This window comes from Dyella silvatica (assembly GCF_026283955.1).
Classification (GTDB): domain Bacteria; phylum Pseudomonadota; class Gammaproteobacteria; order Xanthomonadales; family Rhodanobacteraceae; genus Dyella_C; species Dyella_C silvatica.
This window is the reverse complement of record NZ_JAPDPE010000001.1, coordinates 57,672-115,342: the sequence shown is the minus strand read 5'-3', so window position 1 is coordinate 115,342 and position 57,671 is coordinate 57,672. Positions and strand designations below refer to the sequence as shown.

At 62.4% G+C, this 57,671-nt stretch carries 43 protein-coding genes, 1 tRNA gene, 1 pseudogene and 1 riboswitch (2 of these 46 cut by a window edge); of the genes and pseudogenes, 19 read left to right on the top strand and 26 right to left on the bottom strand.

Annotated elements, in window-relative coordinates:
• Nucleotides 1-42 carry the end of a hypothetical protein gene (locus tag OUZ52_RS00455; RefSeq protein ID WP_266156340.1) on the top strand. The gene continues 897 nt to the left of window position 1, outside the view, so 42 of the gene's 939 nt are visible here — the last part of the coding sequence; its start codon lies off the left edge, out of view; the stop codon is at nucleotides 40-42.
• Nucleotides 43-110: 68 nt separating this feature from the next.
• Here the strand turns inward: OUZ52_RS00455 and OUZ52_RS00450 are convergent, their stop codons facing one another.
• The 3 genes from OUZ52_RS00450 to OUZ52_RS00440 form a co-directional block, all read right to left on the bottom strand.
• The gene (locus OUZ52_RS00450; protein ID WP_266156339.1) at nucleotides 111-1,160 is read right to left on the bottom strand and encodes a TraB/GumN family protein; all 1,050 of its coding nucleotides are present in this window, start codon (nucleotides 1,158-1,160) and stop codon (nucleotides 111-113) included.
• A gap of 348 nt (nucleotides 1,161-1,508) precedes the next feature.
• The gene (locus tag OUZ52_RS00445) at nucleotides 1,509-1,847 is read right to left on the bottom strand and encodes a LysR substrate-binding domain-containing protein (RefSeq protein WP_425493747.1); all 339 of its coding nucleotides are present in this window, start codon (nucleotides 1,845-1,847) and stop codon (nucleotides 1,509-1,511) included.
• Nucleotides 1,840-2,358: a LysR family transcriptional regulator gene (locus OUZ52_RS00440; RefSeq protein ID WP_266156337.1), complete on the bottom strand. Its 519-nt coding sequence runs from the start codon at nucleotides 2,356-2,358 to the stop codon at nucleotides 1,840-1,842. Before OUZ52_RS00440 ends, OUZ52_RS00445 begins: the two co-directional genes overlap by 8 nt.
• An 85-nt stretch (nucleotides 2,359-2,443) precedes the next feature.
• On the opposite strand from OUZ52_RS00440, the gene OUZ52_RS00435 reads away from it, so the two are divergent.
• The gene (locus tag OUZ52_RS00435; protein ID WP_266156336.1) at nucleotides 2,444-3,523 is read left to right on the top strand and encodes a zinc-binding dehydrogenase; all 1,080 of its coding nucleotides are present in this window, start codon (nucleotides 2,444-2,446) and stop codon (nucleotides 3,521-3,523) included.
• A gap of 97 nt (nucleotides 3,524-3,620) precedes the next feature.
• On the opposite strand, the gene OUZ52_RS00430 is transcribed toward OUZ52_RS00435, so the two are convergent.
• Together OUZ52_RS00430 and OUZ52_RS00425 are read right to left on the bottom strand one after the other, a co-directional pair.
• Nucleotides 3,621-3,935, bottom strand: coding sequence for a PepSY domain-containing protein (locus tag OUZ52_RS00430; protein ID WP_266156335.1), 315 nt, complete (start codon nucleotides 3,933-3,935; stop codon nucleotides 3,621-3,623).
• Between the two features lie 216 nt (nucleotides 3,936-4,151).
• On the bottom strand, nucleotides 4,152-6,389 hold the full coding sequence (locus tag OUZ52_RS00425) for an NADP-dependent isocitrate dehydrogenase (RefSeq protein ID WP_266156334.1): 2,238 nt from the start codon (nucleotides 6,387-6,389) through the stop codon (nucleotides 4,152-4,154).
• 466 nt (nucleotides 6,390-6,855) lie between these two features.
• Here OUZ52_RS00425 and OUZ52_RS00420 point away from each other — a divergent pair, with 466 nt between their 5' ends.
• The gene (locus tag OUZ52_RS00420; RefSeq protein WP_266156333.1) at nucleotides 6,856-7,218 is read left to right on the top strand and encodes a hypothetical protein; all 363 of its coding nucleotides are present in this window, start codon (nucleotides 6,856-6,858) and stop codon (nucleotides 7,216-7,218) included.
• Between the two features lie 128 nt (nucleotides 7,219-7,346).
• Here the strand turns inward: OUZ52_RS00420 and OUZ52_RS00415 are convergent, their stop codons facing one another.
• From OUZ52_RS00415 to OUZ52_RS00395, 5 genes are all read right to left on the bottom strand, one after another.
• Nucleotides 7,347-7,823 carry a hypothetical protein gene (locus OUZ52_RS00415; RefSeq protein ID WP_266156332.1) on the bottom strand — a complete coding sequence of 159 codons (477 nt, stop codon included), beginning with the start codon at nucleotides 7,821-7,823 and terminating at the stop codon, nucleotides 7,347-7,349.
• A 14-nt stretch (nucleotides 7,824-7,837) separates the two neighbouring features.
• The gene (locus OUZ52_RS00410) at nucleotides 7,838-8,128 is read right to left on the bottom strand and encodes a LysM peptidoglycan-binding domain-containing protein (RefSeq protein WP_266156331.1); all 291 of its coding nucleotides are present in this window, start codon (nucleotides 8,126-8,128) and stop codon (nucleotides 7,838-7,840) included.
• Between the two features lie 83 nt (nucleotides 8,129-8,211).
• Entirely contained in the window at nucleotides 8,212-11,343 is a 3,132-nt protein-coding gene (locus OUZ52_RS00405) for an efflux RND transporter permease subunit (RefSeq protein ID WP_266156330.1), read from the bottom strand.
• Nucleotides 11,344-11,650: 307 nt separating this feature from the next.
• Entirely contained in the window at nucleotides 11,651-14,887 is a 3,237-nt protein-coding gene (locus tag OUZ52_RS00400) for an efflux RND transporter permease subunit (protein WP_266156329.1), read from the bottom strand.
• A 173-nt stretch (nucleotides 14,888-15,060) separates the two neighbouring features.
• Entirely contained in the window at nucleotides 15,061-16,317 is a 1,257-nt protein-coding gene (locus OUZ52_RS00395; protein WP_266156328.1) for an efflux RND transporter periplasmic adaptor subunit, read from the bottom strand.
• A gap of 388 nt (nucleotides 16,318-16,705) precedes the next feature.
• On the opposite strand from OUZ52_RS00395, the gene OUZ52_RS00390 reads away from it, so the two are divergent.
• The gene (locus OUZ52_RS00390; protein WP_425493746.1) at nucleotides 16,706-17,227 is read left to right on the top strand and encodes a c-type cytochrome; all 522 of its coding nucleotides are present in this window, start codon (nucleotides 16,706-16,708) and stop codon (nucleotides 17,225-17,227) included.
• 100 nt (nucleotides 17,228-17,327) lie between these two features.
• Here OUZ52_RS00390 and OUZ52_RS00385 read toward each other — a convergent pair whose 3' ends face one another.
• Nucleotides 17,328-17,915, bottom strand: a complete 588-nt coding sequence (locus OUZ52_RS00385; protein ID WP_266156327.1) for an acyl carrier protein phosphodiesterase — start codon at nucleotides 17,913-17,915, stop codon at nucleotides 17,328-17,330.
• 42 nt (nucleotides 17,916-17,957) lie between these two features.
• On the opposite strand from OUZ52_RS00385, the gene OUZ52_RS00380 reads away from it, so the two are divergent.
• The 9 genes and pseudogenes from OUZ52_RS00380 (at nucleotide 17,958) to OUZ52_RS00340 (ending at nucleotide 29,008) form a co-directional block, all read left to right on the top strand.
• The gene (locus OUZ52_RS00380) at nucleotides 17,958-18,644 is read left to right on the top strand and encodes an alpha/beta hydrolase (protein WP_266156326.1); all 687 of its coding nucleotides are present in this window, start codon (nucleotides 17,958-17,960) and stop codon (nucleotides 18,642-18,644) included.
• A gap of 2 nt (nucleotides 18,645-18,646) precedes the next feature.
• Complete coding sequence (locus OUZ52_RS00375; RefSeq protein ID WP_266156325.1) at nucleotides 18,647-19,657, top strand: lysozyme inhibitor LprI family protein; 1,011 nt, start codon at nucleotides 18,647-18,649, stop codon at nucleotides 19,655-19,657.
• Nucleotides 19,658-19,702: 45 nt separating this feature from the next.
• A complete protein-coding gene (gene zapE, locus OUZ52_RS00370) occupies nucleotides 19,703-20,818 on the top strand; it encodes a cell division protein ZapE (protein WP_266156324.1) in 1,116 nt (371 codons plus the stop codon).
• Nucleotides 20,819-21,080: 262 nt separating this feature from the next.
• Complete coding sequence (locus tag OUZ52_RS00365; protein WP_266156323.1) at nucleotides 21,081-21,464, top strand: peptidase C13; 384 nt, start codon at nucleotides 21,081-21,083, stop codon at nucleotides 21,462-21,464.
• Nucleotides 21,465-21,511: 47 nt separating this feature from the next.
• Nucleotides 21,512-22,495 carry a hypothetical protein gene (locus OUZ52_RS00360; protein WP_266156322.1) on the top strand — a complete coding sequence of 328 codons (984 nt, stop codon included), beginning with the start codon at nucleotides 21,512-21,514 and terminating at the stop codon, nucleotides 22,493-22,495.
• A 153-nt stretch (nucleotides 22,496-22,648) separates the two neighbouring features.
• A riboswitch (cobalamin riboswitch) is annotated at nucleotides 22,649-22,861 on the top strand.
• 238 nt (nucleotides 22,862-23,099) lie between these two features.
• Nucleotides 23,100-25,532: a ribonucleoside-diphosphate reductase subunit alpha gene (locus tag OUZ52_RS00355; RefSeq protein ID WP_425493745.1), complete on the top strand. Its 2,433-nt coding sequence runs from the start codon at nucleotides 23,100-23,102 to the stop codon at nucleotides 25,530-25,532.
• 182 nt (nucleotides 25,533-25,714) lie between these two features.
• A pseudogene (locus tag OUZ52_RS00350) lies at nucleotides 25,715-26,646 on the top strand (ribonucleotide-diphosphate reductase subunit beta).
• 123 nt (nucleotides 26,647-26,769) lie between these two features.
• Entirely contained in the window at nucleotides 26,770-27,156 is a 387-nt protein-coding gene (locus OUZ52_RS00345; RefSeq protein ID WP_266156321.1) for a BlaI/MecI/CopY family transcriptional regulator, read from the top strand.
• A gap of 1 nt (nucleotide 27,157) precedes the next feature.
• Nucleotides 27,158-29,008 carry a M56 family metallopeptidase gene (locus OUZ52_RS00340; RefSeq protein ID WP_266156320.1) on the top strand — a complete coding sequence of 617 codons (1,851 nt, stop codon included), beginning with the start codon at nucleotides 27,158-27,160 and terminating at the stop codon, nucleotides 29,006-29,008.
• Nucleotides 29,009-29,069: 61 nt separating this feature from the next.
• Here OUZ52_RS00340 and OUZ52_RS00335 read toward each other — a convergent pair whose 3' ends face one another.
• Together OUZ52_RS00335 and OUZ52_RS00330 are read right to left on the bottom strand one after the other, a co-directional pair.
• Complete coding sequence (locus tag OUZ52_RS00335) at nucleotides 29,070-31,412, bottom strand: S9 family peptidase (protein WP_266156319.1); 2,343 nt, start codon at nucleotides 31,410-31,412, stop codon at nucleotides 29,070-29,072.
• 315 nt (nucleotides 31,413-31,727) lie between these two features.
• A complete protein-coding gene (locus OUZ52_RS00330) occupies nucleotides 31,728-32,627 on the bottom strand; it encodes a LysR family transcriptional regulator (protein WP_266156318.1) in 900 nt (299 codons plus the stop codon).
• A gap of 107 nt (nucleotides 32,628-32,734) precedes the next feature.
• Between OUZ52_RS00330 and OUZ52_RS00325 the strand changes: the two genes are divergently transcribed.
• From OUZ52_RS00325 to OUZ52_RS00315, 3 genes are all read left to right on the top strand, one after another.
• The gene (locus tag OUZ52_RS00325; protein ID WP_266156316.1) at nucleotides 32,735-33,754 is read left to right on the top strand and encodes an aldo/keto reductase; all 1,020 of its coding nucleotides are present in this window, start codon (nucleotides 32,735-32,737) and stop codon (nucleotides 33,752-33,754) included.
• 159 nt (nucleotides 33,755-33,913) lie between these two features.
• The gene (gene queF / locus OUZ52_RS00320) at nucleotides 33,914-34,774 is read left to right on the top strand and encodes an NADPH-dependent 7-cyano-7-deazaguanine reductase QueF (RefSeq protein ID WP_266156315.1); all 861 of its coding nucleotides are present in this window, start codon (nucleotides 33,914-33,916) and stop codon (nucleotides 34,772-34,774) included.
• 128 nt (nucleotides 34,775-34,902) lie between these two features.
• Nucleotides 34,903-35,502 carry a hypothetical protein gene (locus tag OUZ52_RS00315; RefSeq protein WP_266156314.1) on the top strand — a complete coding sequence of 200 codons (600 nt, stop codon included), beginning with the start codon at nucleotides 34,903-34,905 and terminating at the stop codon, nucleotides 35,500-35,502.
• Nucleotides 35,503-35,781: 279 nt separating this feature from the next.
• On the opposite strand, the gene OUZ52_RS00310 is transcribed toward OUZ52_RS00315, so the two are convergent.
• The 3 genes from OUZ52_RS00310 to OUZ52_RS00300 form a co-directional block, all read right to left on the bottom strand.
• The gene (locus tag OUZ52_RS00310) at nucleotides 35,782-37,404 is read right to left on the bottom strand and encodes an eCIS core domain-containing protein (protein WP_266156313.1); all 1,623 of its coding nucleotides are present in this window, start codon (nucleotides 37,402-37,404) and stop codon (nucleotides 35,782-35,784) included.
• Nucleotides 37,405-37,460: 56 nt separating this feature from the next.
• Nucleotides 37,461-38,450 (bottom strand): hypothetical protein, encoded by a 990-nt coding sequence (locus OUZ52_RS00305; RefSeq protein ID WP_266156312.1) that lies wholly within the window; start codon nucleotides 38,448-38,450, stop codon nucleotides 37,461-37,463.
• A 22-nt stretch (nucleotides 38,451-38,472) separates the two neighbouring features.
• A tRNA-Arg gene (locus OUZ52_RS00300) sits at nucleotides 38,473-38,549 on the bottom strand.
• 182 nt (nucleotides 38,550-38,731) lie between these two features.
• Here OUZ52_RS00300 and OUZ52_RS00295 point away from each other — a divergent pair.
• A complete protein-coding gene (locus tag OUZ52_RS00295) occupies nucleotides 38,732-41,398 on the top strand; it encodes an eCIS core domain-containing protein (RefSeq protein ID WP_266156311.1) in 2,667 nt (888 codons plus the stop codon).
• A gap of 66 nt (nucleotides 41,399-41,464) precedes the next feature.
• Here the strand turns inward: OUZ52_RS00295 and OUZ52_RS00290 are convergent, their stop codons facing one another.
• A complete protein-coding gene (locus OUZ52_RS00290; RefSeq protein ID WP_425493744.1) occupies nucleotides 41,465-43,336 on the bottom strand; it encodes a M61 family metallopeptidase in 1,872 nt (623 codons plus the stop codon).
• 319 nt (nucleotides 43,337-43,655) lie between these two features.
• Between OUZ52_RS00290 and OUZ52_RS00285 the strand changes: the two genes are divergently transcribed.
• Nucleotides 43,656-44,252, top strand: a complete 597-nt coding sequence (locus OUZ52_RS00285) for an outer membrane protein (protein WP_266156309.1) — start codon at nucleotides 43,656-43,658, stop codon at nucleotides 44,250-44,252.
• A gap of 93 nt (nucleotides 44,253-44,345) precedes the next feature.
• Here the strand turns inward: OUZ52_RS00285 and OUZ52_RS00280 are convergent, their stop codons facing one another.
• From OUZ52_RS00280 to OUZ52_RS00270, 3 genes are read right to left on the bottom strand one after another with little or no spacing between them, the layout of a single operon-like run.
• Nucleotides 44,346-44,828: a hypothetical protein gene (locus tag OUZ52_RS00280; protein ID WP_266156308.1), complete on the bottom strand. Its 483-nt coding sequence runs from the start codon at nucleotides 44,826-44,828 to the stop codon at nucleotides 44,346-44,348.
• Nucleotides 44,829-44,870: 42 nt separating this feature from the next.
• A complete protein-coding gene (locus OUZ52_RS00275) occupies nucleotides 44,871-45,452 on the bottom strand; it encodes a hypothetical protein (protein WP_266156307.1) in 582 nt (193 codons plus the stop codon).
• Nucleotides 45,453-45,503: 51 nt separating this feature from the next.
• Entirely contained in the window at nucleotides 45,504-46,940 is a 1,437-nt protein-coding gene (locus OUZ52_RS00270) for an amino acid permease (RefSeq protein ID WP_266156306.1), read from the bottom strand.
• Between the two features lie 146 nt (nucleotides 46,941-47,086).
• Between OUZ52_RS00270 and OUZ52_RS00265 the strand changes: the two genes are divergently transcribed.
• A complete protein-coding gene (locus OUZ52_RS00265; RefSeq protein ID WP_266156305.1) occupies nucleotides 47,087-49,618 on the top strand; it encodes a TonB-dependent receptor in 2,532 nt (843 codons plus the stop codon).
• A gap of 264 nt (nucleotides 49,619-49,882) precedes the next feature.
• Here OUZ52_RS00265 and OUZ52_RS00260 read toward each other — a convergent pair whose 3' ends face one another.
• The 6 genes from OUZ52_RS00260 to OUZ52_RS00235 form a co-directional block, all read right to left on the bottom strand.
• A complete protein-coding gene (locus OUZ52_RS00260) occupies nucleotides 49,883-51,139 on the bottom strand; it encodes a sterol desaturase family protein (RefSeq protein WP_266156304.1) in 1,257 nt (418 codons plus the stop codon).
• A complete protein-coding gene (locus OUZ52_RS00255; protein ID WP_266156303.1) occupies nucleotides 51,136-51,879 on the bottom strand; it encodes a lysoplasmalogenase in 744 nt (247 codons plus the stop codon). Before OUZ52_RS00255 ends, OUZ52_RS00260 begins: the two co-directional genes overlap by 4 nt.
• Before the next feature lie 191 nt (nucleotides 51,880-52,070).
• A complete protein-coding gene (locus OUZ52_RS00250) occupies nucleotides 52,071-54,368 on the bottom strand; it encodes a TonB-dependent receptor (protein WP_266156302.1) in 2,298 nt (765 codons plus the stop codon).
• Nucleotides 54,369-54,605: 237 nt separating this feature from the next.
• A complete protein-coding gene (locus OUZ52_RS00245) occupies nucleotides 54,606-56,045 on the bottom strand; it encodes an alkaline phosphatase family protein (protein WP_266156301.1) in 1,440 nt (479 codons plus the stop codon).
• A 100-nt stretch (nucleotides 56,046-56,145) separates the two neighbouring features.
• A complete protein-coding gene (locus OUZ52_RS00240) occupies nucleotides 56,146-57,210 on the bottom strand; it encodes a glycerophosphodiester phosphodiesterase (protein ID WP_266156300.1) in 1,065 nt (354 codons plus the stop codon).
• A 293-nt stretch (nucleotides 57,211-57,503) separates the two neighbouring features.
• A protein-coding gene (locus OUZ52_RS00235) for a TonB-dependent receptor (RefSeq protein ID WP_425493743.1) crosses the window boundary here: on the bottom strand, nucleotides 57,504-57,671 show its 3' portion. 2,163 nt of this gene lie beyond the right edge of the window; the window shows 168 of its 2,331 coding nt (coding positions 2,164-2,331); the start codon falls outside the window, past its right edge — the gene reads right to left on this strand; its stop codon occupies nucleotides 57,504-57,506.

The following is a 57,671-nucleotide window of genomic DNA, read 5'->3' as shown; positions in this document are numbered from 1 at the left end:
ATCGCGCAGGGCCAACCGAGCACCAAGGTGGTTTGCCGATAAGTGCCCTGAGATGCCGAGCACGCGAGCGGCCTGGCGGCGAGCCAGCCAGGCCGTTCTTTAAAGCCTGCTCAAGGAGTGGTGTCTTGTTCGTCCGGCGCCTGCACGGTGTAGCCCTTCGCCTTGAGCTTGGCCAGGTAGCTATCGGGGCCCAGCACTTCGTCCATCGGCAGCAAGGCGAAGGTTTGCGTGTTATTGGTCAACGCCTGCTCGGCAGCCCCGATCCATATCCCCTCGACCCGTTGCGGCAGGTCGTTGAGGCCAAGTTTCTTGGCGAAGCCGGCCTCGGTGACCGCGGCAATGCAGGCCTCGCGCTGATCGTGCAGGGGCAGCGTGCGCAAAATTTCGATATCGCCCGTGGCCCACGCATTGGCACGTGCGGTGATACCGCCCAATGAATGTTCGAGACCGCTGATGACGCCGCTGAAGCAGGCCTGATCGTCCATCGCCGAGCTCTTAAAGGTTTTCACCGCCTCGCGCGGCTTGGCGATCGCCAGCTTGTAGTCGGTCTTGGTGAGCTTGATGCCATGTTTGTTGGCCAGGTCGCGGATGGTGTTTTTCACGCCACCCGAGGCGCTGAGGCCGGTCTGCTTGATCGCCTTGTCGTAAAGCTCGGTCGCCGCGAAGATCGGCCGCCAGCGCTCGATGCCGCTGTCCCTGCCGATGTATTGCTGCTTGAGCACCAGCCAGCGCGCGTAGGAGTCCGGCGTGACCAATTGCCGCAGGCTGGCGCCATCCGGGCTTTTGCGCGCGCCGATCAGGCTGGGCAGCAAGAACAGTTTGCCGAAGAAACCCACATCCGCCTTGATCTGCACCCGCGGCGGCTCCAGCACCTCTTGCGATTGCGCGATGACTTGCTCCACATCGTCGGTTTTCCACTGCATGTGATCGGGCAGCGGCGATAAGGTGCCCAGCACCCACATCACATGATCGCCCTTGCTGACTTTCCACAGCCCTGGCCCGGGCTGTACGCCGCTGACTACGACCGCTTCCAGATTGGCCACCGAGGTGACCGGCGCGGGCGCGGGCGCGGCAGTGGCCGCGGTGGTAGCCGCAGTCTGGGCGAACGCCGGCACCAGGCCGGATAACGCGAACAGTGCGACAAACAAGGACGGGCGCATGGGATGCTCCATGGGGAATGGGGGAGCCAGGGGGCGCGAAGGCGTCCCAGCCGGTGCGCCACAAAAGCCTGCGCTCAGACTCAAGCATCGCATGACAAGTTCCAGGCGGCGTAGGTCGCCAGTCATCCATCGAAGCGCTGTCGGTGGTCGCCAGTGCGCCACCGTTCAGGCCGTATCGACACGCTGCCTGGCGAATCATTCAAGCGGCGCAAGGGCGCATGCCGTCGCTCTGCGCTGCGCGAATGAAGAACAAAGCATGCTGCGGATTCCATCTCGACAAGCGGCCAAGCCAGACCGGCAAACCTGCCTGCATGAACTACCCGGGCAGCGACGCTGATCGCGGGCAGGTCATGCCGTGTAGAGCGTGCAAAGCGCATCCCTGAGCCAACGTATCGCCGGGTCGGCGTGATTGCGCGGGTGCCATGCCGCAAACAGGGAAAAACCGCCGGCCCGAAACGGTAACTCGAAGGTGTCCAGCCGATCGGCGTAACGGCTGGCGAAACGACTCGGCAAGGTCGACACATAGTCGCTGCTGCAAAGCAGCTCGGCTGCAAGCGCAAAGCTTTGCACCGACAGCACCACCTCGCGCATACGGCCCAGCTGCTCCAGGTGCTCGTCCATATAGCCATGAAAACTGCCGCCGCTGGTCGAAACCAGCACGTGCCTGAGCGCGCAGTAGCTATCCAGATCGAGCGCATGCGAGCCGCGCGGGCGGCACCATGCGTTCTGAACCGATCAACAAATCGATGTCGCCACGCTCCAGCTGACCGGCGATCCGCTCCAGGTCAGCCATGACGAAGGCTACCCGCACCCCGGCGCCGGCCACCTGCGGCAAACGCTCCATCAAACGCAAACCCAGCACAGCGGTGGCCTGGTCATTGGCGGCGATCACGAAGCGCCGCGAGTCGGTATGCGGATCGAAGCTGGGGCGATATCTGACCACCGCCTCCAGATTCTTTAAGGCGGCGCGCAGCGGTTCGACCAGGGCCAGCGCGCGGGCGCTGGGAACCATGCCGCGACCGGTCTCGGCCGGTATCAACAGCGGGTCGTCGAAGATTTTCCGTAACCGGGCCAGCTGGGTCGAAACCGCCGGCTGGGTGAGGTGCAGACACGCCGCGGCGCGGGTTACGTTGCGCTCGGCCAGCAAGGCATCGAGTGACAACAGCAGGTTCAGATCGATGCCACGGAGATCAACCACGTTGATACGTCCAATACTGTTAATCAATTTCAAAGATAGATAGGCGCCGCCTACAGTTCAAGCATCCAAACCAAGGAGCGCTGTCATGAAAGCCTGGATCCTCGACCTACCCGGCCAGCCACTCGCCCTGCGTGAAGTCGCCGAAGCCACCGCTGGTGCCGGCTCGGTGCTGGTCCGCAGGGAGGCGGTGCCGCTGCTCAGCTACACCCGTGCGTATGTGGAAGGCCGGCTGCCTTACGCCTATCCGCCCGGCCCGTTCAGCCCGGGCACCAACGGCATTGGCCGCGTCATCGCCATCGGCGAAGGCGTGCATCATTTTCGCCCCGGCCAGCGGGTAGCGGTGAACCCTTACTGGGTTGCCGACGAGGCCGTGGCGGAACCGGCGCAAGCGCTGCTTGGACTGACCGGGATCAGTGCGGACAGCGGCCAGGTCATGACCGAGTTCCCGCACGGCACGCTACGTGAAATCGTCCATCTGCCCGCCTCGACGCTGATTCCACTGGATGGCCTGGAGCAGCAGCCGGCGGCGCGACTCGCTACGTTGGCCAAGTTCGTGATCCCCTTCGGCGGCCTGCGGCGAGGCCGGCTTGCCGCCGGCGAAACGGTGCTGATCAACGGCGCTGCCGGCTATTTCGGCTCAGCCGCCGTGCTGGCCGCACTCGCCCTGGGCGCGGCCAGAGTCGTCGCGATCGGACGACGCGCCGAACCGCTGCAGCGCCTGGCCGCGCTAGGCCAAGGGCGCGTCGACATCGTGCTGTTGTCCGGTGACGTGGAAGCCGATACGGCCAGCATCCGCCAGGCTGCCTGCGGCGGCGCCGATCTCGCCTTCGATATGGTCGGCCAGGCCAGCGATCCGAACAGCACCCTGGCCACCCTGAAAAGCCTGCGTCGCCGTGGCCGACTGGTGTTGATGGGCAGCATGCAGGCAACGCTGCCGATCCCATACGGCGAGATGCTGATCAACAATTGGGAATTGATCGGCCACTTTATGTACACGCCGGCGGACTACCTGGCCTTGTTGTCGCTGATCAAAGCCGGCTTGCTGTCGCTGGATGCGGTGGAGGTGAAAACCTATGCGTTCGCCGAGCTGGAATCGGCCATCGACGAAGCCGCTCGCAGGAGCGGCCTGCAATCGACGGTGGTGTGCCTGCCCGAGCTGAGCTAGTCAGCCAGCGGATAGCCACGCCGGCAGTCGCCTGGCGCACCAACTTGCCGACTGAACTCGAGGTTCCGGCAAGCTGGTGCATGGCCACCGCTTGCCATCAATCCTTATCGGTGCCTTCGACCGAATTTTCGAGAATCTTCCCGTCCTTGGCATCGACACCGACCTCATGGGTCCCGGCATCCGACTGGATATCGAAGGTATAGCGCAGGCCGCTGCCGCCGCTTTCTTTTTCCAATTCTTCCTTGACGATTTTTCCAGGGTAAGCCTTTAAAGCGATACTTCGGGCCTCAGGCATTTTGACGGTCGCCTGAGCATCGAGGCCGCTCTTCGGCGCCGCATACGCCTGCAGCATCGCGCCGGTCAGGGTCAGGCCGAACACGATGGAAGCTAGGTACGATTTACGCATGGTCATTCCTTCGGTGATTGAAGCCGGGTCAAGGGCTTGGAGAGGAATGACAACTTCGCAAGAAATACTTGGATCCTGCTTAGTGTCAGATGACCGTGTTGACTAGGGCCACCCGTCCAGCACTTTGCGGCGAACCTTGTTCCCTGGCATGCAGGCATAAAAAAACAGGGCGCCGGAGCGCCCTGCTTTCATACTCAGTCAACCCGACTTAGCGCCCGTCGATCAACGCGCCGCGACCAACGCCGCCAGCGCGGCGTTAAACGTGGCGCTCGGCCGCATCGCCTTGCTTACCAGCGCCAGGTTCGGGTGGTAATAGCCCTGGATATCGACCGGCTTGCCCTGGGCGCCGTTCAATTCGCCGACGATTACCGCTTCGTTGTCTTGCAGCGCTTTCGCCAAGGGCGCGAACTTCGCCTTCAACGCCGCGTCGTCGTTCTGCGCCGCCAGGGCCTCTGCCCAGTACAGCGCCAGGTAGAAGTGGCTGCCGCGATTGTCCAACTCGCCGACCTTGCGGGCCGGTGATTTGTTGTTGTCGAGGAACTTGCCATTGGCCTGGTCAAGAGTCCGTGCCAACACGCCGGCGCTGGCGTTGTTATAGCGGTTGCTCAGGTGTTCCAGCGATGCCGCCAGGGCCAGGAACTCGCCAAGTGAATCCCAGCGCAGGCAGTTCTCTTCCAGGAACTGCTGCACATGCTTGGGCGCGGAGCCACCGGCGCCGGTTTCGAACAATCCGCCGCCGGCCATAAGCGGAACGATGGACAGCATCTTGGCGCTGGTGCCCAGCTCCATGATCGGGAACAGGTCGGTCAAGTAGTCGCGCAGCACGTTGCCGGTGACGGAAATCGTATCCAGGCCCTGGCGAATGCGATCCAGCGAGAAGTGCGTGGCTTCCACCGGCGACATGATGCGGATGTCCAAACCATTCAAGTCGTGGTCTTTCAGATAACGCTCGACCTTCTTGATCATCTGCGCGTCGTGTGCGCGCTGCGGATCGAGCCAGAACACCGCTGGCGTGTTGCTCAGACGAGCACGGTTCACCGCCAGCTTGACCCAATCCTGGATCGGCGCGTCCTTGACCTGGCACATGCGCCAGATGTCGCCCGCCTCGACGGCATGCTCGATCAATACGCCGCCGGCAGCATCGATGACGCGCACCACACCATCGGCGGCGATCTGGAAGGTCTTGTCGTGCGAGCCGTATTCTTCGGCTTTCTGCGCCATCAGGCCGACATTGGGCACGCTGCCCATGGTGGTCGGATCGAACGCACCATGCGCTTTGCAGTCTTCAACCACGGCCTGATAGACGCCGGCGTAGCTGCGATCCGGGATCACCGCCTTGGTGTCTTGCAACTGGCCTTGGGCGTTCCACATTTTGCCGGAGTCACGAATCATCGCCGGCATGGAGGCGTCGACAATCACGTCGCTGGGCACATGCAGGTTGGTGATGCCCTTGTCGGAATTGACCATCGCCAGCACCGGGCGCTTGCTGTACTCGGCCTGGATATCGGCTTCGATTTCCGCCTGCTTGTCGGCCGGCAGCGACTTGATGCGCGCGTACAGATCGCCGATACCGTTATTGGCGTCGAAGCCGATCGTCTTCAGCGTATCGGCGTGCTTGCTCAGCACATCCTTATAAAACTCGTTGACCACCTGGCCGAACATGATCGGGTCGGAGACCTTCATCATGGTCGCTTTCAGATGCAGCGAGAACAGCACGTTCTGCTTCTTGGCATCCTCGATCTGCGCGTCGATGAAGCTGGCCAGCGCCTTCTTGCTCATCACGGCGGCGTCGATGATTTCACCGGCCGAGATCGCGGTCTTCTCTTTCAGCACCGCTTGGCTGCCGTCCTTGCCGAACCATTCGATCTTGACGTTGCCGGCCTGCTCGACCAGCACGGATTTCTCGCTACCGTAGAAATCGCCGCTCGCCATATGCGCCACGTGGGTTTTCGAATCGGCGCTCCAGGCGCCCATGCGATGCGGATGCTTGCGCGCATAGCTTTTCACCGAGGCCGGGGCGCGACGATCGGAATTGCCCTCGCGCAACACCGGATTCACCGCGCTGCCCTTGACCTTGTCATAGCGCGCCTTGATGTTCCAGTCGCTGACGTCCTTGGGCTCTTCGGGATAATCAGGCAGTGCATAGCCTTGCTGCTGCAGCTCTTTGATCGCGGCAATCAGCTGCGGCATCGATGCGCTGATATTGGGCAGCTTGATGATGTTCGCTTCCGGCGTGGTCGCCAGCTGGCCCAGCTCGGTCAGGTCGTCAGCGATTTTCTGCTCGTCTTTGAGCACGTCCGGGAACAACGAAATGATGCGTCCGGCCAACGAGATATCGCGGGTTTCCACCTGGATGCCGGCCGTGCCGGTGAAAGCATCGATGATCGGCAACAGCGATTGCGTTGCCAGGAACGGGGCTTCATCGGTCAGCGTGTAGATGATCTTCGGCGTGTGGGACATTCATGACCTCGTTGGCTACAGCATTGCAGGATGGAGAACGCGACCGGCTGGACTCGGGCGCGGAGTCGTGCACGGCGCGCTGGGCCGGGCAGATCATCCGCATGCCGATACCGGCCGGCAGGGGGAGCCTCGATACTCGCTCGAGCCTCTCCGGGGCAGGAAAAACGAACGCGACAGACTTGGCGTCGCGCGCGCCTAAAGACAAGACCTGGCATTTTCGCCGGATCGCTTCACAATGGCTACGTACCTATCCGTATGGATGACGAAATACGTCGCCGCAGCAAAGAATGATCCTGGACGGCATCATCGTTTGGTCGGCTTCCGGCGTGTCGCCGCCCCCTGCCAAGTCAGTCCCAGCCCCAAATCGGATCAGAAAAACCGTGGTCTGTGCACGGGATGCTCACAAACCTTTCGCTTATGCTCCGGCCCCCACCGTCCCCACGGTAGTCACCCTTGCAAGACGCCCATGAGTGGATTGAGTCAACGCATTGTCGATTTCATTGCGCAGTTACAGCCGCTGTATACCTATCAACACGCCGATGGCCACGAATGCGCGTTGTCGCTAAGCGACGGCAGCCTGATCATGCCGCTGGATGAATCGCATGCCGCGCAGGAAGAAGGCTGGGTCGCGGTGTTCTGGCAGGGCGACAGCCGCCGGCGCTCGGAAGTGCTGGGCACCCACTTGGCCAGCCAGGCGGTGCTGCGCTATGTGGAATTGCGCGGTATTGGGCACGAGCAGGTTGAGCTGGGGTTGGAGCGTATCCGCCTGGCCGAGCGGTTTCGGCTGAGCACCGGCGTCTCGCTTAGCCTGGAGCCGGTACTGGTCTGAACAGGGCGGGCCGAGCCGGCCCCAAGCCAGCGCAGTGCGGCCGACGGCCCATGGCGGCGCAACAAAAAGAGCGCGGCAGCGCCGCGCTCTTTTTGTCTACTCAACAGGCCCGATGCCGACAGGCCAGGTTATTTGACCGAGAAATCCTTGCTGGCGGCGACGCTGCCGTTCAACGAAATCTCGACCTTGTAGTTACCGGCTGGGAAACCGTCCGGCTTGCTGATGCGGAAGGAGGTATTGGCCGGTGCGGTGATGTTGTTGCTCTCCTCGCTCACGGTCTGGCCGCTTTGATAAGTCCATTTGGCATCGAGCTTGGCGCTGCCGCTGCCGGTGGTGGCCGCCGAGGCGTAAATGGTGTCTTTCGGCGCGAAGCTGCTGGATGGCGTGGTGATTTTCTGATTGATATCAACGCCAGTGCCTAGTTCCACCGAGGCCACGCTGATCGGCGCGGCGGCCGGTGTGGCAGGTGCCGGTGCCGGCTGGGCGGCGGCGGGTGGCGCCGCTGCGGCCGGCGCCGGGGCTTCTTCTTTCTTGCCGCAAGCGCTCAAGGCGAGCACGGCGACCAATGACACGGTGTATAGCAAGGGTTGGCGGACAAGCTTCATAGCATTCCTCCTGTTCACTGGTCGGTAGGGATAGTCAGGATCTGGCCGGGCTTGATCCGGTTAGGGTCACTGAGCTGGTCGCGGTTGGCTTCGAAGATGCGCTTCCACTCGGTGCCGTTGCCGTAGACCAGCTTGGCGATCTTGGACAGGCTGTCACCGGGAACCACGGTATAGGTTTGCACCCCGGTGGCAGGTGCGGATGCTGTGCCGCCCTGCACGTTGCTGAAGTCTGGTGCTGGCGCAGGCGCGGAATCGGTACCGCCCTGCACATTGGAGAAATCGGGTTTATCGGTTTCGTTACCCATCGCACGCTCCTCCGTCCCGTATGAATCTACACAGATACCGGGAGGATCGTTAACGATACGTGATGCGGACCTAAGCTGGCCGTTCAGGGAGCCTTGGCCAGCCGGGCCAGCACCGGTTTGTGCCCACGGCGGCGGGCTCGCCAATCTTTCAGGCGTTGCGCCAGGCACGAGAAGATCACGTACAGCGCCGGCGTGCTGAGCAGGGTCAGGCTTTGCGAAATGATCAGCCCGCCGATCAGCGCGATACCCAGTGGACGGCGCAGCTCCGAGCCTTCGCCCAGGCCGATCGCAATCGGCAGGGCGGCGAGGATCGCCACCATGGTGGTCATCATGATCGGGCGGAAACGCACCAGGCAGGCCTCACGGGCGGCCTCCAGCGGCGCCATGCCGTGTTCGCGCTCGGCCACCAGGGCAAAGTCGATCATCATGATGGCGTTCTTTTTCACGATACCGATCAACAGCACCAGGGCGATCTGCGCAATCACCGATAACTCGGTGCTGGTGATCCACAGCGCCAGCAGCGCGCCGACACCGGCCGCAGGCAGGGTGGAAAGAATCGTCACCGGATGGATCAGGCTTTCGTACAGCATGCCCAGCACGATATAGACCACCACCACCGCGCCCAACAGCAACCACAGCATGCCACTTTGCGATTGCTGGAAGCGGCGGAAGTCACCGCCGATATTGACCCGGATATCGCCCGGCATGCGCATATTGCTCGCCGCCGCCTGGATGATTTGCAAGGCCTCGCCCATGCTGACACCCGGCGCGAGATTGAAGCTCATGCTCATCGTGGTGTATTGGTTTTCGTGCGAGATCTGGGTCGGCGCGAGACCCGGTTTTTGCGTGGCGAACGCGGTGATCGGCACCATCTTGCCGCTGCTGCTGGCCACATACAGGCGATCGAGCGCCGCTGGCGTCGCGGTCTGGTTGGCCAGTGCGTTCACTACCACCTTGTATTGGTTGAGATCCGAATAAATCGTGCCGACCGAACGCTGGCCGAAGGCATCGTAAAGCGCACCGTCAATGGAACCGATCGACACCCCCAGGCGCGCCGCCTTGTCGCGGTCGATCACCAGATTCTGCTGTAAGCCCGCATCGTCGACGTCGCTGCCGACATCTTTCAGCTTGGGATTTTTCTTGACCTCGGCCACCAGCTTGGGCAGCCATTGCTGCAACTGGGCCGTGTCGTTGCCTTGCAGCGACACCTGGTATTGCGCGCCCTGGCTGGTGCCGCCACCGCCGAAGCTGGGCAAATCCTGGATCGGGCGCAGGCGCACATTGAGGTCGGGATAGCGCGCCGCTTTCGCGCTTAACCGCGCGAGCACGGTAAAGGTGTCGTCCGTGCGGCCTTGCGCGTGGGTTTTCAATTCGATGTCGAAGGTGCCAGCCGCGCCTTGCCGGCTACTGCCTAGACGCGAACCGACGTTGATTACATCGGGGTCCTTCAACAGCATGTTGATCAATCGCTGCTGGCGATCCACCGCATTCTGGAACGAAACCGTGGCGCCCGAGGTCGCGCGGCCACGAATCAGGCCGGTGTCCTGCGGTGGAAACAAGCCGGTCTTGACCGTGCCGAACAGCACCACGGTGAGCGCGATCAGCGCCAGCGGAGTCAGCGCAAACGCGAGTGCGTGGCGCAGCGAAAAATTCAGCGCGGTGGCGTATATCTTCAGCATGCCGTCCTGGAATGACTCCAGCGCCATGCCGAGACGCGTCGTCGGCTTGTCGTCCAGGTGACCATTGAGAAAATGCCCGCACAGCGACGAGGTCAGGGTCAGCGATACCACCGCTGACACCGCAATCGCCGCGACCAGGGTGACGGTGAATTCTTTGAAGAACATACCGGTGATGCCGCCCATGAACAGCAGCGGGATAAACACGGCGATCAGCGAGGCGGTGATCGACACGATGGTGAAGCCGATCTCGCGCGCGCCGACCAGCGCGGCCTCCATCCGCGTCATGCCCTGATCGATATGCCGCACGATGTTCTCGATCACCACGATGGCGTCATCGACCACGAAACCGATGGCGATGACCAAGGCCAGCAGGGTGAGGTTGTTGAGGGTAAAGCCGAGGATGTACATGATCATCGCCGCACCGGCCAGCGACAGCGGCACCGCGGCCGTGGCGATCAGTGTCGGCGCGAGACGGCGCAGGAACAGCGCCATCGTCATCATCACCATCAGCAGGCTGATCAGCAGGGTCATCTGCACTTCGCGCAGCGACGCGCGAATGGTCGGCGTGCCGTCGAAATAAGGTGTCAGGGTGGTGCCGGGCTGCAAGTAGCCGCGCAATAGCGGCACCTCTTGTTTGACCCGGTCCACGGTATCGATGATGTTCGCGTTCGACTGGCGATACACATACATCAAGATCGCCGGCTTGCCGTGGAACCAGGCCACTTGATAGGCGTCTTGCTGGCCATCGTAGACATTCGCCACATCGGACAGGCGCACCGGTATGCCCTTGTTCGAGGCAACGACCAGCTTGGCGAAATCATCGGCCGTATGCAGCGAGTCGTTGGCGGTCACCGCCATGGTGGTCTGGCCATTGGACAAAAAGCCCTGCGGCGAGGTGACATTGGCGGCGGTGAGCGCATTGCGCAGCTGGTCGGGCGACAGGCCCATCGCGTTCAACGCATGCAGATTCACGTCGACCCGGATCGCCGGGGTCGCCGCGCCGAGGATATCCACCTCGGACACGCCGTTGAGCTGGCGCAAGCGCTGTGCCAGCAACGAATCGGCCACGTCGTAGAGGCTGCGCGCCGACTGCGTGTCGGAAGTCAGCGCAAAGGCGATGATCGGATCGTCGTTCGGGTTGGCCTTCTGGTAGCTGGGCGGACTGTTCAAGCCGGCAGGCAGATCCGGCGCGGCAGCGTTGATCGCCGCTTGCACGTCGCGGGCGGCGGCATCCAGGTTGCGCCCGGTCTCGAACATCATGAAAACCTGGGTACTGCCCAGCGAACTGTTCGAACGCAGCGTGTCGATACCCGCCACCTGGCCCAGGTGGCGTTCCAGCGGCGCGGCCACGGTAGAGGCCATATTCTCGGCGCTGGCGCCGGCCTGGCTGGCCTGCACGAAAATCACCGGGAACTGCATGTTCGGCAAGGCCGCCACACCAAGCAGCGAATAGCAGATCAAGCCGACCACGAAGATACCGATCGCCAGCAGCGAGGTTCCAATCGGGCGGCGGATGAAGGGGCCGGAAATATTCATGCGATCAACATTACGCGGAAGTCGTCACCATGAGCGCCCCGGTCAGACCGGGACGGCACTGATAAGAGCAGATATGGCGATGACATGAAACGGCCGGTATCGCCATTGAGGCTACCGGGAGATGCGGATTCACAATCCGTGGTGTATTCAACGGCCGACCTGCGGAACGGTTGATCTTTCGGCGGCCCGCGCATGGCCCGCCATGACGCGGGCGCACCGACCGCCAGCCGCCAAGACGCCGAAAGGGGTGCGGCTGTCCAGCCGCACCCCTCGTTGTATCCGGCCATCGGTCATCGAAAGCCCAAGATCACATCGTGCCTCGGGCCGAGGCATGCGCCAGCGCGCGACGTTCGCGGCGCAGGCGCAGCCAGTCGGAGAAACGCTCCATGTACAGATAGATCACCGGCGTGGTGTACAGGGTCACCAATTGTGAAAGCAGCAAGCCGCCGACGATGGAGACGCCCAGCGGACGCCGCAGCTCCGCACCGATGCCGTTACCCAGGGCCAGCGGCAAGGCACCGAGCATGGCGGCCGCGGTGGTCATCATGATCGGGCGGAAACGCAGCAAGCAGGCGCGGCGAATCGCTTCGCGCGGCTTCATGCCGTTGCGCTGCGCCTCGATCGCGAAGTCGATCATCATGATCGCGTTCTTCTTGACGATACCGATCAGCAACACGATGCCGACGATGCCATCCACCGACAGGCTCATGCCGCAGAGAATCAGCGCCAGCAGCGCACCGACACCGGCCGGCGGCAGCGTGGAGATGATGGTCAGCGGGTGGATGTAGCTTTCGTACAGCACGCCCAGCACGATGTAGATCACCACGACCGCGGCGAGCAGCAGCAGCACTTCATCGCCCAGCGAGGAGGAGAACTCGGCCGCCTTGCCGACGAACTGTCCGCGCACCTGCGGCGGGAAATTCACCTGCGCCTCGACTTCGTGTACTGCCAGCACGGCGTCGGACAACGAATAACCCGGTGCCAGGTTGAACGACAAGGTCACCGCTGGCAGCTGTTGCTGATGGCTGACCACCAGCGGCGCATTGGTCACTTCGGAGGTGGCCAGCGAAGCCAGCGGAATGGTGCCGCCCGCACCCAGCAGAATGCCGGTATTGGCGACATTGAGGCCAGTGCTGGTCGATGAATTGCTCGACGCCGCCTGGCCAAAGCTGGTGGCATTGCTGCCGGTCAGGGCGCCACTGCCGTTGCTCTTCACCGTCAGCTGATTGAGCAGCGCCGTGCTGGTGCGGAACTGCGGCGCTACCTCCAGCACCACGCGGTACTGATTGAGCTGGGTGAAAATGGTGGAGATCTGGCGCTGGCCGAACGAGTCGTACAGCGTGTCATCGATGGTCTGCACCGGCACACCGAGGCGGCTGGCTTTTTCGCGGTCGATGGTCAGCTTGAGCGCGGTGCCCTGGTCGGCAAGATTGTTGTCGACATCGGCCAACTCTTTGCGTTGACGCAGGGCCTGAGTCATCTGGGTGGCGTACTGGCTCAGCTCGGCCGAGTTCACATCCGACATGGAGTACTGGTACTCGGTCGCGGAGACGCGGCTGTCCAGGGTGACGTCCTGCACCGGCTTTAAATACAGCGCCACACCGGGAATACCCGCCGCCGCCGCTTGCAGGCGCGGCAACACCTCATCCAGGCCACCACGCTCGCCGCGCGCCTTCAAGACAATGCTGAGCTGGCCCTGGTTCAAGGTGGGGTTGATCGAGCCGGCGCCGATAAAGGCCGCCACACCGGTCACGTCAGGATCTTTTTGCAACGCGTCCGCCACCGCCTTGGTGCGCTGCTCCATCTGCGGGAACGCCACATTCTGGTCGGCTTGCACGACACCGGTGATCAGGCCGGTGTCCTGCTCGGGCAACAGGCCCTTGGGAATAGTGATGTAGAGGAACACCGTCACCACCACCGTAATGGCCGCCACCGTGATGGTCAGGCGCTGGTGATCGAGCACCCAGTCGAGCGTGCGCTCGTACAGGCCAACGGTACGCGTCCACAGATTCTGCTTGCCTTGCGCCGCATGACGCTCGTGCACGTCATCGCCCTCGGGCAAGGCATCGGGCTTGAGCAAGTAAGCGCACATCATCGGTGTCAGGGTCAGCGACACCAGCATCGAGATGGTTACCGCAATGGTCAGCACCCAGGCGAACTCATGGAACAAGCGGCCGGTGACGCCAGGCATCAACAGCAGCGGCAGGAATACCGCCACCAGCGACACCGTCAATGACAACACGGTAAAGCCGATTTCTCTCGCGCCGACTTCGGCGGCTTCTTTGCCGTCCTTGCCCTGCTCGATATAGCGCACGATGTTTTCGATCATCACGATCGCATCGTCGACCACGAAACCCGTCGCCACGGTCAAGGCCATCAGCGACAGATTGTCCAGCGACATGCCGGTAAAGGCCATCACGCCGAACGTGCCCAGCAACGACAGCGGCACCGCCACCGAGGGGATGATGGTCGCCCACAGCCGGCGCAGGAACACGAAGATCACCCCGACCACCAGGAAGATGGTCAGGATCAGGGTGAACTGCACGTCTTCGACCGAGGCGCGGATGGTGATGGTGCGGTCGGCGAACACATCCAGGTGTACATCGGCCGGCAGCACGCTGCGCAACTGCGGCAGGATGTTGCGGATCTGCTGCACCGTCTGCACGATGTTCGCGCCCGGCTGGCGGCGAATATCCAGCAACACGGCCGGCTTGCCGTCGGCCCATGCGGCCAGCTGATCGTTCTCGACACCGTCGACCACCGCCGCGACATCGGACAAGCGCACCGGCGCAGTGTTCTTGTACGAAATGATCGTGTTCTTGTAGTCGGCCGCCGTCGCCAGCTGATCGTTGGTACCGATGCTGTACGACTGGGTGGCGCCATTCAAGGTGCCCTTGGGCGCATTGACGTTGGCCTGCGTGAGCGCGCTGCGCACGTCCTCCATGGTCAGGCCGAGATTGGCCAGCTGCGCCGGATTGACCTGTACGCGCACGGCCGGACGAACATTGCCGGCGATCGACACCAGGCCGACGCCCTGCACTTGCGACAGCTTCTGCGCCAGGATCGAGTCGGCGTAGTTGTTCACATCACGCAGCGGCAGGCTGTCGGAAGTGAGCTTGAGGGTAATGATCGGCGCATCGGCCGGATTGACGCGGTTGTACACCGGCGGATACGGCAGCGTGCTGGGCAAGGTGCCGCGCGCCTGGCTGATCGCCGCTTGTACGTCTTGCGCGGCGATATCGATATCGCGGTCCATCGCGAACTGCAGCACGATGGTCGACAGACCCGCCGACGAATCGGAGGTCATCATGCTGAGGCCGGAGATCTGGCCGAGGTTACGCTCCAGCGGCGTAGTGACCAGGGAGGCCATGGTCGCGGCGCTGGCACCCGGATATTGCGTGGTCACGACCAGGCTGGGCGCGTCGATCTCGGGCAAGGCCGACACGGGCAGCTGGCGATAGCCAAGAATGCCGAGCAGCATCACCGCCACCATCAAGAGCGAGGTGGCGATCGGTCGGCGAATGAAAAGGGTTGAAAATCCCATGGGTATCCGTGCCGCTGTAAAGGTTGCTATTGCAGGAGCGTGCCGAGGCCCGCGATAGGTTCTAACGAGGACCCACCCTGCAGCGATCGACCGGGAGCGGTACGCCTTATCGCGTTACCGCCCCGCTGGTTTTTCGCGCACAGACTGCGCTCCTACAACAAACTAAGCTGCTATCAGTGTCCGCCGCCACGGCGGCCACCGCCCTGCTGCCCTTGCTTCTTGGCTTTATCCAGTTCGGCGGCGGTCGGCAGCGCCGGCACTTCACCAGGCTTCAGCGCCTTGACCTTGCTGCCCGGCTTCAGACGGAACTGGCCTTCGGTGACGACCTGCTGGCTCAAGCTCAGGCCGCTGCCGATCATCACGTGGCTGTCGCCGACTTCGCCGGTGATTTTCACCGTCTGCATTTTTACCGTCTGGTCGTCTTGCACCAGATAGACATAGTCGCCGTCCGGACCGCGCTGCACCGCCTGGGCAGGAATCACCAGGCCGCCGCTAACCGTATGCACCTTCAGCCGTACATTGACGAACTGGCCCGGCCACAGGTCGCTCTTGGCGTTGCCGAACTGCGAGCGCAGCTTGAAGGTGCCGGTGGTGGTGTCGATCTGGTTGTCGATGACATTCAGCACGCCGTCGTCGGCGATGGTGTGCGAGTCGGCACGGTCCAGCGCAAGCACTTCCAGCGAGCCGCCGCCAGCGGCGGCCGCACGCACGATCTCCAGGTTCTGCTCGGGCAGGCTGAATTGCACGTAGATCGGATGGATCTGGGTCAGCGTGACCACCGTCGTCGTCGTCGTGACGACATTGCCCGGATCGACATTGCGGATACCGGCCACGCCATCGATCGGCGAAACGATGCGGGTGAAATCCAGCTGCACCTTGGCCGAACGCACGCTGGCCCGGTCAGCCGAGACCGTCGCGGCCAGCTGTCCGACGTTATTGCGGAAGGTGTCCATGTCCAGGGCGGCGACATAGCCTTTTTCGACCAGAGCCTGATTGCGCTTGAGCGTGCTCTGCGCCGTCGCCAGCAAGGCTTCATCCTGTTGCTGCTTGGCGGAAGCCTGGTCGTAGGTGGCCTGGAAGGTGCGTGGATCGATTTGCGCCAGCAAATCGCCCTTCTTCACTTCCTGGCCTTCTTTGAAGTTGATGCTGAGCAGCTGGCCGCTGATCTGCGGATTCACCGCCACGGTGTTGAGCGCCTGCACGGTACCGAGCGCCGTCAGGTAGACCGGCACATCCTGCTTGAGCACGGCCTCGACCGTGACCGGCACCGGTGTGTCCTTGCTCTGGTCTTTACCTTGATCTTTGCCCTGGCCGCTGGACTGATTGCCGCCATCGGCGGCAGCCGACGGCTTGTGCAATAGCCGGAAGCCGACCGCCCCCACCACGATCACGGCGATAACGATCAGCGCGACCTTCCAAAAACGCGACATGTAGAACTCCCGGATGAAGACTGCGGGTCACTTGACCCTGCTGGCGCGGCTTGCGCCTGACGTTGGCGGCAAGAATAGGGTGAGATCAACGAGATTTGACAATGCCGGTTGACATGGGTCGGACATGACCGATGGCAGGGTAAGGCGCGTCAGACCGCCATTTGACCTCAATAGTTGCTGCTTTTTGTGACATCCCTCTTAATCGACCGATCCCCACGATCTGCCTGAAACTTGTTCCCCGCTTCGTCTATAATCCGCCGCTTGTTGCCAACGCCAGCCTCACTCGAGGGGGGATGCGGCAAACGCGGCGTCGACGCAACGGCATCCAGCATGCCTGCATTTGATGCTCGGCGTACCCACTAACTGGAGTATTTGCGTGAGCGGTTCCCTGACCAAATCCGACCAGAGCTTCATGCGCAGCTTCTCGATGCTGATCGCTGGCCTGAGTGTGTTGACCGTCATTCTGATCGGCATGGCCTGGCTGATTTATGACCACGAGCCTAAAGAGATCAATCCCGAGGCCGCCAAAAAGGTCGCCGCGCGGATTGAGCCCGCCGGTGCCGTCTACGCCGGCAACACCGGTCGTGCCGCCATGCAGGCGGCGCAAGATGCCGCCGCCAAGCTCGCCGCCTCGCAGGTCGCCTTTGGCGGCAGCACCGACGGCAAGACCATTTACGACGGCCTCTGCCACAGCTGCCACACCGCCGGTGTCGCCGGTGCGCCGAAAGTCGGCGACAAAGGCATGTGGGCGCCGCGTATCGCTCAAGGCCTGGATACCCTGGTCAAGCATGCTATCGAGGGTTACCACGGCCCCGACGGCAACACCATGCCGGCCAAGGGCGGCATGCCGTCGCTGACCGACGACCAGGTGAAGAATGCTGTGCATTGGATGACCGACCAGTCCAAGTAAGTTCGCTTCAAGTAAGCACTGTTCGGTAGCTGTACTCACAACGCCGCTTTTAAGCGGCGTTGTTGTATCTGCGGGGTTGTATGCGTGATGTGAAAAACCCCTAGCCCGCGTCGTGCTTCCAGCGTTGCGCAAAATCCTGCAATGTCGGAAAGAACGCCTCGAAGTGCGCCTGCAGGGGCAGCGCCTGCTCGATCAGTACCGGCAACGCGCTGGCCAATGGATTGGCCCGGCTCAGGCGCTGCGAAATACCGGTCAAGGCCAGGCCGATCTCCTCGCGCTCCGCGTAAGCCGCAGGCAGGCCATGGGCATCCATATAGTGGCGAAACCGGCGCAACTCCGCCGGCAACCAGGCATCCTGTCGATGCAGCAATTCACGCAGCCGGCTCGAGAACGCAGCCAGCGGCTGCTGGCTCCAATGCGCGAAATCGCGCGCCAGGCAATGATCGAACCACATATCCAGCAAGATGCCCGCGTAACGTCGATACGGCGGCGGCAGCAAGGCCCGCGCAGCCTGCACCTCGGGATGGCTGTCGGTATATACATCGATGGCGCGATGCAGGCGGATGCCGGTGATCAGCCGCGGCGGCAACGCCGGGTCGGGCTGGCCGCGCACAAAATCGCCCATCAGGCCGCCCAGTTGCAGCCACTCGTCATCGCCTGCCAACAAGGTATGCGCCAGATAATTCACCCATCACCCCCACATGGGGATCGGCCAGTTATCATTCGCCGCATGAATCCCATCGCGCTCCCCGCCGATCCCGCCGGTTTCCCCGAACAAGCGGCCAGCTTCACGCTCTCCGGCCCATCCGGCAAGCTCGAAACCATTAGCGATGTCGCCGAACCTCCGACCGCGCGCCGTGGCGTGGCCATCATCTGCCATCCCCACCCGCTGCAAGGCGGCACCATGCATAACAAAGTGGTGACCATGGTCGAGCGCGCCCTGCGCGAATCCGGCCTGGACACCGTGCGCTTCAATTTTCGCGGCACCGGCGACTCTGAGGGCAGCTTCGACGACGGCAACGGCGAGGGCGATGATCTTGCCGCCGTGGTCGACTGGGTGCGCCGCGTGCGCCCCAGCGATGCTTTATGGCTGGCCGGGTTCTCGTTCGGCAGCTATGTGACGATTCGCAACGCGGTACGCTTGCGCGCCGATGCGCTGATCAGCATTGCGCCTCCGGCCGGGCGCTGGCCGTTCGAAACCATCGAGCTGCCGACCAGCCCCTGGCTGGTGGTGCAAGGTGAGGAAGACGAAGTGGTCGAACCACAGGCCGTCTTCGACTGGATCGACAGCATGCAGGATCCGCCCGAGCTGATACGCATGCCGGAAACCAGCCATTTTTTCCATCGCCGGTTGATGGATTTACGCGGCGCCGTAAAGCACGCCGTACGCGAATGGCTCCCCCCCTCACGGAGTTGAACATGCGCCTGCTGCCCTGGACCGCCGCGGTCCTGCTCGCCCTGCCTCTGTTCGCCCATGCCGCCGGCTTCGACTGCCACAAGGCGCAGTCCACCGTCGAGAAAACCGTTTGCGCCGACCCGGCTCTATCCCAACTCGATAGCCAGCTAGCCAGCGCTTTCCACCAGGCGATGGCGGCCACGCCAGGCGACGCGGCACTGCTGCGCGTGCAACGCAACTGGCTCAAGCAGCGTGACGCCTGCAACGACGACAAGACCTGCCTGACCTGGAACTACCATCAGCGCCTGAGTGCCTTGGCAGCTGGCAAGGGCATGCAGGCGCCGGATCCGATGCGCTGGCAACAGCGCTGGACACTCAACAGCAACAATCCCAGCGTCGGTGCCGACTTGCTGCTGTGGGGCGACCTGCCGCGACTGAACTTCTCTATCCAGGCCTTCAACGGAGCACACGTAAGCAGCGTCACCGGCCAGTTGCTGGTGAACGGCCAGCAAGGTCAAGCGCATCCTGACGACCGCTGCGTACTGGCGTTCCAGCTACGCGGCCAGCGATTGGCGGTGAACCAAAACGACGCCGACTGCGGAGCCGCCATCGGGGTCGGCTACGGTGGCGACTATGTCCCCGTCGCGATCGCCGAGGCCAAGCCCGCCCCCACTCTGCTCAGCCTCAAGGTGCTGGACCAACCAGCGCAGGATTTGGCCGCACGCCAATTGCTGGGCAAAGACTACGGCACCCTGCTGGACACGGTGAACCTGAGCAGCACGGCGGACGACCTGGACCACCTGGGTGCAACGGTCGGCACCTATTTCGTGCGCGGCATCGCCAACACCACTGCGGCCATCGTGATGAGTCACGGCGAGCAGTTGTGGATCGGCCTGCTGGTGTTCGACGCCAAGAATCAGGTGCGCATGCGCTATTACACCAATGTGCCGGACTGGAAAACGCGCGTGCCCAAGACGATCCAGCGCTGGCACGACGACAACGACAAAACCCTCCCCATCGACCGGATGCCGTAAGCGCAAAGCCGCGCCCGCCTGAGCTGTAGAGCCCCAGCAAACCCTATGAGTGAAAACCCATCCATCGCGCCCAGCGCGCGTTATCAGGAAGGCATTGCCGCACACCGCTGGGAAGCCGACCCGGCGCAGCAAATGCTGCTGCCCGAGTTCGACCGCATGTATGCCGCGCTGACCGCCGCCCCCGAAAGCAATGGCTTGTTCGGGCGGCTGAAATCACTGCTCGGCAACGAATCGACCGCGCTGGTGCCCGGCCTGTATCTATGGGGCAGTGTCGGCCGCGGCAAAACCTTTTTGATGGATTTGTTCGTCTCCAGCCTGCCGCCGGGTATCGCGCTGCGCCGCCACTATCACCGCTTCATGGGCGAGGTGCACGAAAGCCTGCGCGCCCTCGGCGAGCGGCAAGACCCGCTGCTCGATGTGGCTGCCGGCATCGCCGGCCGCTGCCGCGTGCTGTGCCTGGACGAATTCCTGGTCAACGACATCGGCGATGCGATGATTCTCGCCACGCTGCTGCAAGCACTTACCGAACGCGGCGTCAGCCTGGTCACCACCTCCAATACCGCGCCGGCCAACTTGTACAAAGACGGCTTGCAGCGCGCGCGCTTTCTGCCCGCCATCGCCTTGATCGAAAAGCATTGCCATGTCGTCGAAATGATTTCGGCGCACGACTGGCGTTTGCGTGCTTTGTCGCAAGCCCCGGTTTATCACACCCCGCCCGGGGTCGAGGCCGAGCGTGCGCTGACCCGGATTTTCACCACCCAGGCGCAGGGCGAGGCGCAGGACGGTGGCGACATCACCATCAACGACCGCCCCATTCCGTTGCGCAAACGCGCCGACAATATTCTCTGGTTCGACTTTCCCGACCTGTGCGAAGGCCCGCGTGCGGTCGCCGACTACATCGAACTGGCCAAGGCCGGCCCGGCCATCATCGTCTCCAACGTGCCGCAATTCAGTATCTACAGCGAGGACGCCGCCAAACGCTTCGTGCTGCTGGTGGATGAGTTCTACGACCGCCACGTCAAGCTGGTGCTGTCAGCCGCCGCGCCGATCACCGAACTGTACGACGGCGAGCGTTTGCGCGCCGAGTTCGGCCGCACCGAATCGCGCCTGATCGAAATGCAAAGCGAGGAATACCTGGCGCTAGAGCATCGGGCGGACTGAGGTTAAGCCTACGCTTGTGTCTTATGGCTTGTGCCTAAACCTGCTGCAAGCTTGACCCCTCCCCAGCCCTCCCCTGCAAGCAGGGGAGGGAGTCCAAACGAAGCAAGCTGTAGCTCCTCCCCCTGTCTGCAGGGGGAGGCCGGGAGGGGGTGCGCTCTCGCCCATGAAGTGAACACACTGATCACCCCGCGCACGCCCCTGCCAGCAGAGCATCCCCGGCAGAACTGCTAACGTGCGCCACTCACCCGCCTGGATACCCGCCATGTCGATCTTGCTTGCCGCCGCCCTGTTGCTCGCCCCCACCGACGCATCTCAAAACAGCTTCGCCTCGCGCGTGACCCAGGCCAAACTGACCGAAGCCACCGCCGCCGGCTCGACCTACCAGACCCAGCTCTGGGCCAAGATCGGCAACCCGACCACCAATGCGCTGAAAGCCTGCATCGACAGCAACGCCCCGGCCAACAAAGCGCCGTTCACCCTGGTCAGCGAGGTGCAGGCCGATGGCAAGCCCGCGCATGTCGACGTCTTCCCGGCCACTCCGGTCGCCAACTGCTTCGCCGGCCAGTTCGCCAGCTGGACCCTGCCCACCCCACCCGAAAAACCGGTGCCCTACCCGATCGAGATCGACGTCAGCATCGTGCCTTGAGGCCATCTTGACTTAACGGCCAGAGCCCCATCGCAGGAAGCGACATCGTGAAAAAAGCAGGTATCGAGCATTTACCCACCCGGACGCGGCCTCAGTCACTGATCTGGGAAGGCAACGAACTGGTGGACTGGGTCGGTGGAGGGCGCCGGTGGCTGGCCAGCGGCGCTGAACCCTCGGCTGTAGTCAACTACGCGTACTCGTTCGGTCGCGCGGTAGGTTCGCCATCGGGCCGTTTCAGCGTGATCTATGCCGACCGGCAAACTAAAGGGCTGGTACTCGAACACGGTCACGTCCTGCGCGAGATCAATCGCAGCTTCTATTTCGCCGATGCCTACGATTACCCCGTTGCCCTGGGCATGCTGCCTGACGGCCGCGAGGTCATGGCGCACTGCCCCGACAGTTACAACCGCATCGAGATAGAGACGCTCGCCGAGGGCCAGCGGCTGACCCAACGCGAAAGCGAGGCTATCGATGTATTCCATTCGCGCCTGCAATTCAGCCCCGATGGGCGTTATCTGCTCTCGGCTGGCTGGGTCTGGCATCCATGGAATGTGCTGCATGTTTATGACGTCGCCGAAGCGCTGAGCCAACCTGCATCACTCGATAGCGCTGACCTTGCGCCACCGATAAATGGCCAAGTAGCCAGCGCCGGCTGGCACGATGCGCAGCACATCGTGGTCACGACCAACGATGAAGACGAACTCGATGACGAATCCGACGATCTCGGCGCTGGTGAATCCGGCATCTGGTCCCTGGCTCGACACGCCTGGAGTCAACGCCAGCGCGACTGGAATCCGCTCGGCCCGCTCTACCCCTGCGCGGGCGGCCTTGTATATGTTGAGGAGGATTTGCGCTGGAGTACGCCCGATGGCCTGACTCAGCTGGCGTGGCCAGAGCTGAAGATTCACCATGCCCCGGCCGCCGAGCACGGTCTCTGGCCCCATCCCCGCCCGATCATTGCGGTCCACCCCACCCACCCGCGTTTCGCCGTGGTCACCGAGACCTCCCTGGCGGTCATCACCTTAGCCTGACATCAGCTAGGTCATCCGCTCCGCTTCGCCGGATCAGGCGACCCGCCCAAGAACTTTTTTTGCGATCGGCCAAGCTCGCGTCACAGCTGGGGTGAAGCGGCTTATCCACCGACATATCCACAAGTTATTGGGTTGACCCGCCCCCTGGCACCCGATATGTTGTGCCCTGTCGGTGCCTTTCTCAGACCTACGGTCGGATCGGCTTAATAGGGAATCCGGTGTGAATCCGGGACTGCCCCGCAGCGGTAAGTGGAAACGAAAGCCCCCATAGCACTGGCCAGCAGCGGCTGGGAAGCGGGGACAAGTAGGCGAGCCGAAAGGCTCATGTCCGCGAGTCCGAAGACCTGCCGACACATCGCAGTCTTTCAGCGCTGCGATGAGTGGTGGCGGCTTCCGCGGGGAGGCGCGTCGTGCTGCGGGGCGTCAGCCCCGCCGACCGACCGTCCCTGCTAGCCACTACTTCAGCCCTGCGCTCGGGAGCAGGCGTTTGATTCATTCTCGGAGCGATGCCATGCAACCTCTTGATACCACCACGCGCGAACGCACTGCCGCTGGTGTGGACGCATCCGCCGTTGTCGCCGACGCCCATGAGGCGAACGCGGCCATGCCCGAAAGCAAACCAACACCGGCCATGGAAGCCCCTTTTGCTTTGACCCCTCCCCATAATCCCGGCCAGATGCGCGTGACCAAGCGCAACGGCGGCCATGAAATCGTCGACGTCAATAAGATCGTCCGCGCGGTCACCCGCAGCGGCGAAGGCCTGCACGGCGTCGATCCGCTGCGCGTGGCATTGAAAACCATCGGCGGCCTGTATGACGGCGCCAGCACCCAAGAGCTGGACGAACTGTCCATCCGCACCTCGGCCGCACTGACCGCCGAAGAGCCGGAATACGGCCAGCTCGCCGCGCGCCTGCTGGGTGCGTTTATCGACAAAGAAGTCAGCGGTCAGGAAATCCAGAGCTATTCGCAGTCGATCGCACGCGGTGCGGAACTGGGCATTCTCAATGCACGCCTGCGCGACTTCGTGGCGGCCAACGCACGCAAGCTCAATGACGCGATCGATCCGCTGGCGACCCGCCGCTTCGAGTATTTCGGCCTGCGCACGGTGTATGACCGCTATCTGTTGCGTCATCCGCAACAGCGCAAAGTCATCGAGACGCCGCAGTATTTCTTCATGCGTATCGCCTGCGCCCTGGGCGGCAATGAAATCGGCGAGACGCTGGAGCTGTACCGCTTGTTGTCGTCGCTGGAATATATCGCCAGCTCGCCGACGCTGTTCAACGCCGGCACCACCCACGAACAGCTCAGCTCCTGCTTCTTGCTCGACTCGCCGACCGATTCGCTGGAGTCGATCTACGACAAGTACGCCGACGTGGCCAAGCTCAGCAAGTTCGCCGGCGGCATTGGCCTGGCCTACTCGCGGGTGCGTTCGCGCGGTTCGCTGATCAAGGGCACCAACGGTCACTCCAACGGCCTGGTACCGTGGCTGAAGACCCTGGACGCCTCGGTGGCCGCGGTCAACCAGGGCGGCAAGCGCAAAGGCGCGGCCTGCGTTTACCTGGAGCCATGGCATGCAGACATCGAGGAGTTCCTCGAACTGCGCGACAACACCGGCGACGAAGCCCGCCGCACGCACAACCTCAACCTGGCCAACTGGATTCCCGACGAATTCATGCGCCGGGTCGAGAGCGACGGCGACTGGTCGCTGTTCGATCCGAAAATCGTGCCGCACTTCGTCGATAGCTGGGGCGAGACCTTCGAGCGCGCTTATCGCGAAGCCGAAGCCAACGGCATCGCCTCGAAAAAGGTCAAGGCTCGCGAACTGTATGCCCGCATGCTGCGCACGCTGGCGCAGACCGGCAATGGCTGGATTACTTTCAAGGATCGCAGCAACGCCACCAGCAACCAGACGGCCAAACCCGAGAACGTCATCCACTTGTCGAACCTGTGCACCGAGATTCTGGAAGTCACCTCGGATGGCGAAACGGCAGTGTGCAACCTCGGCTCGATCAATCTGGCCCGGCATGTGGTCGATGGCGCGTTCGATTTCGAGAAACTCGCCGCCACCGCGCGTACTGCTGTGCGTCAGCTGGACCGGGTGATCGATCTCAACTTCTATCCGATCGATACCGCCGCCACCGCCAATCGCAAATGGCGCCCGGTCGGCCTGGGTGTGATGGGCTTGCAGGATGTGTTCTTCAAACTGCGCATGCCGTTCGACTCGGCCGAAGCCTTGGCACTGTCGACACGCATTGCCGAAGAGATTTATTTCAACGCCTTGTCGATGTCCAACGAGATGGCCGAGCAGGCCGGTGCGCATCCGGGCTTTGCCGAAAGCCGCGCGGCCAATGGCGAACTGCAGTTCGACTACTGGACGCAGGCACAGCCGCACGACAGTGCGCGTTGGGATGCCTTGCGCGAGAAGATCAAGGCCCACGGCCTGCGCAACTCGCTGTTGATCGCCATCGCCCCCACCGCCACGATCGCCTCGATCGCCGGTTGCTATGAGTGCATCGAGCCGCAGGTCAGCAACCTGTTCAAGCGCGAAACGCTGTCGGGCGACTTCCTGGTGGTCAACCGTTACCTGGTCGACGAGCTGAAGACGCTGGGCCTGTGGACCGCGGAAATTCGTGATGCGATCAAGCTGGACGAAGGCTCGATTCAAGGCATCACGGCGATTCCCGAGCGGCTGCGCTCGATTTACCGCACCGTGTGGGAACTGCCGCAGAAGGCCTTGATCGAACTTGCCGCCGCGCGCGGTGCGTATATCGATCAAAGCCAGTCGCTGAACCTGTTCATGGAAAACCCGAACATCGGTCAGCTCAGCTCGATGTATATGTATGCGTGGAAGGCCGGTGTCAAAACCACCTATTACCTGCGCTCGCGTCCAGCCACCCGCATCACCAAGACCACGGTAACGGCGCCGGCAAAAACCAGTGCGCCGATCGCCGACCCGTCGGCGATCGCACAAGACCAGGCCAATGCCGCGGTGTTCTGCTCACTGGAAAACCCCGAGTACTGCGAAGCCTGCCAGTAACACCGACACCGCCCTCCCCCTGCGACCGAAGGGAGTCCCTTTTCGGCACTAGCAGGGGAAGGTTGGGAGGGGCTAAGCCCTTGCGACGACATCGCATGGTGCCGGGCTTCACCCCACCCCGGCCCTCCCCTGCTGCACGCAGGGGAGGGAGATAGCCGCTCCATCTTTGCTTAGGAATACCCATGTCCACCACGACTCGCGACTCGCATATTCTCGACCCCGGCTTCGAGCTGACGCTGCGCCCGATGCGTTATCCCGAGTTCTACGAGATGTATCGCAACGCCATCAAGAACACGTGGACGGTGGACGAAGTGGATTTCTCGCTCGACGTCACCGACCTCAAGTCGAAGATGTCCGATGCCGATCGCCATTTGATTCATCGCCTGGTCGCCTTCTTCGCCACCGGCGACACCATCGTCTCGAACAACCTGGTGCTTAACCTGTACCAGCACATCAATGCGCCCGAGGCGCGCATGTATTTGTCGCGCCAGCTGTACGAAGAAGCGCTGCATGTGCAGTTTTATCTGACCTTGCTCGACACCTATATCCCCGACCCGACCGAGCGCAACAAAGCCTTCGACGCCATCGAGAACATTCCCTCGATTCGCCAGAAGGGCGAGTTCTGCTTTAAATGGATCGACTCCATCCAGGGCCTGCGCCGGCTGGAAACCCGCGAGCATCGGCAGCAGTTCCTGCTCAACCTGATCTGCTTCGCTGCCTGCATCGAGGGTTTGTTCTTCTATGCCGCGTTCGCCTACGTGTACTTTTTGCGTTCACGCGGTTTGCTGCATGGCCTGGCATCGGGTACCAACTGGGTGTTTCGCGACGAAAGCGGCCACATGGCGTTCGCCTTCGAAGTGGTGCGCACCGTGCGCGAGCAAGAGCCGGAGCTGTTCGACGACAGCATGCGGCCAAGGAAATGCGTCAGTACCTCGAATACTGCGCCGACCAGCGCCTGGCTCAGCTCGACATGCCGAAGAAGTACGGCGCCAAGAACCCGTTCGACTTCATGGATCTGCAAGACGTGCAGGAGTTGACCAACTTCTTCGAGCGCCGCGTGTCGGCGTACCAGGTCGGCGTACAAGGTGAAGTGGCCTTCGATATGGCCTTCTGAGCTTGGGCCGCCAGCCTGGCGGCCCGCTCCTTTCAGACCCATGACCCGCCCTACGGCCTATTGACTACAACTGTAGTTAAGGCGTAGCGTCTGACTACACCTGTAGTCACGAGATGCCGCGTCATGTCCAAACCCTCTATCGGCGACCAGGAGCTGGCGCTCCTGCATTACCTGGCCGACCACGAGCACGCCTCGGTCGGCGAAGTAGCCACCAGTTTTGGCGAGTCGCGCGGGCTCGCCCGCTCGACCGTGCTGACCATGATGGAACGGCTGCGCAGCAAGGGTTATCTCAAGCGCAAACAGCTCAAGGGCATGTACCGCTATAGCGTCACCGCCGGCCCGGGCGAGGTGATGCGCAGCGCCGTCGGCAGCTTTGTCGAGAAAACCCTCAGTGGCTCGGTATCGCCCTTTGTCGCCTGGATGTCCGAGCGCGCCGAGGTCAGCGATGTGGAGCTGGCCGAGCTCGAAGCCCTGGTGACGCAATTGCAGTCCCGGCGCAAGGAGACCTGAGATGAGCATGCTCGATATCCTCGCCGACACCTTGCTCAGCCGTTTGATCTGGACGTCCATACAAGCAGCCCTGCTGATTGGCGTGTTGTGGCTGCTGGGGCGCTGGTTGCCGCGGCTGTCACCGGCTGTTCGCAGCACGCTGTGGTGGTTGGTCGGTGCGCAACTGATCCTGGGCTTGACCGTCAACACCCCCGTCAAGCTGCCGTTACTCGCGCCTGTCACGGAGGCCGCCTCGGTCATCACCTCGCCCCACGACCACACCAGCTGGATGGCCGAGCCGACCTCGATGGCGCCGATATCGGCATCGCTGCCGCCGACTCCCGCCGACGCCGAGCCCTCGTCAATCCATTGGCGGGTGCTGCTACTGGCCTTGTGGCTAGCCGGAGTGCTGGTGCAACTGTGGCAGGCGATCAAACAATGGCGACAGGCACGCGCCGTGCTGCGCGACTCGACACCGCTCGATAATGAAGCCTTGCAGACGCTGTGCATGCAACAAGCCCATGCACTAGGCCTGCGCCGCTGCCCGGCACTGCGGGTCTCGCCTGCGATTGCCTCGCCACAGGTCATGGGCTTGTGGCGCCCGACCGTGTTGCTGCCTGCCGGTCAGGCGCTGAGCGAAGACGAATCGGCGATGGCGATGGCGCACGAGTTGGCGCATGTGCAACGCGGCGACTTGTGGCTGGGCTGGGTGCCGGCCATCGCGCAACGCTTGTTTTTCTTTCACCCCGGGGTGACCTGGGCCACTCGCGAGTACGCCATCAACCGCGAGGCTGCCTGTGATGCGCAGGTACTGCAACGGCATCGCGCACTACCGCACGATTACGGACGTCTATTGCTGCGCCTCGGCGTCGTGCGCCCCATGCATGCCGGCCTGGCGGGGGCCTCCCCCACCTTTCAAAACTTGAAAAGGCGATTGATCATGCTGCAAGAAACCGTCAACGGCACCACCCCACGCGCCGTGAGTTGGCTGCTGGTGGCAGGCGTCGCACTGGCAGGCGTGCTGCCTTATCGCGTCACCGCAGCCGATGCGCACGGCACCGATACGCCAACCGCGCCAACGAAAAGCACAGCTGCATCGGTGATACCGCTGCCACCGCCGCCACCTGTACCGCCGGCGGCGCCGATAGAACCGGGCTCCCCGCCACCGCCACTGCCACCGCCCCCACCCAGAGCGCCACCGCCGCCGGCTGGTATGGGCACCCGGTTTAGCACCGCCACGGATATCAGCATCGACTCCCATGCCAAACGCGGTTTTGCGCTGTTCGATCACCATCTGTCCATCATCAGCGGCACCAACATCGACTTGAACAGCGCCAAGCAGGTGTCTCGGGACAAGCTGCCGATGGTGTGGTTTCGCCGTGGCGACAAAGCCTACGTAATCCACGATGCGGCCTTTGTCCGACGCGCCCGCGACGCCTATACACCGGCCAACGAACTGTCGACCGAGCAAGGCCGACTGTCCGGTGAGCAGGGCCGGCTCTCTGGCGAGCAAAGCGGCCTCGCCGCACGCGAGGGTGCGTTGGCGGCACGCATAGGCGAATTAGAAGGACAACGCGCGGGGATCGAGGCCGAGCGCGCCGCGCTGCCTGCCGATGTCAGTACGCCCCAGCGTGTGGCCGAGCTCGATCGCCGTGCCGCCGAACTCAATCGCAGGCAGGCAGGTTTGAACACCGAACAGGCAGCAATCAACGAGTCGCAGGCGGCACTATCCAGGCAAGAGGCCGAGCTCGGCAAGCGCGAGGAGGCACTCTCCAAACAACAAAGCGCGGCCGCTGCACGTGCCGAGCAACAAATGGATAGCCTGCTGGACGAAGCGCTGGCCAAGGGCCTGGCCCAGCCGTCCAATCAATAAATCTTGCTGAAGTCACGCGTTGTTCCCCGCTCGCTGTCGAGCGGGGAACAACGGCAACGGATCAATCCTTGGGCGGCTTCATCGCGTAGTTCTTCGGCGGCTCGGCCCCCATCAGGTTACGCACGAAGTAATCCCAGCGCCGACGCATCATGTAGGTGCTTGCTTCACCGTAGCCATGGTGCGCAGTGGGGATCATGATCAGGTCGAAATCCTTGTTCGCCTTGATCAGCGCATCGACGATCAACAAGGTTTGATACGGCGGCACGTTGTCATCCATGGTGCCGTGAGCCAGCAGCAAATGACCTTTGAGGTTGGCGGCAAATGCCTGGTTGGCCTGCTTGTCGTAATTGCTGTGGCCGTCTTTGTCTTTCACCAACAGGCCTTGCCATTTTTCGGCCCAGTCGTCTTCGTAGTTGCGGTTGTCGTGATTGCCGCTTTCGGCAATACCGACCTTGATGAAATCCGGGTAGAAAAACAGCCCGCCCACCGTCGCGTTGCCGCCGCCTGAATGACCCCACATGCCGACCCGGTCGAGGTCGATCCACGAATAACGCTTGCCCAGTTCTTTCAAGCCCGCGACCTGGTCGGGCAAGGTGTTATCGATGACGTTGCCGAAATAGGCGTCGTGAAATGCCTTGGAACGCCACGGCGTGCCCATGCCATCGATAGCCACCACGATAAAGCCGAGCTCGGCCAAGGCCTGATGATCGCCGCGCGCCGCGGAAAAACTGCGGCTGCCAATCGAACCGGTCTGCGGGCCGGGGTAGACGTAATCGACGATGGGATATTTCTTGCTCGGATCGAAATGGGTTGGCTTGAACATCAGGCCGTACAAATCGGTCTTGCCATCGCGCCCTTTCACCGTGAACGGCTCCGGCGGCACCCAGCCGGCCGCCTTCAGGCGGCTGATGTCGGCCGTGGCTACCGGCGCCAGCACGCGACCGTCATCGGAGCTGCGCAGCACGGTGACCGGCGGGGCGGTAAAGGTCGAATACGCATCGACGAAATGATGGCCATCGGGTGACAGCGCAATGCTGTGGTCGGCATCTTCGGGCGTGAGCAAGGTCAGGCCTTGGCCGTCCATACCGATTTTGTAGAAGTGCTGGTAGTACGGATCGCGGCCACGCTCTTTGCCCACGCCGCGGAACCAGATCGTGCGGCTGGCCGGGTCGACCCGCAGCACCTGGGTGACATTGCCTTCGCCCTGAGTGATCTGCTGCTTGAGCTTGCCGGTGCTCAGGTCGTACAGGTATAGCTGGCCCCAGCCATCGCGCTCACTGAACCAGATCGCTTCATTCGTGGCCGGCAGATACTGCCAGTTCACCATGTCGTTGCCGCTTTCGTAATACGTCGCCACTTTTTCGTCGAACACGGTGCGCACGGCGCCGGTATCCGGATTGGCGATGCGGAACCACTCTTGCTTGTGATCGCGCGAGGTCGACACAAACGCCAGGCTCTTATTGTCCGGCGCCCATTTCACATCGTCCCAGCCGCCGTCACGACCGCAGCTGATGTCATCGCAAAGGCTGGAGCGGTGTTGATCCGGCGGCATCTGCAGGCGCACCACGTGCTTGCTCGCCACATCGATCACCACACGCTCGATCATGGTGACGTTTTCATCGCCTACCAGCGGATATTTCCACTGCTCCAGTTTCGGACGGCCAACGTTGGTGCTGACCAGGTACATGTCGCTGGTCTTGCGCTGATCCTGCTGGAAGGTGGCGATTTTGTGGGAATCGGGCGACCACACCAGAATCGCTTCGTCGGTGTGTTTCCAGCCGGCGTTGTCGGTGGCGTAGCCATAGTTCTCGACACCGTTGGTGGTGAGCTGGGTCTCCTTGCCGCTGGCGACATCGCGCAACCACAGGTTCCAGTGGCGGATAAAAGCCTCGCTGCGCTTGTCCGGCGACAACACACCCGGTTCATCGCCGCGCTTGGGCTGGTCTTTGCCGGCCTCGCCTTTGGCGACGCACACGCCTTCGCCAGCGAGATCGCAAACATACTGTTTGCTGCGCGTACTGATGTTGTAGCGACCATCGGCGGCGATGCTGTAATCGATGATCGACAGCTTCTTCGCATCGACCGTCTTGCCGCTGAGCTTGGTCAACGCGGCAGCGAGCTTGGCCTGATCGAACGCGGGCTCAGCCTTGCCGGTGGTCACGTCCATGCGCTGATAGTGATCGCCATTGACGTCGTGGTCGCGAAACCAGAAGTGACCGTCATCCAGCCACATCGCGTTCTGCACGGCGTGATCGACCAACGGCATCGCGTTGTAGCCGACGAAGCGCTCCGCATGTGCGTAATCGTCTGCGCTCAGGGTCTTGGTCTGCGCGGCTACGCCAGCCGAAAGCACACTCATCACCAGCGCGCCCAGCAGGCGCGGCTTCATCCCCATCGACTTCATCTTCACCCCTTCATTACGGCAGTCATCAGCAACCGATACCGGCCTTGGCGGCGGCATCATGTGAACGTTCGATGCTAGCCCGGAGGTCATGCCTGCACCCCTGCCAAAGGTCCCGGTTCAAACCGTGATGTTGCGCCCGGGGCGGATCTCGCCATGCGGTACCCGGCCAGCGCCCAAGCCATTCGGCGCGCAGCGCGCCGGCAACGTTGTTGTGCGTCGCGGCAAAACGGCATGCTCAGTGCAGGTGGCTTTTCGCAAGCGTGCCGGCCATGTCGCGTGCTTGCGGCGCCGGCATAGGTGGCGGGTGAGCGCAAGCTATCTTACGTCGGCCATCCGCTCGATCAGCCAATCGATAAATACCCGTAGACGCGGCGGTAGTTGGCGCTGCGGTGGATACAGCACGGTTACCGGCAACGAGGGCGGCGGGTAAGCGGGCAATATTTCGCATAGCTCGCCCTTGGCCAGCGCGTCGGCAATGCGATAGCGCGGAAATTGCGCAATGCCCATGCCCGCCTCGCAGCACGCCAGATACGCCTCCACCCCATTGACGGTGACCCGGCTCGGCAGCGCCAACTGGCGCAGTTTGCGCTGGACCATGAAATCCAGCGGCTCGGACCGGCGCGTCGTCGGCGAGGCCCAATTCACCGCCACATGACCTTTTTGCAGCTCGGCCAGCGTTTCTGGCAGGCCGTGCTCACGCAGGTAAGCCGCGCTGGCGACGGTGGCTTGCGACAAGCTCGTCACGCGGCGGCCGATCAGGCCCGAATCCGGCAGCGCGCCCGCACGCAGCACGCAATCGATCCCCTCTTGCACCAGGTTGACGAAGCGATCGCCGGTGCTCAGATGCAGTTCAATGCCGGGGTAACGCGCAAAAAACTCTGGCAAGGCCGGGATCACGATCAATCGCGCAAATGTCGCCGGCAAATCGACCCGTACCTGGCCTTTGACCTGCGCGGCGGCATCGCGGAACTGCCCCTCGACCTCATCCAGGTCAGCCAATAGCCGGCGGCAATGACCGTAGTACGTCTGGCCGTCGTGGGTCACCGTGACGCGCCGGGTGGTCCGTTGCAGCAGCTGGGTACCGAGCTGCGCTTCCAGTCGCTTGATGGTGTGGGTCAGGGTGGCGCGCGGCAGGCTGAGGTCATCGGCGGCGCGGGTAAAGCTGCCCAGCTCGACGATACGCGTGAACACTCGCATGGCATGCAGGCGGTCCATGGCGATTGTTTATCTCAATGAAATAGAGATGTCGATTATTGAATATTTATCGACAAGCCGAATAGGCGAAGAATGCGCTCACCCTCCCCCTCTGTGAGACCGATCCGATGAACCAGGTCAGGCAAACACGGCAACTCCATACACGCGCACTCGGCAACCAAGGCCTCAAGGTTTCCGCCCTTGGCCTGGGCTGCATGGGTATGAGCGATTTCTACGGCGAGCGCGACGATGCCGAATCCATCGCTACCATTCATCACGCGCTGGACTTGGGCGTGAGCTTGCTCGACACCGCTGACATGTACGGCCCGTTCATCAACGAGGAACTGGTCGGCAAGGCCATTCGCGATCGCCGCGACCAGGTGGTGCTGGCGACCAAGTTCGGCATCGTGCGCGATGAAACCAATATGCAGGTCCGCGGCGTCAACGGCCGCCCCGAGTATGTGCGTGCCGCCTGCGAGGCCAGCCTCAAGCGGCTGGGCGTGGAATATATCGACCTGTATTACCAGCACCGGGTGGATCTGACCGTGCCGATCGAGGAAACCGTCGGCGCCATGGCCGAGCTGGTCCAGGCCGGCAAGGTGCGTTACCTCGGCTTGTCCGAAGCCTCGGCGCAAACGCTGGAGCGCGCCCATGCGGTGCATCCGATCAGCGCCCTGCAAAGCGAGTACTCGCTGTGGACCCGCGACCCCGAACAAAACGGCATGCTGGACGCCTGCCGCCGGCTCGGCGTAGGCCTGGTGCCCTACTCCCCGCTGGGGCGCGGCTTTCTCACCGGCGAGATCACCCGCCCGGAAGACTTCGCCGAAGACGATTACCGCCGCAACAGCCCGCGCTTCCAGGGTGAAAACTTTGCCCGCAACCTGGCCCTGGTCGAGAAAGTGAAAGCACTGGCCACGCGCAAAGCCTGCACACCGGCGCAACTGGCGCTGGCCTGGGTCCTGGCCCAGGGCGACGACATCGTGCCGATTCCCGGCACCAAGCGGCGCAAATATCTGGAGCAGAACCTGGCCGCGCTCGACGTCACGCTAAGCAGCACCGACCTGGCCGATATCACGGCCGTGTTCCCGACCGATGCCATCGCCGGCTCGCGCTATCCCGAAGCGGGGATGCGGATGGTCAACGCCTGAGATACACGGTCCTCCCTCGATTTACCGGGGGAGGACGCCTTGGCTGCAAGTCAGGCATGAACGCATGACCCTCCGCCAGTTCGTGCTCACAAATATCCGGATCGACCGCCGATGATGATGATGGGCGGCGGAGCCATCCCATGGGTTTGTGTATAACTTTTGTGCAAAAGTTATACACAAACGCATAATGCGCGCAGGCATACCCCCGAACACTCCCCCCTCGGCAAGACTACGATCTACGCCGATCGCTACGACCCCAGCCTGCTGTTTCCGATACCGCGCAGTGAAAAGCGGGCGGAAATCGGCGTCGGCGAGGTACTGCCGTTCCATGGCGTCGACATTTGGAACGCCTACGAACTGTCCTGGCTGGACGCTCGCGGCAAGCCGCTGGTGGCACTGGCCGAGTTCCGCGTACCGGCAAGCTCGCCGAATATCATCGAGTCCAAATCGTTCAAGCTGTACTTGAACGGCTTTGCGCAAGAACGCTATGCCGATGCCACTGCTTTGTCGGCGCTGCTTGCCGGCGATTTGTCCGCTGCCGCGGGCGCAACTGTGCAGGTGCTGCTCAGCGAGGCCGGCGCGCGCGGCCACGCCATCAGCGATTTATCCGGCACGCTGATCGACACCATGCCGCTGGACATCTACGACTACGGCCCGCCCAAGGCGGATTATTTATCTGCCAACCACGCTGCCGATGCCATCGATGAAACGCTGGTATCGGATCTGCTGCGCTCCAATTGCCCGGTGACCGGCCAGCCCGATTGGGGCAGCGTGCAGATCGCTTATCGCGGTGCGCCGATCGATCACGCCGGCTTGCTGCGCTACCTGATTTCATTTCGCAATCACAACGAATTCCACGAACAGTGCGTGGAACGGATCTATGTGGACCTGATGCATCGCTGCGCACCCACACAATTGAGCGTATACGCGCGCTACACACGCCGCGGCGGGCTCGATATCAATCCTTTTCGCAGCAACTTGCCGGCCACGCCCGGCAACCCACGCGGTGCGCGACAGTAAAGGGCAAATCCAGGTAAAGCGGCGCGCTAGTAATCGACGCTTCATGACAATAGCGCTAGGCTTTGCACCCTGCGCTCCGCGCCCAAGCCACATCACGCCGACTTACATCGCCGATAACGGATTCCATCATGAAACTTTCCGCACGCTCCGCCGCCCTGTACAGCATCACCTTCGCCGGCCTGCTGACGCTCAGTGCCTGCGGCAAGAACGAGCCACCGGCCGCTGCACCGGCCGCGGCCAGCACCGCAGCAGCGCCGGCACCGGCATCCACGGCACCAGTTGCTCCGGCACCGGCCAGCACCGCAGCACATCCGGCCGCTGCCAGCACCGCCGCCGCTGCACCGGTTACCGCCCCGGCCGCAGCGACCGCCGCGCCTGCCGCCGATACCAGCTTCAAGGTCGCCGGCGTCGTGCTCGGTAACGCCGTCAACGCCGAACACAAAGTGACCAAGGCCAAGAGCAGCTTTGCACCGAGCGAAAAAACCATCTACGCCAGTGTCGGCACCGAAGGCACCACCAGCAGCGCCACGCTCAGCGCCAAGTGGACCTATCTGGACAAGAGCCAGCTGATCACCACCACCAGCCAGTCGATCGCCACCGAAGGTGCTGCCACCACGACCTTCAAGGTGGTCAACCCCAATCCGTGGCCGGAAGGCAAGTACAAGGTCGAGATTTCGCTCGACGGCAAGTCGATCACCACGCAGAATTTCGAGGTCAAGAAGGGCTGATCGTCTTTCGTCATCGCTACAAAAAAGGCGCCTTCTAGGCGCCTTTTTTAGGCCCGGACTATCACTACCTGCAGTGCAAGCCCAGCGCTCGCACAGCATCGGTGCCTGGCTTTGCCATCGAATCCATCAAGGCGCAACTTTCAGCATGATCTGATGCGTTGTCCCCGACAAACGTGGCTACGGCAGCAAACGGACTCGCTCGCGAATGTCGTCAAGGTCGGCTGATGCGCACGACACCGATGCCAATCGTCGAATATCTGCCGCACGCCAGCCCGCCTCTCAATGCTTGTCAGATGGGCGCGATGCCGCATCCGGCGTATCGAATATCTCGATTTCGTCGATATAGATAGCTTCACGGATAGAGGCCGGATCGGTGTCTGACTTCGTATATTTCGCGAGGTTCGTTTCGACCTCAAGCTGAGAGAAGGTATTACGACCCAAGAGCGTCGTCATCCCACCCGCTGCAAAAAGGTCGTTGCCGACTTTGAGGGTGTTTTCGTGGCAGAACGGATGCCATGCTTGTGCGTGACGGTTGGTAAAACGTATCCGACTCCCGACAGGCGCTGTTTGCACTAGCTCTTCTGTGGTCTTTTTCGTGTCGCGCGGATCGAATTGCGGGCTATTGGGTGGCCGCCATTCCACGATGACCTTCCAATAGTCGCCCGGGCCGCTGCGGCCGTAATGCTCCTTCGTCTTCAGCGTCGATGATTCGCGAGGACGAAGCTCCAGCGTTGGCGTATTGCGCTGGTCGAATTCGCTCTCTCCCAAGGTATTGAGCTGGGCCCATAACTGCGCGATCTGCACCAGGTGATCGCAGTCGACACGCCATTTGCCCAGGTGGGAAAACAGCGCGTTGATGGCTGCTGAAGGCTTCTTTCCCTCTTTGAGCTTGAGGCGCCGCGAGAACTTGGGGTCGTCGTCCCACTCCCAGTATTCGTGATCGAATTTGTCCTCGAAATCCGCGCCCAACGGCTGACCGAACTGCGCGCGTGCCAGGCGCTCCGCCCCATCGCGCAGAAAATAGGCATATCGCTCCTTGGGCTCTTTCGGGATATCGGGGCTCGCCGCGAGACCTCCAATCAAGGCGCCTACTGCGCCCGCCCCCACCAAGGCACCGACAACGATACCGAGGCCGGGGACGGCGCCCGCAAGCGCGGCGATCGTCAACCCAACCCCAGCGAGGGCCATGCCGCCGATCGCGCCGACCGTGATGGCCTCTGCTTTGCCGAGCGCCAGTGCCTGCGGGCGCGACGCGAGCCGGACAGGAGCCGGCATCCCCAGCGACGCAAGCGTTGCGTTCTCCGACGCTTCTTTTTCCAGGCTCGCGGTTGGCTGCGTCTGGCCAGCCGATCCGTTCCGCATTTGCGCGATATGAGCAAGCTCATGGGCCATCACCCAGCGCCCAGCCGGTGTATCGCGCGCGAGATCTGCTTGGTTGACGAATACGTGGCCCGGCAGAGCGATCGCATGCGCGTCCCGCCGCTCGGTGAATCGGTGAGCATGCTCATCCGCATGCACGCGGATATCTGCGAAGTTGTGGCCAAGCCTTGCCTCCAGCGGTCGCCGCAAAGCATCGGGAACGTTCGATCCGCCGTTGACCACCTGGTCTGCCGGATGGTCCGCCTCGTGCTCAAGCGGATCGCTGAGATCGGTGCCTGCGGGCTTCGGCTGCGAAACGCCGGGCAGCTGCGCATCGAGCGGGGGTTGCGCCTGGCCTGGCGTTGCCCGGTCAGGAGAAAATAGCGGGATCCTGCTCAGATCCCAGGCTGGCGCCACTGCCTGCAGCGTCGCCGGTTGGCCACTGTTTCGATGGGGCAGCACAGCCGCTCTGGGCCGTTGTTCCGCAACGACCAGGCGTTGTGGCGTGGCTGACTCTGGTTTTGCGACAGACGGAGCAAGCATGGCTGCACCTGTTCAGAATGACTACCCGGATCACTTCCAGCTACGAGGCCGCACGATCAGATTTCTTTGACGGCTCGTTTGATCGCCTGCAACTGCACTGACGCGCCATGGTCTCCCGCGACCGCCGCGCGCTTGGTCTGCTGAATCGCTTCGCTGGTCCACCCTTCGGTCAGATAGGTGTATCCAAGCCCGTTCTGCGCCGAGGCGGCCTGCTCCTTCGGTACCGCCGGGTCTGCGGCGGCCGCCGTAAAGGACACCTGCGCGGCCTGGGCGTTGCCCGCCGCCAGGTGAGCCCATCCGCATAGCGCCGCAGTGGATGTGCGGCAGGTGTCGGTTGCCACCGCCGAACTGTCGGCAGCGTTCATGACCTTGTCGACGGTGTCTCGCACGGCTGGTGGCGCCGGCACGATGGCGGCGTAAAGCTTCGCTCGCTCATCGTTGCCCTTCTGCAACATGGAAACCTGCGTCTTGAGATCAACATTGCTGTGCAACAGCTGATCCATGACATCGCCCATCGCCGTCACGTCGACATACACCGTACTGTTCGTTCCGTGCGTCGACACATCCACATGATTGTCGGCGGGATGCGGTGTCAGGTCTGTCTTCATATGCGCAACCGCTTGCGGATACTTCTCGCCAAATGACGGCTCGACGTTGACCGCGATCGTCATGCGCGAATCTCTTTGCCCGGACAGGTAATCCAGCAACAGCGGAACGACATTGGCCAAACAGGTCAGCGCGAACAGAATCGTGGCGTATTTAAAGCAGACCTTGAGCGCATCGACCGTCAAAGAAGTGAGGTTCTTGGCAACGATGCCGGCAATCGCACCGAGAAACAGGCCCAGTGCCAGTCCAGGCAATCCGTATTTGAGCAGCGAGCCGAAGGCCGATACATGGTCCACGTCGAACTCCCCTTTCGCCGAGTTACACCACAGCGCCGGTGCGACTGTCCTGACCCCGCAACCAGGCTCTCTTATGCCGGGCCAGTATGAAACGCCGCCCCGCGGGCAACAAGGCATGGCCACGCACGCCTTATCAGCGCGCATTGACGGTTATTGAAGGCTTGAATGGCGCGCCCGGAGGGATTCGAACCCCCGACCAATGGCTTCGGAAGCCACTACTCTATCCGGCTGAGCTACGGGCGCATGATGCGTGTCGGCCGGGCGATGTAAGGCGACGGCGGACGCGCAGTATAGCGGAGCTTCCCGCGGGCGCCACCCCGGGCATGCAAGGCGAAGCACCCGTTCACGCTCCCCAGCTGGCTCACGACCAGATTTTGCCAAGCCCCGGGTGTAGGCTGCGCCGGTCAGAGGGGAGGAGCATAAGCATGCGCACTTTCGCCCAGAAGCCGCAGGCGCAGACCGCGCCTGTATCCACTGCGCAGACCGCATCGAAGCCGACCAGCCATGCAGCCCAGGCGAGATCGGCAGCGGGGCATACCATGCCGCCGCGCGCGCCGGGCATGGCTCACGATTTCAGCCGGATCCCCTTGTTTCATCGAGCCTGCGCGACCACCCCGCCGCCGCCAGCGGAATATGAGCACGAGCAGGCCGAGCCGTCGCTCGCGGCGGCGCATTCACCTTCGTTCCGTCTGCCCGATGCCACCGGCATACCACGCCACCTGCGCGCCAAGATGGAGTACGCGCTGGAGGCCGATTTCTCCGACGTGCGATTGCACGCAGACTCCACCCGCGCCGCGCATCTGCAGGCGCAAGCCTTCACCGAGGGACGCGATATTCATATGGCGCCAGGCTATTGGACGCCCGGCACCTCAAAAGGGCAGCAACTGCTAGGGCACGAACTCGGGCACGTGCTGCAACAACGCAGCGGCCGCGTCAGCGCGACATCGCAACTCGGCGGCAGCGGACTCAATGACGACCCGGCGCTGGAGCGGGAGGCCGATGCGCTCGGCAGGCGGGCGATAAACACATCCGGCGGCTATGCCAAAAGCTTCGTCGGCGCGAGTACCGCTCCACTTACTGCAAGCGCAGTCATCCAGCGGCAGGCGCTGCCCGCCAGCACGGCCGTAGAGCAAGTGATGCAAGCGCTCGCGGTGGTCAACCCCGTCGCCGGTGTCGGCGACTATACGGCAGCCTTTCGCATTCTCGATGGCCTGGCGGTTAACGATCTGATGACCACCTTGGCCGAGCTGAGCAGCCGTTTTCAGCTGGATTCACTGATCGCCTATGCCGGCGCGGCCAGGGCTTTCAACCAGACTCGGCTGGTCACGGCGATGCAGGTCGTGCGGCAAATGCCTAACCTCAGCACGGCCCAGGCAACCATCACGGCGTCTGGCCTGCCTGCCGCCGACCAGCTCACCATGAATAACTTTGTCACCGCCTCGCGGCCGGCTGGCGCAGATCAACGCGCGATAGCTCCCGGCCCGGCGGCGGCACTGCCCGACGCCCCGACCGCGCAGCAGATCGGCTACGAATTGGAGCCCAATAGCCGCCCGGCGCCTGCGCCTGCACCGCCTGCGGCACCGGTAGCGCCCGCAGGCGGGGCGGCGCCACCGGCACCGGCCGCCGCAGCTCCGCCGGCTCCGGTCGTCTGGGACGGCAAGGCTGGCGAGCCCAACGAAGCGGCAGCACGCGCGACGCTGCAGAGCCAGCTATTCCACGCCTTCGATGCCTATATAACCGCTTTTCGTCCACGAACAGTCGCTGCGCTGGCCCAGCAGCACGTCTCCTTCAATACCCCAGCCCCAGCACCCGGAGCCGCCGCTGGAGCTCCTGCGGGCACCGGTGTCGTCGACATCGCCAATCAGGCCCGCGCGGTACTTGAAACACGCTATGGCACGTCAATGGACGCGGCCACATCCAGCCCCGCCCAGGTAAGTAACCGTGGCGCCCGCGTGACCACCCCAGGGCCAGCACAAAACCTCTTCGATGCATCCAGCGAAGCGGATCGCAGCACCCTCGTGGGCGACGCGAATCTGGCCCATGGCGTGCCCTATTGGTTGTTCGAGCATGATCTTCCCGGCGGCACCGCCGGCGCCGCCGGTTCGCGGCATTTCGCTACCGATATCCTCGCCGCACACCATTACACACCGCAGGACGATCCCGGCAACACGTTCCGTTGGGCGGTATCGAACGCCTATACCGCCGCCCAGACCATCGGCCATCCCAATAATCAACGCATGCTCATCGATTACCGGATGACCGACTGGAGCGAGCAGGGAACGCGCGGCATCACCTTGCAATCGGGGTTTGCTGCTGGCGCCAATCCGAGCACCGCGGAGCTTCAACAACGGTGGCAGGTCTTCAAATCCGCCACTCACGAAAGCCTGCATTTGCGCACACACCCGGCCTTCACTGGTGCCATACAAGGGCGTGGCTCCATGCAAGAAGGCTTCACCGAGATGTTCACCGTCTCGACACTCAATACCGATGTACTGCCGCGCGTGCGCTCCGGCAGTGTCGAACCGCTGCGGCGCATCGTCGAAGGCGCGCAATCCACGCCCGCCCCCAACGCCACCCTGATTACCGACCGAGTCAGTCCAACACAGTATGCCGAGCCCCGCGCCGAAGCCGAGCGCATCCGCGACGGCGGCACCCCGCCCGGTGGCCCGGCGCATAGCGGCGTCGGCGAGTCGGCGGTACGCGCGGCGTACTTCGAGGGCCATGTTGAATATCTGGGCCTGGCGCCGGCGGGTACGCCACTGGCCACGCTAGCGGCGGCGGGCGCCCCCGTGCAGACGCGCATACGACCGGGTATTACAGGCCTCGACGATCTGGCCAGCCGCAGTGGCGTCCCGCGCGCAACGATCGAGCGAGATAACGTAGGTATCACCGATGCCTTGCCGGCAACCGCCGTACTCAGCGGTTGCCGCGAACACTGGGCCATTGCCGGCGAGACCCGCGCCAACATCGCCGCGCAACATGGCGTAACCGAGGTGGCACTGGTGCGCGCGAACCCGGATATACCCACGGATGCTTCCTACGCTTGGCCGACACTCAGTGCGGGGCAAAAAATTCTGGTGCCGGCGCACTGAGCGTCTGTAGGCGTTCCACCAGCCCTCTCCCCAGAACCAGATGCAGGGAGAGGGAGGTGCCTGGGATCAACGTGCCTTGAGCAACTCGGCCAGATGATCCGGCTTGCCGCTGTCGCGCTCCAGATGCGGATACTTCAAGCCATCGTGGTAGTCGACGCGCACGGTCTTGTACTCATCGAAATTCTTCAACAACAGCTCGACCGGCTTGCTCTTGTCTTTGCCCGCGGCAATCACGGCATCCTTGAGCGCGTCGCCAGAGAACTCTTTACCGTTAACCGCGACCACCTTCATGCCCGGCGAGATGCCGGCCTTGAACGCCGGGCCATCCCACAGCACGTCGGAGATATCGCCGCCCTTGCCCACCGCCACACCCAGCGAATAGGTCAGGCTGGTAAAGCCGCGGCGCATTTCGATCGCCTTGATCGCATCGGACGGCTTGTCGGTGTAGACCAGCTTCCAACCGCTGGCTTCGATGCCGCCGATCAACGGGCCATGGCCATCCAAACGCTCACGCAGATAGTTGGCCCAGTCATAGGGCTGGATGTCGTTGAGGGTCTTGACCACGTCGTCGAAGGTATAAGGGTTGACGTCCCATTTGCCGTTCTCCATGCCGAAGAAGGCCTTGGCGAAATCGTCAATGGTGCGCTTGTTGCTGCTGAGCTGACGCAGCTTGCCGTCGACATCGAGCCAGATCATCTGACCGCCGGAGTAATAGTCCTCGCTCATCTGGTAGTTGCCGTAGGGCAACGGCCGGCGCATGGCGATGATCGGATCGTTGGTGGTGTCCTGGATATTGCGCCACTGCTGCAAACCCGGACGGCCCTTGTCATAGCTGGCCGCGACAAAGGCCAGCATGTCGCGAGCTTCTTCGGGCTTGACCAGGCCCGAGCGCGCCGCCATCACGTTGCCCCAGAACTGGGTCTGGCCCTCGTAAACCCACAGCAGGCTGTCTTGCATCGGCACATTGAAGCTTGGCGTGGTCAAGTCGGCGCCGCGGCGATATTTACCGTCCCAGGAATGATTGAACTCATGCGGCAGCAAGTCGCGGCCGAGCGCACCTTTTTCCCACTCGGTGAAATAGCCGGGGCTGACACCGTTTTCGCTGGAACGGTGATGCTCAAGACCGTTGCCGCTCATCTTGTCGCTGAGCGAAAGCAGGAAGTCGTAATGGTCGTAGTGATGCGCGCCGTACAACTTGTACATCTGCTGCACCAGGTTCTGATGCAGCTTCAGCTGCTCAGGCTTGATCTCCAGGTACTTGGCCTCGTCAGCGACGATGTTGAGGAATACCGGCGTTTTGGCACCCGGGTCCAGATCGACGCGCTTGAAATACTGGCCCGCGTAAATCGGCGAGTCGACTAGGTCGTCATAATTGATCGATTTGAAATGCACCGTATCGCCATCGCGCGTCGCCACTTCAAGCGCGCTGCCGAACTGCCAGCCGGCCGGGAATTTCACGCTGGCTTCTGCCTTGATGCGGCTGGCGTAATAGCCGGCCGGATACATCGACACCGTATTCCACTGCAGGTTGAGCATTTCCGGCGTCATCACCACGCGGCCCTGGCGGGTGTCCTGCGGCGACAAGAACTGGAACTCCACTTCGACGTTGCTGGCACCCTGCGGCACGTCCACATGAAATGCATAGACGTTCAAGGGATCGCGCGTCCACGGCAGCGTCTTGCCGTTGGCGGTGACCTTCAAGCCGGCGAATTTATCGATCGGGCCGGTCGGCGAGTGATTGCCCGGCAACCACTGCGGATACAGCAAGGTCAGCGCACCGGCCTGGGCCGGTATCACTTCATGCACGCGGAACACGCGACGAGCGATATCGGTGGCATCGACATGGATTTTCAGCGTGCCTTCGAAAGGCACATCCTGCGGCGCAGGCACATCGGCGATAGCGGCAAAACTGCTTAACCCCAGGGCCGAAACGAGCATGGCGGAAGCAAGGCGCGAAACTTTCAAAGCGGTCTCCTAATGGAATAAGCCGTCCAGCGTTATTTCGCTGTACGGCAGCTGACCGCGCGATGCTAGAACGCTGGGGCGCGCATCACACCATGCCAGAGGTCATGCCGTGACATGAATGAAGTTCAGACGCTCACTGAACCGCAACAATCTTGTGCTAGGCCGAGAAAGATCAGCGGAGGACTTTTGCCATTATCCTCCGCACTCCGCGCCCCCCGACGCGGGCCGCCGCGACCTTAGCCATCCCCATGGCGTCGCGCCAGGCAACCACAAATAAGAAATGGAGTTATCCATGAAAAAGACCTTGATTGCGGCCGCTCTGGCCGTGGCTAGCGTTGCTTCGTTTGCCGCAGTGGCTGGCGATAACAACCAGATCAACACCAATCAGCTCGACAACTTCTTCGTTGCCGGCAACCTCGGCAAGTCGGACTTCCGTTCCGATTTCGACCACAAAAACAGCGTGTTCCAGAACGTGCGTTTCGGCTGGCGCTGGAACAACATCGTCGGCGCGGAAGTGGGCTATGCCTACCTCGGCCGTCCCAAGATCTCCGACGGTATCAACACCTTCACCGCGAAGACCCAGGCAGCCACCATCGGCGTCAACGCCAAATATGATTTCTACCAGAACTGGTATGTCACCGGTCACGGCGGTTACCTGCGTTCGCGCATCGATGGCAAGTGGGTGTCGGGCAGCGACAGCTTCACCCAGAAGAGCTGGAACAATGGCTGGTACGCAGGCGTCGGCGTCGGCTACAACCTGACCAAAGACTTCAGCCTCGGTATCAACTACGACAACTACCACGTCAAGTACGGCCGTAGCGGTGCCAACCAGGCACAGGCGAACTCCAACGTGGCAACGTACTCCGCTTCGGTGGAATACCGCTTCTAAGCAGCACGCTTCACGGCAAGATCAAACAACGGCCGCCTGGTGCGGCCGTTGTTGTTTTAGGGCCTGGCTAAGCCATCGCCACCGCATCGCCTGCTATCGGCAGACCGACGCCAGGCTGACCTTGTGGAAATCGCTGGCGCTGGATGTGCCCTTCGCGGCGGGCATGAAGCTGACGAAGATCCCGCTCTGGGTTGCAAAATCGCGATCGCGCCGCCAGCCCTTCGGTGCGTGATACATCACGCCCCAGCCATCGATCACGATGGCTTGTACCTGCTCGGGAGCCGGTCGCCCAAGCCATTGAGTCAACTCGGCCCGATCCGCCAGCCGTGCTTGCTCGGCCTGGCCATGTGCATCGATAAGCGGCAGCCAGCCACAAGCTTCATCGTCTTGCTGCAGGTAGACCATCAACTGTCCGTGCTCGCGCACGATTTTGATGACCGGCTCGACCTCGTCGGTAGGCGCAAAGATGCCAGTGAAATCGGTGGCATCTTCTTCGGCCTGCGAAGGTGTGGCCATCAGCCAGGCACCAAGCCAGGCGCTGAAGAGAATAGCCGTGCGAAACATCGGGCGCGTCATGATGGCGATGCCTTGCCTGGGTGAAGGGCGATATGCGACATGTCAATGCAAACCTGGATCGGTATCCACCGGCTCGGCCGGGATAGGCGATGAATGGATGAGCCGAAGCTCTTTACCCGTCCATACATAAGCGTATCTGCCGGCCTTGGGGTTGGCCGGCGTGTCATCCGATATGCAGTCGTCATTAAAGCAACCGGAAATCAGCAATAGCTTGCTATCCAGCTTGAAATCCACGCGCTCATCGTCATTGCCCATGACGCCGCTGATTTCGTCGATGCCGGGCATGGTGTAGACCGCGCCGGTTTGCTTATCGATGATGGCGAAATTGCGGCAATCCGTGCCGCAACCCCAGATAGCGACGCGATAATGACCCGCAAAATTCGCCTTCTCACGAAACTCCTGGCGAATGACGCTGCGGTATTGCTTGGCCGTTTTGCTCTCCAGCACAGGCTCGGCGACCGTGCTCGATGGCAAGCCACGGGTTAGCTCGGCCGGGTAATCGGTAAAGCTCGGAGGCTTGTGTCCATGGATGGATGCGCGAGCATCCATCCCCTCGGCAGTCGTAACCGCACCGCCCAGGCAAACCAAAGCCCCTAGCAAGGCCCATCTCAAACAGCGCGTCATCTATCGTACCTCCATGTCTTAATCGCCGGCTTCATCGCATCGCGCGCAGGGTTACTGCTGCTGTTCCAGCTTGCTGTGCCGAATACCGTAAGTGAAGTAAACCAGCAGGCCAAGGCTTACCCAGACCAGGAATACCCCCCAGGTAATCAATGCCAATTCGGACAGCAGCCAGATCGAGAAGCCAATGCCGATCAACGGCACCAGCGGCACCCACGGCGTGCGGAACGAGCGATGCAAGTCGGGCTTGCGTATGCGCAGCATGATCACCGAACTGCAAATCACGATAAAGGCCGAGAGCACCCCGATATTCACCAGCTTCGCCACCTCGCCCAACGGCAGCGAGCCCGCCACCAGCGCGGTGAACACACCCAGGGCAATGGTCGGGCGATGTGGCGTGCCGTAGCGCGGATGCACCTTGGCGAACCAGCCAGGCAACAAGCCATCGCGTGACAACGCAAACCAGATACGTGCCGCACCCAGCATGAAGGCGAACAACACGCTGGCAATGCCAATCACCGCCGAGATGGAAATCGCCACCGCCACCCAGTGCAGGTTCAGCGCCTTGAAGGCATCGGCCACCGGCGCGTCGGAGTTCAAGGTCGGGTAATGCGCGATACCGGTCAGCACCAGTGACACCGCCAGATACAACACCATCGCCACCGCCAGTGACAACAACACCGCGCGCGGCAAATCGCGCTGCGGGTTCTTGGCCTCTTCGGCGGCGGTGGTCAGGGTGTCGTAGCCAAACACCGCGAAGAACACCACCGCGGCTGCGGTAGTCACGCCTTTAAAGCCGAAATGTCCGACACCGTCCGGGCCAATCACCCGCTCCGGAATAAAGGGATGCCAATTCGCCGGGTCGATGTAAAACACGCCGACGCCGATCACCAGCACCACCGCAATCACCTTGACCGTGACGATCAGAGTGTTCAGCCGCGCGCCCCATTCCGTGCGCATGGTCAGCAAGGTGGCGACCGCCAAGGTGATCAAGGCGGCGATGACATTGAACACGCGCCCTTCGCCGGTATGCGCCGCGCCCTGCGCCCATACCGGCAAGGTGATACCCGCCGCCTGCAATAGCGATTGCACGTAGCCGGACCAGCCGATCGCCACCACCGCCACGATCAGCGCGTACTCCAGCAACAGATCCCAGCCGATCAGCCACGCCGCCAGCTCGCCCAGCACCGCATAACCATAGGTATAGGCACTACCGGTGACCGGGATCATCCCGGCGAACTCGGCGTAGCACAGGGCCGCTGCCGCGCTGGCGATACCGGCAATCAAAAACGACAACGCCACCGCCGGACCGGCATTCAGCGCCGCCTGCTGGCCCGCCAACACGAATACACCGACACCGATAATGCCGCCGATGCCGATGGCCGTGAGCTGCCATAAACCGAGCACCCGGCGGAAATCGCCGCGCCTACCCGCCTCCGACTGCAATTGTTCCACCGACTTGTGGCGTATCAGCTTGCTCAGCAAAGTCATTGAGTAATCCCCGAGAAACGAGCCGCGATCATAGCGAATGCAGCGCGGCGTGCCGCGATGGCAGCTTGTGCACCGCGCCAAGACGCGCGCGTATGCATGCCGCACCATGCGGGTGCCGCATGCGCGACCAGGGAGGAGCAGCAGAGATGGCTATGCATCTGAACGGGTTACACCAGGGTGGACGACATAAGAACGGCTTGAACAAGGGCAGGTTTCAACAAGCCAGGCTGGCCGCCTGCGTGACCCTCGCCTGCGCCAGCGCATGTGGCGGCAACGCCTTGGCCCACGGCGCCGCACAAGACACGGCACCAATCGATGCCGCGGCGACCACACCGGCCAAGCCCACCGAACTGGGCAAGGTCACCGTCACCGCGCAAAGCCGCACGCAAGAAATGCAGCAGGTGCCGATTGCGCTGAACATTCTCACCGCGCAGAAGATCGACACCGTCGCCGCCACCGATCTCAGCCGCCTGAATCTGTTCGTGCCCGGCCTGGTGGTCGATGCCACCGACCCGACCCAGCCGACCTATCGCCTGCGTGGCATCGAGACCAACGACTTCGGCATCGGCACCGACTCCGCCGTCGGCATCTACGTCAACGGGGTTTACCAAACCCGTGCCGGCGGTGCCTTGATGGCGCTTAACGATGTGGCGCGGGTCGAAGTGCTGAAGGGCCCGCAGGGCACGCTGTTCGGCCGCAACACGGCGGCGGGCGCGATCTCGATCATCACCAACGAACCCACCGACAAGCTGGAAGGCAAGGCACGCGTGCGCTTTGGCGAGTACGGGCGCCGCTATGCCGACGCGCTGCTCAACGTGCCCGTCAACAAGGACATGGCGTTTCGCCTCAGCGTGCTGGACAACCAAAGCCATGGCTGGCTGCGCGACGCCGCTACCGGCCAACACTACGGCAAGGACGACGAATGGGGCGCCCGCGCGGTATGGCGCTGGAATATCACCCCCGATACCCGCGTGCTGTTGTCGTGGGATCACGACCGGCTCAAGCAGCCATCGCGCATCGACATGGGCCTGATCCCGCTATCGAACAACACCTATCAGCGCCCGCCCTTCCCGGCCAACCCGGCCAACTTTCTCGACCCGCTGCACGCACCGTTCTACAACGACACCGGCGATGGCCGCGAAGCGCGGCGACTCAACGCCGGCACGCTGACCATCGACCACAGTTTCAGCTGGGGCAGCCTCACCTCCACCAGCAACTGGACCGGCTATCAGATGTCGCACATCGAGGACGGCGACGGCACCGATCACATCGTCAGCCACCTCGACACTGGCGTGCTCGGCAGCGGCCATACCTGGTACCAGGAATTCAAGCTCGCCGGCAGCAACGATCTGCTCGACTGGGTCAGCGGCCTCAGCTATTACCAAGAGCAGGCACGGCAAACCAGTCTGGCGCGCGCCACCACCGACACCGTCGATACGCTGGCCCTGCATAGCGGCCTGCCTACCGGCACGCCGGACGGCACCGTGTTTGGCTATTTCGATTCGCTGCTGCGTTCGTTCGGCCTGCCCTACCGGCTGCTTGGCGATCCATGGACCGAAAGCGTCTACAACCACGGCAATTTCAAATCCTATGCCGCCTATGGCGATGTGATCTGGCATCTCAGCGATCGCATGAACCTCACCACCGGCCTGCGCTACACCCGCGATCAAAAGACCTTCGATTGGTATACGCCGATGCGTTACGCACCGGAGCTGGACCACACGCTCGACCAGCTCGATCAAGCCGGCATCCTCGCGCTGGCCGCGCAAATGGCCGGCACCACGCCACAGCGACTACGCGCCGGCCTGTCGCAAAACTTGATCTTTACCGATGCCATCGGCCAACAAGTGCAGCGCCGAAATCGCTGGAGCGATGTCAGCCCACGGCTGGTGCTGGATTACAAATTCACTCCCGACGTGATGGCTTATGCCTCGCTGGCCAAGGGCTATAAGGCAGGTGGCTACAACGGCGTGCAGGTCAATTCGCAATTTGCGCCGGAGAAAGTGTGGAACCTGGAGACCGGCGTAAAAAGCGTGTTTCCCGACCAGCATCTGCTGCTCAACGCGTCGATGTATTACTACCGCTACGACGACCGCCAGACCTTGCAGCTGGTACCGCAAAGCGGCGGTGCAGGCATTCCGCAATATCAGGTCAGCAATACCAATCAAGCGGCCAAGGGGCTGGAACTCGAAGCCGAATGGCATCCGCTGGACGACCTGCGGCTGGGCTTTAACGGCACTTATATCGATTCCAAGTATCGCCACGCCATCGCCGCCAGCGGCATCGATATCTCCGGCCAGCCGGTGGATGAGCCGAAGCTTTCCTACACGCTTAGCGCCGGCTACACCTGGCATGGGGTGATCGGCGGCAACCTCGCCTTCGATGCGCAATACGGTTATCGCGGCCGCACCCGCTGCAATGCCGATTCCATTTATCAAGGCAAATGCGCGGTGCCGACCGCCGCGTTCGACCTGGGCGAGGCCAGCCAGCGCACCGACCTGCGACTCGATTGGACGTCCAACAACGGCCGCTGGGGTGTCGGTGCCTATGTCAACAACCTGTTCAACCAACGCTACGTCGGCACCATCAATAACGTCACCGCCTTGCTCGGCACCCCTTATGCGGAAAACATCACGCCACCGCGCAGGTGGGGGATGGAGTTACGCGCCAAGTTCTAAGAGCCTGTTCACGATCTCTGAGTGGCTCGCGCCGCCGGCGGTTTGCCTGCACGACAAGGAAGAGCGAAGGAGTGTACGTCGGTACACGACCGAGTGATGACGCGGTCGTGTGGGCAAACAGACGCGGCCCGAAGGGTTGAGTCGCCGTGGCTACCATGCGCCAGCGCGCAGCTTGGCCAGACAGCCAGTCTGGCCTGCGCCACGCACTACCCCCTGGCGGCCATAGCAACTCAACGCGAGCTACTCAGAGATCGTGAGCAGGCTCTAAAGCGCGGCACGCTCAAAGCCGCGCTGCGTTCGCCCCAGCCAGGGCAGCGCCGCGGCACTCAAAGCGAACACCGCAAACAGGCCGACGCCGATGGCCGTCGCCACATGGGCGACGCCGAACCAACGGCCTGTCAGCAGCGGAACGATGGCCGTCGCCGACACCCGCACCGCTTCCAGCCAGAACCCCAGCCGGCGCCCTTCCAATAGCGCACCCAACACACACAGGCTCAGCACCAGATAGACCGCATAGGCCAGCAACGTCGAGCTATCCGCACTGCCGGCCAGTTGCAAAAACTGCGTTGCCATCGCCAGCAAAAAGGCAAATTGCAGCAGGCCATAGATCACCAGTGCCCGTGGCAACGGCGGGTCGAAACGCTCACGGCGAATATCGAACGCCGGCTTGGGATAGCGCTCGGCGACATCGGCCGGACGCCAGCCCGGCGGCTTCAGCCAGACCAGCAACTTGTCGCGCCAACGCCGCGCATGCCAGCAGTCTTTCCAGCTAGCCCAGTACACCTCGGCATTCGCCCACAGCGGGTTCCAGCTGCGCAGTGGCGCACGCGTGCCGTAGATCGGCGGGTCGTTGTCGTCCTCTTCGACAAAGCTGCCGAACAAACGGTCCCACAAAATCAGGATGCCGCCGTAGTTGCGGTCCAGATAGCGATCATTCACCGCATGATGGGCACGGTGATTGGACGGCGAACAGAACACCCGGTCGAACCAGCCCAGCCGCCCGATCATTTCGGTATGCACCCAGAACTGATACAGCAAATCGATCAGCGCCACGACTACGAACACTTGCAAGGGATAGCCGAGCAAGGCCATCGGCAGATAAAACAGCCAACTCAGCAAGGGGCCGCTGCCGGTCTGGCGCAAGGCGGTGGAGAGGTTGTAGTCCTCGCTCTGGTGATGCACCACGTGCGCGGCCCACAGAATGTTTACCTCGTGCCCGCAACGGTGCAGCCAGTAGTAAAGAAAGTCGTACAACAGCAAGGCGCTCCCCCATACCCAGATGCTGCTGGCCGATAGCGTAAACAGCGCCAGATGCTGCACACACCAGGCGTACACGCCCAGCGTAAGCACCTTGGCGAACACCCCGACAATCTGCGAAATCACTCCCAGGCCGATGCTATTGATGGCATCGCTGCTGTGATATGCGCTGCGCCCACGCAGTTTCGCCACCAGCAGTTCGATCGCGATCAACACGAAGAACACCGGCGTGGCCCAGGTAATGATGAGTTCTTGTGTATTCATGCGACGCTACCTGCCGACTTGAGTCGGTCTTGCCGGGCTACCGAGCGGGCAATCATCCATAACGCGGCCCAGTAAGTCACCAGCACCCATAAGCTTGCCCATGGCAACGGCGCGCGAAAACGGTCCCAGGCCAACGCGCTGTCGCTGATAACGAATAGCACCGCCCCGACTAGCGCAAGCCTCGCGGGAAGCGCCAATGGGTCGCCCCGCTCGCGCAAGCGCATCGCACGCGCCAGCGCCTGTACCAGCATGGTCAGCAGCACCGCCATATAAACGATGACCGGCCCGCGCAGCGGCGTGGTCAGCGAGGGCCACAAGATCCATAAAGCCAAGGCGCCATATGCCAGGCATAGCAGCCCTTGCCATGGCCCGGTGGTAAAGGGCAGATCACTGGCGAAAGCCGCGATAAAACAGCCATGCGCCAACAAAAAACTGAGCAGGCCAGCGATAAACAGATCCTGCGGCAACATCAGAAACACGTCGCCCAGCAGCGAGAAACCGATGCCGGCCAGTATGAAACGCCGGTAACGCAACGAGACCGGCAACACCGTGCGCCACGCCAACACGAAGATCAACGCCGTCGTCAGCGGCTTGCCCACCCAGTGCAGCCACTGCCAGCTGTCTCCCACCGAGCGGGTCAGCAGCGCGCCCAGAATCGCTGCGGCCGCGGCGACCAGCGTTGCGGCCGCCAACCATGGGCGTTGTGTTATCGAAGCGGTGTCTTGCGCTGATCGCGCCATGCGGCATGCCTGTAAGAGCGGGGCTGCCGAGCATAGTAGCGCTGCGGCAGGCGCTTGCCCCCTCCCAGCCTGCCCCTGCTGGCAGAGGGAAGAGGCACAGCTCGCTCCACCATGCCCCCCGCTTTACGACATCCCTCGTTACAACACCCTCCCCTGCTCGCAGGGGAGGGTAAACGCCTCACCCCCAGCGTTTAAAACCGGAACGTCGCCGTCAACATCGCCGCGCGTGGCGCACCGTTCTGCAAGGTGGCGAACTGGCCCTGCAGGTCGTTGGCGATAAAGCCGTTGGTACCGATCGAACCGTAGTACTGCTTGTTTGCCAGGTTGGTCACGTTGAGCGCCAACTTCAGGTCCTGCATCAGGCCGATCCGGCCGACGTCATACGCGACGGCGGCGTTGAACATCCAGAACGAAGGCACCGAGGCGTCGTTGGTATAGGTGTAATAGCGCTTGCCGGTGTAGTTGGCCGAGATGCGCATATCCCACGGACCCGAGACCCAGGCCAGTTCGGAGAAGAACAACTGCTTCGGGCTGTCGACCACGGTCTTGCCCTTGGTCGGCACCACCACGCCACCGTTGACATAGTCGTCGTCATAGCGAGCGCGGTTGTACGAGATCGAGTTGTTCCAGCGCAGCTGCTGGGTCAGTTTGAAGTTGACCGCCAGCTCGGCACCGCGGCTGGTCACCGAACCCACGTTGGCGTAGGCGCTGGCGCAACCGACAATACCGGCGCACTGCGAAATCGTCAGCAGGCGGTTGTCGAACTTCACGTCATACAAGGCCAGCGACGCTTCGTAGAAATCCGTCACGCTACGCAGGCCGCCTTCGATGGTGCGCGACTGTTCCGGCTTGAGCTGCTTGCCGAATGTATCGAACGCCACCTGGGTGGTAGCCAGCGGGCCGGAGATACCGGCCTGGAACGCGGCGATGTTTTTCGCATACGAAGCAAACACTTCGTAGCCGTCGCCCAGCTTGTAGCTGGCACCGACCTGCGGCAGGAAGGTCTTCTTCGCGGTCAAATCACCGTTGGCGTAGCTCTTGGCCGTGCCATAGGTCACCGTGCCCGGCAGCGTGTTCGCCTTGACCTTGGTGTCCGGCGACTTGAAGCCCACGTCGATCGACAAGCGATCGTCCATGAAATGCATATTGTCTTGCAGGTAGAACTGCTGCGTGGTGGTTTCGTAATGCTGGTGGAACAGACGGATGTCCGGGTTCGTCATGAACTGGCGGTCATCGATCGGGCCATTGATGAAATAGTAATTACGCTGCACGTTGTGGTTGCTATCCTCGTACCAGAGGCCAGCTTCCAGGTGATGTGCGCCGATATCCCAGTTCAAGGCCGCGGTGACACCGGCGCGATCGATACCGTATTCGGTGGTGCGCAACGAGATCGGCACTTCCTGCGGGGTGCCCGGGTATGACGCCTGATACGGCGTGAACCAGTGACCCTGGCCGCGATCGTTGTGGTAATAGCCGGTGGCCTTCAAGCGCAGGCCATCGGCCAGGGCGAAGTCACCGAACACACTGGCCAGCGTGTCTTTGCGCAAGCCGCGGCCGGCGTAGTAGGCGTCGTCCGGATTGGTCACGCCGCCGGTGTAAATGCCCTTGGCGGCATTGACCGAGCGCTGCCAATCGGGCGCGTAGTTGTCCCAGTTCCAGCCCAACCGGTGCACCATGTCTTTGGACAGATCCTGGTAATCGGTCTCGTCGCGGTCGGACGAGGTCACCATCGCGCCGATGCGGCTGTCGCCGAAGTCGTATACCGCCTTGGTGTTGAACTGCATCTGCTCTTGCGAGCCCGCACCCTTCCACTTGTCGACGTCGGAGTAGGCACCGGACACATACATCGCAAAGCCGTTGTAGTCGCCGGTATCGACGCGTACAAAAGTGCGCTTGGCGCTATCGCTGCCAAGGCCCTGGGCAAAGGTCACGCCGTATTTCGGCGTCGGGTCGGAGGAGAAGAACTGCACCGCGCCACCCAGGTTGCTGGTGGAAGCGGTACCCAGCGCGCCAATGCCTTCGGCCAATTCGATGCTGCCGAGATTCTCGGAGATCAAGGCGCGGCTGATGTGCAGGCCGTTGTTGTTGCCGTAGCTCATGTCGCCCAGCGGGATACCGTCCAGCGTGAAGCCGAGGCGATTCTGATTAAAGCCACGCAGGCTGATACGGGTGGACCACTCGTAGCTGCCGAACGGATCGGACGATTCAAAATGCACGCCCGGCTTGCCCTGCAACACCTTCAACGGGCTGCTGCCCGGCGGCAGGATTTTCACGTCGTCGGCGCTGATGCGCTGAACCTGGCGCGATTCGCCCTGGCCGATCACCGAGACCGAATCCAGCGTCTTGGCTTTATCAATCGTCGAATCGGCGGCAGTCGGAGCCGCGGCGGTGCCCGGAACATTATCCTCAGCCAACGCCACGCCGTTGAGCGCGGCGAGCAACGCCAGCGCGAGGCCGGTTTTACGAATAGAAACACTGCGAAAAGACATGCATATCCTTCGCGCAGCCGACCGCACTCGCGGCAAGCCACGACATCAGTAGTGAAAGAAAATGGTGGCCGCCCCCAACTAGAAGCTGTTCGAAGAACAAGCTCTCAGGCCATGCGGACAAGGATGGAGGCGCTTTGTGAAAGTTGCTTTACATGTGTGTGTCAACCGTAAACAAACTTTTCACATTTACGCGCAGCTTGGCAAAAACGTGCGGTGTGCGGCGATGTTGCACAAGCTTTAAGGACCACGGATAGCAACTGCCATGCACGAGCACCTTGCGGCGCTCGCCGCGATCGGCCGCATCGGCAGGTCGGCTGAAATCGCCGCCGCGCAGGTTTCCTGGCCGCGGACGACTCCAGCTATCGGTATGACCATGAGCGGCGGATCTGCCCTTTCTGCAGCGAACGCGCCGGATGCAAGCGGCATGTCGATCTCACCCAGGTTTTTGCCGGCCGGGATGCCCTTGCCTTCGAGCAGGAACGTAGAACGCATCGCCGGCAGCGCCGGGTCGTAACCATGCATGCCGCGGTAATGGCTGGGCGACGGTAGCGGCGCATCCGGCTTGATCGCCATCTCGTAGCCGGTCTTGAACAACACAAACCAGCTCGCCTGCGCGATGCCGCCTTGCGCGGTCAGTTGGGGGTGATCGAGCACGCGGTCGATACCGTACGCCTGGTCGCCCTGCAGTTGCGTAAGCAAGGCCTGCACCTTGGCCTTTAGCTCGGCGTTGTCCGGCTCACGCAGCACGATGGCGGCGCTGCCGCCGTCGTTCCACGGCATCGCCTGCCAATCGGTGACGGTGCCATCTTCTTTCAACGTAATCAGGCCGGCCTTGATGAAAGGCATATACAGATTCACATCTTGCTGCACCGGCAAAAAGCCATGGTCGGAAACCACCGCGACCACACCATCGGGATGCACGCGCTGGGCGGCGGCGACCAGGTTGCCGATCAAGCCGTCGATCTTTTCCAGCACCGCGCGCGAGGCCGGGGTATCCGGGCCACTCGCATGCTGCTCGTGATCGAGCGCGGTGAGATAGGCCGTCATGAATTGCGGCTTGTGCATCTCCAACAGCTTCACCGCAAAACGCGCGCGGGTCTCGTCGCCCGCCAGGCTTTCGTCGATGCCATCGGCATAGGCGCCGAGATCTTTTTCCAGCTCAGGCAACAGGCCCGGGGTCGCCAACGCCGCTACCAGCTTGCGGTCATCAGCCAGGCCGGTGCGCCAGATCTGCGGCAGGTTCCAATCCACCGTCGCGCCGACGCTCACCGGCCAATGCACATTGGCCGTGCTCAGGCCGGCGGCGTGCGCCGCGTCCCACAGGGTCGGCACGCGGATATCGCTGCTATACCAATACCAGCCTTGTTGATTCTTGTTGGTCGGGTCAAAGGTGAGATTGCCGCCAATACCGTGCGCCCCCGGCGCGACACCGGTGATCAAGGTGGTGTGGCTGGGATAGGTCAGCGTGGGCAGAACCCCGCGCACCTTGCTGGCATACGCGCCCTGGCTGAGGAAACGCTCCAGGTTCGGCAATGCCAGGCCATGCTTCTTGGCTTCCAGCACGTCAGCCGGACGCAGGCCATCGATAGAGATAAGCAGCACCGAGGTCGCGCTGGCGGAGGCCGCGCTGGCCAGTGCCAATACAGCGGCGGCGAGACGATACATCGAGTGGCGCATAGGTTTACTCAGGCGGTAGATGATTGGCGGAGGAGCGTCAGCCGCAGCCGACGCCCCTCCCCCCAAAGTGGTCAACGCAGTGATCGCTGCGGGTGATGGCTTAGCGCTGATCGAGCGCCTTGCGCCCAATCGCCGGATCATCGGTAAAGAACGCATCGATACCAGCATCCAGGTAGGCGCGGATCTCGGCGATGGAGCCGGCTTCGTTAAAGGTTTTCGGATCGCTGCCCTGCTGGAAATTCTTCGCCTGGAAATAATTCTCCGGACGGAAGGTGTACGGATGCAGCTCCAGCTTCGCCGCATGCGCATCGCGCACCAAGGCAGTCGGCTTGCCCAGCGTGCCGTCGGCGGCCAGCGGGATGATCGAGCGGATGTTCGGGCCGATCGCGTCGGCGTAAGTCGCCACCTCGCGCAACCCTGCCGGCTTCATCATCTCGCCGAAGCTCAGCTTGCCGCCGCTGGCGGTGACGTCGTAAGGCTGCTCTTTGACGTCGCCGTAAAGCTGCAGCAAGCGAATATTCTTGTGCTCCTTGCCGAGCTTGCCGCGTAGATAACGCAGGTTGGCGACCTCGAACGATTGAATTTCTACCGGCGCGGTGCGGGTATACGAATGCGCCGCGAGAATCGCCAGCACGCGATCTTCCATCGGCAAGCCGATTTTCTGGAAGTAAGTACCGTGCTTGATCTCGGGAATGATGCCGACCACCCGCCCTTGCGTGGCGGACTCGGTGGCGACGAACTCGATGATGTCTTCCAGCGTGGGGATCTGAAACTCGCCGTCGTACTGGGTGCTGCGGAACTGCGGCAGGCGCTCGCGCGCGCGCAGCGTCTTCAGCTCGGCCAAGGTGAAATCTTCAGTGAACCAGCCGGTGACTTGCTGACCGTCAATGGTCTTGGTCGCCTTGCGATCGGCGAACTCTTGATGGCTGGCGACATCGGTGGTGCCGCTGATTTCGTTTTCATGCCGGGCCACCGGCACGCCGTCCTTGGTCATCACCAGATCGGGCTCGACAAAATCCGCGCCATCGGCAATCGCCCGGCCATACGAGGCCAGCGTGTGCTCAGGCCGCAGCGCACTGGCGCCGCGATGGCCGATGACCAGCACCTTGCTGGCGATGGGCTTGATGCTGTGGGTTTGATCGGCAGCAGATACGGGAGCAGCCATGGCCAGCGTTCCAATCGCGAGAAGAGGTGCCAGCCAGCATAAAGGTTTCATTGCATCATTCCGTAGTGATGGAGATGGCTCAGATCACTCCTTGCGCCGCTTGTATAAGGAGTGCGGAAGAAGGCTGTTTTATCGCAAGACTTCACCCCCTCCCAGCCTCCCCCTGTAAACAGGGGGAGGGGCAAAAGCTTACCTCGCCGAACATTCGGTAGCCTTATTGCAACCCCCTCCCCTGCGTGTAGGGGAGGGTTGGGGAGGGGTCAGGCTCTCGCCACGCCCCGCCACTCACCCCATCAGAATTTCACGTCCAGGGTGAGAAAGCTCTGCCGCGGCGCGCTGGCATGGAACGCCAACTGACGGCCGTTCGGATCGGTATTGGAGAACGCACTGAGGTTGGACGCGTAACGCTTGTCGGTCAGATTGGTGATGTTCAACGACAGACGCACGTCCTTGGCAAAGCT

Bases quoted from the DNA above. Each gene is read 5' to 3' on its own strand.
- OUZ52_RS00395 (WP_266156328.1), bottom strand. From the start codon at position 16,317: ATGTCGCGTTTTTGGAAGGTCGCGCTGATCGTTATCGCCGTGATCGTG.
- OUZ52_RS00375 (WP_266156325.1), top strand. From the start codon at position 18,647: ATGCGCCTGCTGCCCTGGACCGCCGCGGTCCTGCTCGCCCTGCCTCTG.
- OUZ52_RS00250 (WP_266156302.1), bottom strand. From the start codon at position 54,368: ATGTCTTTTCGCAGTGTTTCTATTCGTAAAACCGGCCTCGCGCTGGCG.
- OUZ52_RS00415 (WP_266156332.1), bottom strand. From the start codon at position 7,823: ATGAAGCTTGTCCGCCAACCCTTGCTATACACCGTGTCATTGGTCGCC.
- OUZ52_RS00275 (WP_266156307.1), bottom strand. From the start codon at position 45,452: ATGACGCGCTGTTTGAGATGGGCCTTGCTAGGGGCTTTGGTTTGCCTG.
- OUZ52_RS00365 (WP_266156323.1), top strand. From the start codon at position 21,081: ATGTCGATCTTGCTTGCCGCCGCCCTGTTGCTCGCCCCCACCGACGCA.
- OUZ52_RS00255 (WP_266156303.1), bottom strand. From the start codon at position 51,879: ATGGCGCGATCAGCGCAAGACACCGCTTCGATAACACAACGCCCATGG.
- OUZ52_RS00345 (WP_266156321.1), top strand. From the start codon at position 26,770: ATGTCCAAACCCTCTATCGGCGACCAGGAGCTGGCGCTCCTGCATTAC.
- OUZ52_RS00315 (WP_266156314.1), top strand. From the start codon at position 34,903: ATGAAACTTTCCGCACGCTCCGCCGCCCTGTACAGCATCACCTTCGCC.
- OUZ52_RS00330 (WP_266156318.1), bottom strand. From the start codon at position 32,627: ATGGACCGCCTGCATGCCATGCGAGTGTTCACGCGTATCGTCGAGCTG.
- OUZ52_RS00295 (WP_266156311.1), top strand. From the start codon at position 38,732: ATGCGCACTTTCGCCCAGAAGCCGCAGGCGCAGACCGCGCCTGTATCC.
- OUZ52_RS00260 (WP_266156304.1), bottom strand. From the start codon at position 51,139: ATGAATACACAAGAACTCATCATTACCTGGGCCACGCCGGTGTTCTTC.
- OUZ52_RS00420 (WP_266156333.1), top strand. From the start codon at position 6,856: ATGAGTGGATTGAGTCAACGCATTGTCGATTTCATTGCGCAGTTACAG.
- OUZ52_RS00450 (WP_266156339.1), bottom strand. From the start codon at position 1,160: ATGCGCCCGTCCTTGTTTGTCGCACTGTTCGCGTTATCCGGCCTGGTG.
- OUZ52_RS00355 (WP_425493745.1), top strand. From the start codon at position 23,100: ATGCCCGAAAGCAAACCAACACCGGCCATGGAAGCCCCTTTTGCTTTG.
- OUZ52_RS00265 (WP_266156305.1), top strand. From the start codon at position 47,087: ATGGCTATGCATCTGAACGGGTTACACCAGGGTGGACGACATAAGAAC.
- OUZ52_RS00310 (WP_266156313.1), bottom strand. From the start codon at position 37,404: ATGCTTGCTCCGTCTGTCGCAAAACCAGAGTCAGCCACGCCACAACGC.
- zapE (WP_266156324.1), top strand. From the start codon at position 19,703: ATGAGTGAAAACCCATCCATCGCGCCCAGCGCGCGTTATCAGGAAGGC.
- OUZ52_RS00245 (WP_266156301.1), bottom strand. From the start codon at position 56,045: ATGCGCCACTCGATGTATCGTCTCGCCGCCGCTGTATTGGCACTGGCC.
- OUZ52_RS00405 (WP_266156330.1), bottom strand. From the start codon at position 11,343: ATGAATATTTCCGGCCCCTTCATCCGCCGCCCGATTGGAACCTCGCTG.
- OUZ52_RS00410 (WP_266156331.1), bottom strand. From the start codon at position 8,128: ATGGGTAACGAAACCGATAAACCCGATTTCTCCAATGTGCAGGGCGGT.
- OUZ52_RS00280 (WP_266156308.1), bottom strand. From the start codon at position 44,828: ATGACGCGCCCGATGTTTCGCACGGCTATTCTCTTCAGCGCCTGGCTT.
- OUZ52_RS00305 (WP_266156312.1), bottom strand. From the start codon at position 38,450: ATGCGCGCTGATAAGGCGTGCGTGGCCATGCCTTGTTGCCCGCGGGGC.
- OUZ52_RS00335 (WP_266156319.1), bottom strand. From the start codon at position 31,412: ATGAAGTCGATGGGGATGAAGCCGCGCCTGCTGGGCGCGCTGGTGATG.
- OUZ52_RS00325 (WP_266156316.1), top strand. From the start codon at position 32,735: ATGAACCAGGTCAGGCAAACACGGCAACTCCATACACGCGCACTCGGC.
- OUZ52_RS00285 (WP_266156309.1), top strand. From the start codon at position 43,656: ATGAAAAAGACCTTGATTGCGGCCGCTCTGGCCGTGGCTAGCGTTGCT.
- OUZ52_RS00240 (WP_266156300.1), bottom strand. From the start codon at position 57,210: ATGGCTGCTCCCGTATCTGCTGCCGATCAAACCCACAGCATCAAGCCC.
- OUZ52_RS00290 (WP_425493744.1), bottom strand. From the start codon at position 43,336: ATGCTCGTTTCGGCCCTGGGGTTAAGCAGTTTTGCCGCTATCGCCGAT.
- OUZ52_RS00340 (WP_266156320.1), top strand. From the start codon at position 27,158: ATGAGCATGCTCGATATCCTCGCCGACACCTTGCTCAGCCGTTTGATC.
- OUZ52_RS00400 (WP_266156329.1), bottom strand. From the start codon at position 14,887: ATGGGATTTTCAACCCTTTTCATTCGCCGACCGATCGCCACCTCGCTC.
- OUZ52_RS00380 (WP_266156326.1), top strand. From the start codon at position 17,958: ATGAATCCCATCGCGCTCCCCGCCGATCCCGCCGGTTTCCCCGAACAA.
- OUZ52_RS00425 (WP_266156334.1), bottom strand. From the start codon at position 6,389: ATGTCCCACACGCCGAAGATCATCTACACGCTGACCGATGAAGCCCCG.
- OUZ52_RS00435 (WP_266156336.1), top strand. From the start codon at position 2,444: ATGAAAGCCTGGATCCTCGACCTACCCGGCCAGCCACTCGCCCTGCGT.
- OUZ52_RS00270 (WP_266156306.1), bottom strand. From the start codon at position 46,940: ATGACTTTGCTGAGCAAGCTGATACGCCACAAGTCGGTGGAACAATTG.
- OUZ52_RS00430 (WP_266156335.1), bottom strand. From the start codon at position 3,935: ATGACCATGCGTAAATCGTACCTAGCTTCCATCGTGTTCGGCCTGACC.